Source organism: Promicromonospora sp. NPDC057138, from assembly GCF_042670845.1.
Taxonomy (GTDB): domain Bacteria; phylum Actinomycetota; class Actinomycetes; order Actinomycetales; family Cellulomonadaceae; genus Promicromonospora.
In genome coordinates, this window is the sequence record NZ_JBHUUX010000045.1 from 1 (window position 1) to 44,233 (window position 44,233).

The following is a 44,233-nucleotide window of genomic DNA, read 5'->3' on the forward strand; positions in this document are numbered from 1 at the left end:
GTGTATAAGAGACAGCTCTGAGATCGGTCGTTTGATTGACCGATCTCAGAGCAACCGACCGAAGTCATATCGGCCACCGTGCAACCGACCGAAGTCGGAGTGGCGCTCTGACCAGCACCGCTCCAACTAGCAGAACTTGGACCCAGTACCGCTCAAGCCAAGGAGCGCCTGTGCTTCACGCCCGGCAGCGCGATTACTTCTGGTCGTCGCTCGGCGGGGCGTAGGGGTTCGCGTGGCGGGGCGTCGTGCGCGTCGTCGGCACGTCGTCCTGGTCGGCCTGCTCGTTGGCGCGCTGGCTGTCCGGGACGACCGAAGCCTGGTCGGGCGGGGTCGGCGAGTCGGTCTGCGAAGGCGCGTTCGACGGCGCATCGGCCGGCGCGCCCGACGGTGGCGCGTCCGACGGCGCACCAGCACCGGCCGCGCCCTCGCCTGCACCTGCGCCGCCTGCACCCTGACCAGCACCGGCCACGCCGTCACCAGCACCAGCACCAGCACCAGCACCAGCACCAGACGCACCCGAAGCACCCGAAGCACCCGCCTCCGACCCCGGCCGCATCGCGCCGTACCGGGGCTCACCCGTCGGCGTGACCCAGCGCGGGTCGGTCGGGCGGGACGCCGGCGGCGCAGCGGGAGCCGGAGGCGCTGCCACGGGAGGCTGACCGGCCGCCGTCGGCAGAGCGGTGGGGGCAGGAACGCCCGCGGTCGCGGCGCCGCGCGACTTGCCCAGCCCGCCCGGCGAGCGCATCAGCAGCGCCCGCGCATCGGACGCGTGGTCGTGGCCGCAGAGGATCGCGTAGGTCGCCGCCACGATCTGCGAGGAGGACGTGAAGTCACGCCGTCCGCCCGTGAACGCGTACGACAGGATGGAGAAAAGCAGGCCGAACCCCGCGCCGAGCGCGATGCCGGCGAACATCACCTGGAACCCCGACGAACCCGCGAACAGCGTGAGGAGCAACCCGACGAAGAAACCGAACCAGGCGCCGGAGAGTGCGCCCGCGAGCGCCACCCGGCCGTAGGTGAGGCGCCCCGTGACGCGCTCGACCATGCGCAGGTCGGTGCCCACGATGGTGACGTTCTCCACGGGGAACTTGTTGTCGGAGAGGTAGTCGACTGCTTTCTGCGCCTCCAGGTAGGTGGAGTACGCGGCGACCTCGTCACCGGCCGGCAGGGTCGGGACCTTCGGGACGGCACCCGGGCGAGACATGCTCATGCCCCATAGTCTCCCCTACCTGGGCAGAAGTGGCGAGGAGCGTGCCGCGGAGCCGGGTCGTAGGCTGACCAGCGTGAGCGCCGCCACCAGGGTTTTCGTCGCACGTCTGGCAGGCACCGTGGTCTTCGACCCGATCGGGGACCAGGTGGGCCGGGTGCGTGATGTCGTCGTGCTGGTCCGGGCCAAGGGCGCGCCGCGGGCGGTGGGTCTGGTGGTCGAGGTCCCGGGCCGACGGCGCGTCTTCCTTCCCCTGACCCGCGTGACCAGTATCGACGCCGGTCAGGTGATCAGCACGGGCCTGGTGAACATGCGGCGGTTCGAGCAGCGTGCCATGGAGTCGGTGGTGCTGGGCGAGCTGCTGGACCGGCGGGTCCAGCTCAAGGACGGTTCGGGTGAGGTCACCATCGAGGACGTCTCGATAGCGCGGCAGCGCACGGGCGACTGGCTCGTGGACCAGCTCTTCGTGCGGCGCCGTTCCACGCGGGGCTCGGCCCCGTTCCGCCGCGGCTCGACTCTGACGGTCCCGGTCGACGCCGTGCAGGACCTCACCGCCCGGTCGGCGGAGCAGGGTGCCGCCCGTCTGCTGGAGGCGTACGAGGACATGCGCGCGGCCGACCTCGCGGACGTGATCCACGACCTGGGGGCGGCGCGGCAGCTGGAGATCGCGGGCGCGCTGAACGACGAGCGCCTCGCCGACGTGCTGGAGGAGCTGCCGGAGGACGCGCAGGTGTCGATCCTGTCGGGCCTGGACCGGGACCGCGCGGCCGACGTGCTGGAGGCCATGGAGCCCGACGACGCCGCCGACCTCCTGAACGAGCTGCCCGACGAGCAGGCCGCCCAGCTGCTCAACCTGATGGAGCCGGAGGAGGCGGCCGACGTCCGGCGGCTGCTGGAGTATGCCGAGGACACGGCGGGTGGCCTCATGACGACGGAGCCGGTGATCCTCGGCGCCGACGACACGATCGCCATGGCGCTGGCCTCGATCCGGCGGACGGAGCTGCCGCCCGCGCTGGCCTCGATGGTGTTCGTCGTACGGCCGCCGCTGGAGACGCCGACCGGGCGGTTCCTCGGCGTCGCGCACTTCCAGCGGCTGCTGCGCGAGCCCCCGCACGCGGCGGTCGCGTCCGTGCTGGACGCCGAGACCGAGTGGCTGACCCACGACGCCTCGGTAGGCCAGGTGACGCGCCTGCTCGCGGCCTACGACCTGCTCGCCCTGCCCGTGCTCGACGCGCAGCGCCGGCTGCTGGGCGTGGTCACGGTCGACGACGTGCTGGACCACATCCTCCCGGACAACTGGCGGGGCAGCGATGACGAACGGCTGGAGGCGATAGCGGCGCAGTCCGCCCCGGCGGCCCGCCGGGGATCGGGCCCGGGACCAGGGCAAGGACCGGCACGACGGAGGGCGAACCGTGGCTGACCGCCTGGACACACCGCTCGCCAAGGGTCGCACGCTGGTCCCCCGGATCCGGCTGGACCAGGACGCCGTCGGGAAGGCCACCGAGGCCATCGCCCGGTTCCTGGGCACGCCGCGGTTCCTCATCTACCTCACGGTGTTCTGCCTGCTCTGGCTCGCGTGGAACATCTGGGCCCCGGAGCATCTGCGGTTCGACAGCGCGGCCAACGGGTTCACGGCCCTCACCCTGATGCTCTCGCTGCAGGCGAGCTACGCGGCCCCGCTGATCCTGCTGGCGCAGAACCGGCAGGACGACCGCGACCGGGTGACCGCCGAGCAGGACCGGCAGCGCGGCGAGCGCAACCTGGCCGACACGGAGTACCTGGCGCGCGAGATGGCGGCGCTGCGGATCGCCCTGTCGGAGGTCGCGACCCGCGACTTCGTGCGCTCGGAGATCCGTAACCTCCTGGAGGAGCTGGAGGAGAAGGACGGCGGTCAGGGCTCCACGTCGTCGTGGAGCACCACGCGCGACAGCTCGTAGGCCCCGCCCGGCAGCTTCCAGTAGTGCAGCCTGCGCGCCGACGGCGTGTTGACCTGCAGCGACACCCGCCAGCACACGGCGCCGTCGTCGCGCTGCCGGAACGGGTCGTCGCCGCCCGCACCGATCCGCAGGCGATGCACCTGCAGGCCGTTCATCTCGGGCGCCAGCCCGGTCAGCACCATGACGAGCGTCCAGACCACCCGGTCGCGGCTCACGCCTTCGACGTCGGTCAGAGAGGCGAGGAACCGCGGGCCGAGCGTGTACTCCGCCAGGGGACGCCCGGCCTTCTCGGCGGCCGGGATCGCCCGGGCCCACTCGCTCAGCACCTCGAACCGGAGCTGCTCCTCGTCGTCGACGAAGTACCGGTCCTCGGGTACCTCCACCCCGGCGTCGCCGAGCCGACGGCGCAGCCGCGCGGCCTCCTGCCGCGCCTTGCGCAGGGCGGTCGCCTGCTGCTCGGCGCGCCGCTCGCTGCGGTCGAGCCGCTCCGTGAGCTCGCCCACGCGGCCCAGCAGCCGGTCGACCTCCAGCTCCACCTGACGCCGTTTGACCTTGTCGTCCAGCAGTTCCTTCGCCAGCGAGGCCACCTGGGACTTCGCGGCATCGAGGGAGAGGCTGAGGTCGCGCGCCGCCTTGCCCGCGGGCTCCGCCGGGGTCTCGGCCGCCGCGGGCGAGGGGAGCGTGTCCTGTCCGCCTGCGTGCCACGCCGCGACGTCGCCGGGAGTGGGCGTGCGCGGCCCGCCCGCGGACGTCGGCACCGGCCCGACGTCGGGGCTCCCCTCGCGCGTCGTGATCGCCCCGCGCCCGTGCTCGGCATCTGCCTCGGCCGGGCTCTGCTCGGCCGGGCGGGCGCCGAACAGGTCAGCGGGAGTCGGCGGGGTGATCTGCCCGTCGACGCGTCCGCCCGGCAAGGCCCCGACGGGCTCGACCACCGACGGCTCGACCAGCACCGGATCGCCCAAGGCCGGCTCGGCCGGCGCCGGCTCGAGCCACGGCGGCCCGCCGTCCAGCAGCGCAATCGCGGGAACGGGCTGGTCCTCGGACTCGTCGACGTCGTCCAGCCGCAGGGCCAGGCCGTCGAGCGGCGCGGGCACGCGGCGGGCCGCCACCACCTCGCCCGGGGTGAACAGGTCGCTGAGCAGGTCCAGGTCGTTGCCCGTGATCTCCGGACGGCGCACGCGCACCAGGACGCCGGGCGCCAGGGCGATGCGGACGGCGTCGTCCCCGACCGCCTCGACCCGGCCGAGCACCACCTGACCCACGCGGTAGGCGGCGTGCACCGCCCGGCGCAGCGCGTCGACGTCGGGCAGCATGCCGCGGATGTCGAGGAGGCGGCGCCCCGGGTCGAGCACCCCGGTGACACGCATGCCCGGCGCGAGCACCCGCACCAGTGGGACGTCGGGGAACACGAGCTCCTCCGCGACCGAGGCCTGGCCGCCGTCCTCGGTGCTGACGAGGGCGCGCGTGCCGAGCACGCCCAGCACCTTGCCGCCGGTGGTCGCCGCGTCCGGGGCGGACCGGGCGGCGCCCACGATCCCGGCGCGCACCGCGAACCGCATGACGTCGCCGACCAGGCGGTCGCGTACGCGCGCGTCCTCGTCCGCGGAATAGGCGAAGTGCAGCGGCGAGCGCCGCGGCTGGTGCACCCACTCCAGGTCGGTGCCGTAGACGCGGGAGGCGCCGCCGTAGACCTGCGTGTCCGGCGGCATGCCCGACGAGAAGGCCCAGGACACGTCGCCGGTCGGGATCACCACCACCTCGGCGAGCCCGGCGATGTCGTCGAGCACGCGCTGCGGGTCCACGAAGGGGGCGTCGTGCCCGGCGGGCGTCGAGATGACCACGACCGGGCGGCCGCGGTCCGGCCGCTGCAGAGCGGCGGCGAGCTCGCGGGCCTCGTCCTCGGAGGCGACACGCCGAACTCGCGCGGGGACGCGTGACTCGGTCATGGGGCCTCCTCACCCTTGGTGGTGACGCAGCGTACCGTTTTCAACTGACCTTCATTGCAAAAGCATGGAAGACCACCCTCGATGCCGGAAGCCCTGGACCGGACTCTTAAGATCGAACCATGACCCCTGTCGACTCCCCCACACTCGAGGCTCGCGTGCGCGACGCGCTGACAGGTGTGCTCGACCCCGAGATCCGGCGCCCCATCACCGACCTGGGCATGGTCCGGTCGGTGGAGGTGTCCGACGGCGGGCGCGTCGCCGTCGGCGTCGACCTGACCGTCGCGGGCTGTCCGATGAAGTCGACGCTGGTCAAGGACGTGACGGCCGCCGCGGCGGCCGTGGACGGGGTGGCCGCCGTCGACGTCGAGCTCGGAGTGATGACGCCCGAGCAGCGCGCCTCCCTGCGGTCGATGCTGCGCGGCGGCGCGGGCGACCCCGTCATCCCGTTCTCGCAGCCGGGCTCGATGACCAAGGTGTTCGCCGTCGCGTCGGGCAAGGGCGGCGTGGGCAAGTCGTCGGTCACGGCGAACCTCGCGGTGGCCATGGCCGCCGACGGGCTCTCGGTCGGCGTGATCGACGCCGACATCTACGGCTTCTCGATCCCCCGCATGCTGGGCGTGGACCGGCAGCCGACCCGCGTCGACAACATGCTGCTGCCGCCCATAGCCCACGGCGTCAAGGTGGTCTCGATCGGCATGTTCGTGCCGCCGGGGCAGCCGGTGGTGTGGCGCGGGCCCATGCTGCACCGCGCGTTGGAGCAGTTCCTGGCGGACGTGTTCTGGGGCGACCTGGACGTGCTGCTCCTCGACCTCCCGCCCGGCACGGGCGACATCGCCATCTCCGTGGCGCAGCTCCTGCCGTCCTCCGAGATCCTCGTGGTCACGACGCCGCAGGCGGCGGCCGCCGAGGTCGCCGAGCGCGCCGGGTCGGTGGCGACCCAGACGCAGCAGGGCGTGGTCGGCGTCGTCGAGAACATGTCCTGGCTGGAGCAGCCCGACGGCACGCGGCTGGAGATCTTCGGCGCCGGCGGCGGGGAGAAGGTCGCGGCGCGGCTCACCGAGCTCGTGGGCAAGGACGTGCCGCTGCTCGGCCAGGTGCCGCTCGACGTCGCCGTCCGCGAGGGCGGGGACAACGGCACGCCCGTGGTCCTGACCGCGCCGGACTCCCCCGGCGCGAAGGTCCTGGCCGACGTCGCGCGCGGGCTCGCGCGGCGCCGCCGCGGCCTCGCGGGCCGCAGCCTGGGCCTCTCGCCGGTCTGACCGCGTCGCACTTCCGTTGGGTGCGGGATCTTCGCCCTGTCGCCGGCCACGGTACGCGCGGCGCTCGTACGCCCGGCGGAGATTCGCCAGGAGCAGATCAACGTGCCCTGGCGCCTGAGATGCGGTTCGGTGGGCACCATGCGAATCCTGGTTCTCGGTGGAACGGTCTTCCTGTCCCGCGCTGTCGCGGAGGCCGCGGTGGCCCGCGGGCACGACGTCACCTGCGCGGCCCGCGGCGTGAGCGGCACGGTGCCCGACGGCGCCGCCCTCGTCCGCTGGGACCGTGCCGAAGCGGTGCCGTCTGAGCTGGTCGATGTGCAGTTCGACGCCGTCGTCGACGTCTCCCGCATCCCCTCGCACGTGCGCAGCGCGGTTGCGGCGTTCCCGGACGCCCACTGGACGTTCGTGTCGACCGTCAACGTCTATGCCGACTCCGCGACCGTGGGCGGCACGCCCGCCACGCTCCCCCTGCTCGACCCGATCGAGACCGACGAGGACCCGAACTCGAGCCCAGACACGTACGGCGCCATGAAGGTGGCGTGCGAGAACCTCGTCCGGTCCGGTGCCGCGTCGCCGCTCGTGATCCGGCCGGGCCTGATCGTCGGACCGGGCGACCCGAGCGGGCGGTTCACCTACTGGCCGGCCCGGTTCGCGCAGGCCGCCGAGGACGGGCTTCCGGTCCTGGTCCCCGAGCCCGTGGACGACCCGGTCCAGCTTGTCGACGTCCGCGACCTCGCCGAGTGGATAGTGACAGCGGCGGAGCAGGACACCACCGGGGACTTCGACGCCGTCTGCCCGCCGGTGCCTCGGTCGGAGCTGCTCGCCCAGGTGGCCGACGGCGCCGGGGCCGACCCCGAGCTGGCCGCCGTCGCCCCGGAGACGCTCGCGGAGCATGAGGTCGCGCAGTGGTCCGGCCCGCGGTCGATCCCCTTCTGGGCGGGTGACCTGGTCGACGCCGGGTTCATGACGCACGACGTCACGTCCACGCTGGAGGCGGGCCTGAAGATCCGCCCCTTCGCCGACACGACCCGCGACACCCTTGCGTGGCTCCGCGCCACGCCGGACGCGAAGGTCACGGGCCTGACCCGCGACGAGGAGCAGGAGGTGCTGGCGGCTGTCCGCGGCTGAATTATTGCCTGGTCAGCCAGTCGCCGACCCTCTAGAGTCCTGACTCGACAACAGAACACCGGAGCGAGCACAGGTGGGCCGGAGACTGTCGGTTACCACTCTCCATGGGGAAACGCGGGTTCGAATCCCGTCGCCGCCCTCGGGCGACGTAGTTCAGCGGCCTAGAACGCCAACACCCGGCCGTCGTACACACGCCAATCTGTGCCTCGTAGAGCGGGCCGGAGTCTCTTCGGTTACCTGGTAGATGGCAGTACGGGTTCGAACCCCGGCCCGGCAACGGGTTCTGCTCGGCGGTGCGAGCCGCCGTTCCGGAAGGCACACACACGCCCGCTCGTCCACGTGACGAGAGCGGTGGCGGGTTCATACCCGCCACCGCTCTTCGCATGTCGGCCTGGGTCGAGACGAGCTCCGGCTGGTTCCCCGAGGCGTGCCCGACGACGCGACCGCCGCGCCGGACACCTTCGCCGTCGACGGGACGACGGAGTACGGTCCCGTCACGGCGACGGTCCACGTCCTCCCCACCCAGCCAAGCAGATATACCCCGCGAGAGAGAGACCCCCATGCCTGACACCCCGAGCTTCGTCCCCGGGCCGCAGTACGACGGGTGGCTGCCCGGCGTCGACCAGATCAGCTACGGCGGCGACTACAACCCGGAGCAGTGGCCCGAGCATCTCTGGGTCGAGGACGTCCGGCTGATGAACGAGGCGGGTGTGAACCTCGTCAGCCTCGGCATCTTCAGCTGGGCGCTGCTGGAGCCGCGCGAGGGCGAGTTCGACTTCGGCTGGCTGGACCGCGTGATCGGGCTGCTGCACGCGGGCGGCGTCCGCATCCTGCTCGCCACGCCGACGGCGGCCCCGCCGGCCTGGCTGTACGCGGCCCACCCGGACGCGCGGGTGGTGGACCGGAACGGCACGCCCATGGGTCCTGGCGGGCGCGGCCTCATGGCCCCGACCGCGCCCGCGTACCGCGAGGCGGCCCTGCGCATCACCACCGCGCTGGCCGAGCGGTACGGCACGCACCCTGCCGTCGTGGGGTGGCACGTGCACAACGAGTACGGCGCGCCGGTCGCCCTGGACTACTCCGTGCACGCCCAGCGCGCGTTCCGCGAGTGGCTGCGCGAGCGGTACGGGTCGCTCGACGCGCTGAACGCCGCCTGGGGCACCGCGTTCTGGGGGCAGCACTACGGGGACTGGGAGCACGTCCAGGTCCCGGCCGCCGCGCCCGAGGCCGTGAACCCGGCCCAGCAGCTCGACTTCGCGCGGTTCTCCGACGCCGCCCTGCGGGCCTGCTTCATCGCCGAGCGCGACGCCGTCCGCGAGTACTCCTCCGCGCCCGTGACCACGAACTTCATGGCGGCGAGCTGCCCGTCCACCGACCTGTTCGCCTGGGGCAAGGAGGTCGACCTCGTCTCCAACGACCACTACCTGCGGGCCGCCGACCCCCGCGGGTACGTGGGGCTCGCCCTGGCCGCCGACCTCACCCGGTCCGTCGCGGGCGGCAAGCCGTGGCTGCTGCTGGAGCACTCGACGTCGGCGGTGAACTGGCAGCCGCGCAACGTCGCCAAGCGGCCGGGCGAGATGGCCCGCAACTCGTTCGCCCACCTGGGCCGCGGCGCGGACGCGATCATGTTCTTCCAGTGGCGCGCCTCGCGCTCGGGCGCGGAGAAGTTCCACTCGGCGATGCTGCCGCACGCCGGCACGTGGTCGCGGCTGTGGAGCGAGGTGACCCGGCTCGGTGCGAACCTCGGCAAGCTCTCTGAGCTGCGCGGCTCGCGCGTGCGGGCCGACGTCGCCCTGCTGTGGGACTACGAGTCGTTCTGGGCGCAGGACCTCGAGTTCCGCCCGAGCGAGGCCGCGCGCCACCGCGAGCGCGTCGACGCTTTCTACGATCGCCTCTGGCGCGACGGCCACACCGTCGACCTGGCGCGCCCGGGGCAGGACCTGTCGGGCTACAAGCTGGTCGTCGCTCCAGCGTCGTACCTGCTCAGGGTCAAGGACGCGGCGAACCTCACCGCCTACGTCGAGGCCGGCGGCACGCTGCTGGTGAGCTACTTCAGCGGCATCGTCGACGAGAACGACGCCGTGCACCCCGGCGGCTTCATGGCGCCGCTGCGCGACGCGCTCGGCGTCTGGGTCGAGGAGTTCCTGCCGCTGCGGGACGGTGAGTCGCTCACCGTCCGGTACGGGACGGACGCCGCGGGGGCGGGGCCAGGTGCGACCGAACTCACCGGCACCGTCTGGGCCGACGACCTGTCGCTCGCCGGCGCCGAGCGCGTCGGCACCTACACCGACGGCCCGAAGCCGGGCGGCGCGGCGATCACCCGGCATCGGCACGGCGCCGGCACGGGCTGGTACGTGTCGACCAACCTGGACGTCGGCGCCCTGGCCACGGTCATGGCCGACGTCTACGCGGACGCGGGCCTGGCGCCGTCGGGCACGGTGGAGGGGCTGGAGGTGGTGCGCCGCACCGGGGACGACGCCGACTACATCGTGGCGATCAACCACACGGGCGACGACGTGGAGCTGCCCCTGGACACGTCGGCCACGGATCTGCTCACCGGCGATACGGTCTCGGGCGACGCCGACATCCCCGCCGGCGCCGTCCGTGTACTCCGCACCAACCCCCGCTAGCGCCGAGAGACAATGTTTCCCATGACTGAACCGCAGTGGCTCGAAGCCTGGACCGCCGAAGAGGGCGCGCGCCGGGTCGACGAGCTCTTCACCCGTTCGTTCGACGGCTCCCCCGAGGGCGTCTGGTCCGCCCCCGGCCGGGTCAACCTCATCGGCGAGCACACCGACTACAACGCCGGCCTCTGCCTCCCGACGGCGCTGCCCCACCGCACCTACATCGCGCTGCGGCCACGCGAGGACGACCAGGTCCGGCTGGTCTCGGCGCAGGCAGAGGGCGTGTGGGAGGCCCGCCTGTCCGACATCGCGCCCGGCGCGGTGAGCGGCTGGGGCGCGTACGTCGCCGGCGTCGCCTGGGCCCTGGCCGAGGCGGGCCACAAGATCGGCGGCTTCGACGCCGCCGTCGACTCCTGCGTGCCGTTCGGGGCCGGGCTGAGCTCGTCCGCGGCGCTGGAGGCCGCGGTGGCGGTGGCCCTGGACGGGGTCGCGGGCCTCGGGCTCGCGGACTCCGACGCCGGGCGTGCCGAGCTGGTCGACGCCACCCGCCGCGCGGAGAACGAGATCGCGGGCGCGCCCACCGGCGGCCTCGACCAGTCGGCTTCGCTGCGCTGCCGGGAGGGCCACGCGCTGCTGCTCGACTTCCGGCCGGGCCTGAGCCCGCTCGAGTCCGGTGTGCCCGTGCCGTTCGACCTGGCCACCGGCGGCCTGACGCTCCTCGTCGTCGACACCAGGGCCGAGCACTCGCACGTCGACGGCGAGTACGGTGCGCGCCGCGCGGCATGCGAGCAGGCCGCGGAGCTGCTCGGGCTGGACTCGCTGCGCGACATCGCGCCGACCCTCGGCGGCATGGGCATCGACCGGGCGCTGGCCGAGCTCGAGCCCCACGACGCCGACGGGGTGCTGCGCCGCCGGGTGCGCCACGTCGTCTCGGAGATCGACCGCACCGCGCGGTTCGCGGACCTGGTGCGCGAGGGTCGCGCGGCCGACGTCGGCCCGTTCATGCTCGCCTCGCACGCCTCCCTGCGTGACGACTACGAGGTCTCCTGCCGCGAGCTCGACCTCGTCGTCGACTCCGCCATGGCGGCGGGCGCGCTCGGCGCGCGCATGACCGGCGGCGGCTTCGGCGGCAGCGCCATCGCGCTGGTCCGCCTGTCCGACGTCGACGCGGTCTCCCAGGCCGTCGCAGACGCCTTCGCCGACGCCGGCCTGCGGGCCCCGGCGTTCCTGCTCGCGCCGCCGTCCGCCCCGGCGGCCTAGCCCAGCTCTGTTGTGGGCGTAATCGTTGCGGCTAAAACGGACGCACAGTCGCAACGATCACGCCCACAACAAGACCGCCCGCTGCGCGCAAAGCCTTGGCTTCACCCGGTACTTTCATCCCGTCCCACGCCGGATCCGCCGCCGAGGAGACCGCATCGTCCGGGCACAGGACTACCCGGCCCAGCGGATCTGGCCGACGCTCATGGAGCGGCCTCTTCTCGCGACATGGTTTACAAAGACGTAACGGAATGGCGTTAAGAGAGATGACGGAATGGTGTTAAGAGAGATGACAAGCGCGACTCGTGGAATCCGCACTGGTAACGTTTAACCGGCCCGCACCAGGCAGGACCGCGGCTCACATAACAGAGACCTTTGGGTTGATTTGCCATCAGCCATCGGTCAGGATGTGCGTCGTGATCATTCGACGCTCCCGCGTGCCAGTGAAAGCAACGCACGGCCGCCGCAAAGGCGTGCTGCCCAGGCGTTGGCTGGCTGGGGCGGCCCTCGTCGCCACCGCGCTCATCGCCACCCTGGTCGTGGTTTTGCTACCCGACCACGTGGCCGATGCCGACCCTGGCGCCGCCGGCACGGAGGCGATTGACCCAACCGGGGTTGTGTCCCCGACCCCGTCGGCTACACCCACCCCGTCGGCTTCACCCACCCCGTCGGCTAGCGCGAGCGCCAAGCGGACCTCGGGTAAAACGTTCATGGGCAAGAGCACGGTGTTGATCGGAAGGATCTCGAATGATGAACCTTCGGACGCCGCACCATTCGACGCTCAGTACCAATACGTCGTCAGTCCGCCTGCACCGTCGAGCGACCTGTACACGGCGAAGACCTGCCCGGATGGGACGGACTGGTGGGGATGCGTGTGGGGTGGGCGCGGGGGGCTCATCCCCCATATGCAAGCCCGCGCTGCGCAGGCCACCTATAAGGGTCAACCGCATCCGCAGACGATTGTGTGGACGTGGTTTGTACTCCCCCACCTCACCCCCAATGCGACGTGGCAGGACGAGGTGAAGGCGGTCAACCAGGTCGACCTCCTCACCAGGTACCTGAACGACTACCGTTTCTTCCTCCAGAAGATCGGCACCTCGCCCGACATGATCGATCTCGAACCTGATTTTTGGGGATTCGCACGAGGGATGGGCGATGTGAACACGATCCCGGCGCAGGTGACTGCTGCGGCGCCGAACGACTGCGGAAACCAGGCGGACACTATAGCGGGTCTGTCCCGCTGCCTGATCGCAATGACCCGCAAGTACGCTCCTCACGCGACAGTCGGTCTGCACCTCACCTGCTGGGACTGGCCGGGCAACGAGCAGAAGTGCGCCAAGGATTACGCGGCCCTCGGGGCAAAAAACGCCGACTTCCTGGTCGGGGAGGTTGCAGATAAGGACGCCGGCTTCAGCGCCTTGCCGGAGAATGGCGGACAGAACTCATTCTGGAACGACCAGAAGTGGGCCAAGCAACTCGCATTCTGGAAGACGATGGCGGAGGCGGCCGGCAAACCGATCGTGGTCTGGCAGATCCCGGTCGGTAACATGCAACAGAACAACACCCCGTACCACTATCAGGACGACAAGGTGGACTGGCTGTTCTCACACATGGACCAGGTCGCGAGCGCGCATGTCGCGGGTCTGCTGTTCGGCCAAGGAACGGACAAGTCGACCACGATTGAAACCGACGGCGGCAACGTGTTCGCGAAGACGATCGCCTACCGAAACTCGGGTGGCACGCCGCTGAAATAGCGTGAGAAGGCTGCTGCCTTCGCGGTCGGCGGTCGTTCAGCACGGTCGGCCTGGTCCTGCTCGGCGCGGTCCTCCCCCCGCGGGACGTCGGTGACGACCCGCGGGGGGCAAGGTATTGCGTAGCAGCCGCGCAGCGCATGACGAAGCTGCTTGTCGCAGAGGGTGCCGCATGGAATGCGGCAGGGCATGGCATTGTCGCCGCGCAGCCAAGAACCCCAGCGGGTCCCCCCGCTGCGGGCAAAGGCTTCGCATCACCCCCTACTTTCATCCCCTCTCGGCTCGGACCTGGGCTAATGTCCGCCAGGCCGCCAGTGTGCAGAACGTTGCGCAGAGCTCAATGTCCCCGCCGCGAGGAGCCCCATGGGTGCCGTCCGCCAGTACGTCTTCCCCACCGTCCGGATCGTCATCTGGGCGGTGATCGCCGCGGCGCTCGTCGCCCTGGCTCTCAAGGGCGCCGAGCTCGACCCGCCGGACGCCCTCGAGCCCACGGGCGAGATCACGGAGTCGGTGATCCCGGTCGAGAAGGGCTCCGTCACCAACGCGGTCACGGTGCCGGCCTCCGTGGTCACCGACCCGCCCGTCGAGATCAAGGCCACCGCGGACGGCGTCGTCGCCGAGATCCAGGTCGACGACGCAAAGGTCGACAAGGACGTGCGCGTCCTGTGGATCAAGTCCGAGGAGCCTGTCGAGCCCGTCGTCGAGGTCGACGAGAAGACCGGTGAGGAGACCGTCACCGAGCAGGAGCCGAAGGTCACCTGGACCTCGATCCTCACGCCGGCCGCCGGCACCGTCGACGTCACGGTCCTCAAGGACCAGGCGGTCACCGTCGGCGAGACCATCGGCACCGTCGACCCCGGCACCCTGTCGGTCTCCGGCACGCTCACGGCCGACCAGCAGTACCGCCTCGTCGGCGCCAAGGGCACTGCCGAGGTGACGCTCAAGGGCGGCCCCGCGCCGTTCACCTGCACCGGGCTCACCATCGGCGAGGCGCCCGCAGGCGCCGGCACCGCGGGCGGCGAGGGCGAGATGGCGGAGGCGCCCGAGGCGGCCACGGGCGCCGTCCTCTGCGCCATCCCGCCGAAGGTCAAGGCGTTCTCCGGCCTGGGCGCCGAGATCGAGATCACGAACGGCAACGCGAAGGACGTCGTGGTGGTCCCGATCAGCGCGGTGCTCGGCACGTCGCAGACCGGCAAGGTGTGGACGGTCGCCAAGGAGAGCGCCGAGCCGAAGCAGCGCGACGTGACCCTGGGCCTGACCGACGGCCTGCAGGTCGAGATCACGAAGGGCCTCAAGGCCGGCGAGAAGATCCTCGAGTTCACCCCGATCGACGACGGCACGGAGGGCGGCGTGGACTGCGGCGACATGTCCGCGTACGACCAGGCGTCGATGGAGGGCGACATGGAGACGATTCAGGCGTTCGAGGAGGAGTGCTTCGGATGACCGGCACCCCGCTCGTCGACCTGCAGGGCGTCACCCGGCATGTCGAGCTCCCGAACGGGAGCACGCTCGAGATCCTGCGCGGGGTCGACCTGACGGTCGGCTCCGGCGAGCACGTGGCGATCGTCGGCCGATCCGGCACCGGCAAGTCCACCCTGCTGAATATCCTCGGCCTGCTCGACTCGCCCACGGCCGGCGAGTACCTCCTGGAGGGCGAGCCGGTCGGGCGGCTGCGCAGCCGGGCCCTGGCCCGACGCCGGGGCGACGACTTCGGCTTCGTGTTCCAGCAGTTCAACCTGCTGCAGGGGCGGACGGCGCTCGAGAACGTCGCCGCGCCGCTGATGTACGCGCGCGGCAAGCAGTTCTGGAGCCGCACGAAGCTCGCCACGCGGTCCCTGGACCGGGTCGGCCTGGGCGACCGGCTCGACACCCGGCCCGAGAAGCTCTCCGGCGGCGAGCAGCAGCGCGTCGCCATCGCCCGCGCGCTCGTGCGCGGGCCGCGCGTCATCCTCGCCGACGAGCCCACCGGGGCCCTCGACGTCGAGACCGGCCAGGCGATCATGACCCTCCTGGACGACGCCGCGAGCGAGACCGGGTCGGCGCTCGTCACGATCACGCACGACCTCGCGATCGCGGCCCGCGCGGACCGCCAGTTCCGGCTGGCCGACGGCGTCCTGGTCCCGATCCAGCTCGACGCGCCCGCGGCCGTGGCCGAGAGCGCCGCGGGGTCCGCCGCCGTCGCCGAGACCGCCGGGCTTCCCGCATGACCGGCGTCGTGGGCGCGATCCTCGAGGCCTGGGACGAGCTACGGATCCACCGGGTGCGGGTGCTGCTCGCGCTGATCGGCGTGGCCTGCGCCGTCACGGCGATCACGGGCATCACGGCCGCCGTCACGATGTTCGGCCAGGCCATGCAGGAGGAGAACGAGCGCATGAGCGGCCGCGACACCACCCTCGAGGCCTGGTCGTCGGGCAGCGGAACCCTGTCCGCGGCCGAGGTGGACGCGGTGGTCGACGGGGTAGCCGAGCGGCACAAGATCTCGTACCACTCCGTGCGTGCGAGCGCCGACCTGCAGGTTCGTGGCGCCGAGAGCGGCACCTTCGTCGAGTGGTCGGCGGTCGACGTCGACAGCGCGACCATCACCCGCCAAGGCATGGAGGAGGGGCGGTGGTTCAGCGAGGCCGACGCCGAGCGGCTGGCCCCCGTGCTCGTCGTCAACCAGGCCTTCCTGGACGCGTACGCCGACGGCGCCCCCGCCTCGACGCACCCGAAGGTGGTGATCGAGGGCGAGACGCCGGTCGCCGCCACCGTGATCGGCGAGGTGCCGGTGCAGTGGAACGACGAGGGACCGCGCGCCCTGATGCTGTTCGACCAGGCGGTGCGCTGGTTCCCGGACCGGGTCATGTCCGAGGGATACCGGTTCTGGGTGCCGCCGGAGCTGGCGGACCAGTTCGCCGAGGTGCTGCCGCGTGACCTGGCGGCGGCGGGCGTGCCGTTCGACGTCCAGAAGCCGATGGAAGAGCCGTTCGTGATCGACCGCGTTCTGCAGTACCTCGTGCTCGGCGTGGGCGGGTTCGCGCTGCTGCTGGGCGGGCTCGGACTGCTCAACATCGCGCTGGTCACCGTGCGCTACCGGATCCGGGAGATCGGCATCCGCCGGTCCTTCGGGGCCACGAGCGGGCGCGTGTTCTTCGGCGTCCTCATGGAGTCCGTGGTCGCCACGACCGTGGCCGGCGTCGTCGGCGTCGTGGTCGCGGTGGCGGTCATCAAGAACATCCCGATCGACCGCATCTTTGGCCGCCCGCTCGAGGACCTGCCGGGCTTCCCGTTCGACGCCGCCCTGGTGGGCATGGCGTGCGCCGTCGGGATCGGCGCCCTGGCGGGGCTGATCCCCGCGATCTACGCGGTGCGGGTCAAGGTGATCGACGCGATCCGCTACTGACGGGCTCGCTTCGTTGAGTGCGGGATATTTGCGGGATCAGGCGGTCCAGAACCGCAAATATCCAGCACTCAACGAGGCAGGCGGTCAGAGCTCGTAGGTGGCCACCAGCGGGGCGTGGTCGCTCCAGCGTTCCGCGTACGTCGGGGCGCGGTCGACCTCGACCTTGCGGCACGCGCCCGCGAGGGCCTGGTTCGCGAGCTGGTAGTCGATGCGCCAGCCGGAGTCGTTGTCGAACGCCGCGCCGCGCCACGACCACCAGGTGTAGGGGCCGGGGCCGTCGCCGGCGTGGGCGCGCCCGAGGTCGGTCCACCCGTACTCGTCGAGCCACCGCGTCACGTAGGCGCGCTCCTCGGGCAGGAACCCGGCGCTCTTCAGGTTGCCCTTCCAGTTCTTGATGTCGACGCATCGGTGGGCGATGTTGAGGTCGCCGGCCAGGAGTGCCGGCGCCCCTGCCGCGGAGAGCTCCGCCAGGCGCGCCGTGACCTTCTCCAGGTAGGCGTACTTGGCCACCATCGTGTGCTCCTCGCCGGGCTTGGTGGACCCGGAGTGCAGGTAGGCGGAGATGGCGGTGAACGTGCCGCCGTCGGGGAGCTCGACGTCGGCCTCGATCCACCGGCCGGTGTCGGGACCGGCCTCGACGTCGCCGTCGGGCCCGTGGGCCGCCAGGCCCGTGCGCACCTCGCCGATCGGCAGGCGGGAGGCCACGAGCACCCCGGCGCGGCCCTTGACCTCGCTCTCCGCGTGAGTCACGTGCCAGCCGTCGAGCAGCTCGCGCGCGACCTTGTCGGGGGCACGCACCTCCTGCAGCAGCAGCACGTCCGGCGTGCGGGTGGCGATCCAGGCATCCATGCCGCGGCGGACGGCGGCGCGGATCCCGTTGACGTTGGCGGTGGCGACGATCAGAGGCACCGGGGCAGCCTACTTGCCGCTTCCGCCGGGGGCCGAGGCACGGCCAGGCCTGGTCGCCGGCTGGAACCTGAAGGAGATTGCCTCCATCAGGGGCTTGTGCTGGGTCTTCTGCACGGCGGCGATGCGCCAGTCGCCCTCGGCGTCGCGCACGACGACGTACGTGGCGAGCTTCCCGAGCCGGCGCGGCGCCTTCTTGGCGACGTCGCCGCGGGTGACGATGACGGCGGTGTCGGCGCCGTAGCGGCGGACGTCGAGGATCTCCAGGTGGAGCCGGGTGCCGGCGAGGAAGCTGTCGAACAGGGCCTGGTGGGCACGGCCGATCTCGGCGCCGCCGCGGTAGACGGTGCCGACGAAGGTGACGTCGGTGGCGTCGGTGGTGAAGCAGGCGCCATAGGCGACGCCGTCTCCGCGGTTCCACGCGTCCTGGCTGCGCGCAATGAGGTCGCGGACCGCTACGTCGTCGGACTGGGCGGTCGGGGTGAGGTCGGTCATCTCGGTGGATCCTCTCGTGATATCTTCGCTGAAGATGTTTCTTCTACGAGGCAGTCTCTTCTCTGAGGAAGAGATTAGAGAGAGGGAGACCCTGGTGTCAACACCGCGAGCGGACTCTGAGGCGAGCGCGACGTACCGGCGGTACCTGAGCGCCGTCATGCTGCACGGCCACGCGAGCGCCCGGGCCTGCGACCTCGGCGCGACTGACCTCTACGCGCTCAACATCCTCGAGCTGGCGGGGCCGATGACCCCGGGCGAGCTCGGCTCGCGCACCGGCCTGACCACGGGGCCGACCACCCGGCTCGTCGACCGGCTCGAGGCGGCCGGTTACGTCCGCCGGGCGCCCGACCCCGGCGACCGCCGGAAGGTGATCGTCGAACCAGTCGGCAAGCCGGCCCAGCTCGACGAGGTCATGGCACCGGCCCGGCAGAAGATCGGTGGGATCCTCGCCGGCTACTCCGCCGAGCAGCGCGACCTGCTCTTCGACTACTTCGACCGGGCGGCGCAGGCCTACCAGGACGCCGCCGAGCAGATCCCGGGCGGCGCCCGCCGGACGCCCTGACGCCCGGGGTCACGCCCCGTCGTGGGCCGCCTGCAGCGCGGCGACGTCGATCTTGCCCATCTTGAGCATCGCGTTCATCGTCGCGATCTCGCCGGGCGTCGAGTACGTGCCGGAGAGCTCCTCGAGCTCCTTGGGGATGACCTGCCACGACACCCCGAACTTGTCCTTGAGCCAGCCGCAGGCGCCGGGCTCCCCGCCGTCGGCGGTGAGGAGGTCCCAGTAGTGGTCGACCTCCTCCTGCCCCTCGACGGACAGGTAGAACGAGAACGCCTCGTCGAGCGAGAAGTGCGGGCCGGCGTTCAGCCCGGTGACGGGCAGACCGGCCACCGTGAACTCCACGACGAAGTCCGCGCCCGGCTCGGCACCCGGCGCATCCTGTGGCGCCTTCACGACGTTGTCCACGGACGAGCCGGGGATGTGCTCGGCATAGAACGCTGCGGCCTCGCCGGCCTTGTTGTTCCCGAACCAGAGATGCGCTCGAGCGGTGACCATCGTGTCCTCCTGAGTTGGTCGAGGGCGCCGTCGGCCCCGTCATCTACTCCGACCGGGCGCCCGCCGGAAACTCATCGGCCGTCGCGCCCGGTACCACCCGAGCTCGGGGGTCAGCGCACGAGCACCCCGCCGTGCGGCATCTCCCAGGCCTCGGCGAGGCGCGACGGCCGGACCGCGGAGCCACCGCCGAAGAACTCGCAGAACTTCATGATCAGCGGGTCCCAGCCGACGGGGTCCACGTGGTGCGTGCCCGGGATGACGAGCTCCTCGGCGACATGGCTGCGCAGCACCCGGACGTGGAAGACCGTCGCGCCGGAGTCCGGAGTGCCGAGCGGGGTCTCCTGCGCGAGGACGCACTCGAGCTGCACCGGGCACTCGGTCACCCGCGGCGCCCCTACCAGCTCGGACTCCTGTTCCGTCAGGCCGGCCCGGGCGAACTTGTCCGGGACGAACTCGTACCCCATCGCAGCCTTCTGCTGCGACACGTCGGGCCTCCCGGTGGTGAGCGCCAGCCGGTCCACGGCGTCGACCATGCCGGAGGGCACGAGGTTCAGGACGCACTCACGCTCACGGCGGAGGTTCGCGGCAGTCCTCGCGGAGTTGCCGAGACCCAGCGCGCAGTGGTCGTTGAGCCACCAGGCCGACGACATCGGCGCGAGGTTGGCCGACCCGTCCGGGTTCCGTGTCGAGATGAGCACGACGGGCGTGCCGAAGTACATGACCTTGAGGTCGACGGTCTTGTGCATGCCCCAAGCCTGGCCGCGCTCCGCCCGGAGGTCTGGCGGGAATCGGACGTCGCGTGCGGCACTTCGAACGTCCCGCGACCGGTCACGACGCGGAGAACATCGGGCTGAACCCCATGGCGAGATCAGTTGCGCGCAACACATGCGATGGACGGATCACGCGAAGTTCGCCTAAGAGGTTCCGCCGGTAGGGCGTCGGTGTTCAGGGGCGTCGTCGGGGGCGGGCCTCCTACTGCGGTCGCATCAGGTCCAAGTCCTCACCCCATGCGTCCAGTACCGCGCCGTGCCCGGCCCGCCGGGCCACTGCCTCGACCTGGGCGAAGAGGCGACGCTGTGTGGACACGTCGCCCATTCCTGAGATGCGGTCCGCAGTGTCGAGCAGCATGCCGGTGTCCCAGCCGGGAAGTGGGAATCGGGCGAGCTCCCATTCCAGGTACTTGTTGTAGGGGCGGGGGCGACGGTCGAGAGTGAAGAGCAGCTCCAGCAGAAACCGGATGCTGTCGGCGGCGTCGAGGCGGGCCGCGAGCGCATGCCCGTCGCGGTCGTTCTTGACCGAGCGGTAGAGGGAGTTGGCGTAGGCATCGAGCCACTCGCCCGCCTCCCGGAAGGCTTCATCGGCGTCGAGCCGTGCCTTGCTGGCCAGGATCTGGGCGATACCTCCCTCGAGCCGGTCGAGCGCAATCCGGGCGCGGGCGAGGGCGTACCGCTCAAAGCCGGGCATTCCGGCGGCACGGAACTCGTCAAGGGAGAGGACGACGAGGTCGAGTTCTGGGGTGCGGTGCCCCGTAAACCGGGTGAGGGCCGTCGTAGCGCCATCGGCGAGGACGACGTACAGGTCGTGGTCGGAGTGCTTGGTGGTCATGCCCTCGTGGGCCCGGGAACCTTTGAGGACGAGGCCGACGACAGCTGGATCAGTGGCGGCGAGTTCGACAAATGCGTCGTAGGTGAGGGGCTGCTGAGCAGTCATTGCGTGATCTCCGGCGTTGTGATGACGGGTATGCCAACCGGGCGGCCCGAAACTCATCGGGGTCGCCCCAATGTCTGCGGCGGCGCTTGGCCGCCGCCCGGAAGATCAACGCACGTGCGGACTTTACCGCCCCTTTGGCCGTCGCTCCCCGCTCTCCGCCCGTCTGCGCTGCCAGCCTCACCAGGCAGACGGGAGGAGCGACGGGCTGCCAGGCAGGCGCACGGCCTGTTGTCGGGGCCGATAAGAGGTTCCGCCGGTAGGTGCCTGGTTCGTCCGGGTTTGGCACAGCAGTTGCTGCCAGGATCCAGCCGATCTGGCAGCAACTGCTGTGCTGAACGACAGTCAGCGCTCAGCCGGCGAGCGCTCGCTCCGCCGACTCCACGACGTTGGCCAGCAGCATCGCCCGCGTCATCGGGCCGACGCCGCCCGGGTTGGGCGACACCCAGCCCGCGATCTCCGCGGCCTCCGGCGACACGTCGCCCACCACGCGCGACTTGCCGGTCTCCGGGTCGGTCTCGCGGGAGACGCCGACGTCGATCAGCACAGCGCCCGGCTTCACCATCTCACCGGACACGATGCCCTTGACGCCCGCGGCGGCCACGACGACGTCAGCCCGCTTGACCAGCCCGGCGAGATCCTGCGTGCCGGTGTGCGTCAGCGTGACCGTCGCGTTCACGGCGCGCCGCGTGAGCAGCAGGCCGATCGGGCGGCCCACGGTGACGCCGCGGCCCAGCACCACTATCTCCTTGCCCGCGAGCTTGATCCCGTGCCGCTCGACGAGCTCGATGATGCCGCGCGGGGTGCACGGCAGCGAGGAGGTGATCTCCTCGTTGACCCGCAGCACGAGGCGCCCCAGGTTGGTGGGGTGCAGGCCGTCGGCGTCCTTGTCGGGGTCGACGAGCTCGAGCACGCGGTTGGTGTCGATGCCCTTCGGCAGCGGCAGCTGGACGATGTACCCGGTGCAGGCGGGGTCCTCGTTCAGCCTGCGGACCGCCGCCTCGATGTCCTCCTGCGTGGCGTCGGCGGGGAGGTCCTCCCGGATCGACGCGATGCCGACCTCGGCGCAGTCGCGGTGCTTGCCCGCCACGTACCACTGCGAACCGGGGTCGTCACCCACCAGAAGCGTGCCCAGTCCGGGAACGACGCCCCGCTCGCGCAGCGCGGTCACCCGCTCCTTCAGCTCCGCCTTGATCGCCCCGGCGGTAGCCTTCCCGTCCAAAATCTGTGCGCTCATGCGTACCTCCCTCAGTGAGTGCTGGGTATTTGTGGGGTTACAACGTTCTCGCCCACAAATACCCAGCACTCAGCGGAATCGTTAGAGACCCGGGTAGAGCGGGAACTTGGCCGTCAGGCTCGCGACCCGCGCCGACAGGGCGTCGATGTCGGTCGCGGCGCCCTGCTTGAGGGCCGTCGCGATGATGTCGGCGACCTCGGTGAACTCGGCGTCGCCGAACCCGCGCGTGGCGAGCGCCGGCGTGCCGATGCGCAGCCCCGAGGTGACGCGCGGCGGGCGCGGGTCGAACGGGACGGCATTGCGGTTCACGGTGATCCCGGCGTCGTGCAGGAGGTCCTCGGCCTGCTGACCGTCGAGGTCAGAGTTGCGCAGGTCGACGAGCACCAGGTGCACGTCGGTGCCGCCGGTCAGCACGGACACACCGGCCGCCGCGACGTCAGGCTGGGAGAGGCGCTCGGCGATGATCGACGCACCGCGGAGCGTGCGCTCCTGGCGGTCCTTGAACGACTCGGTCGCCGCGAGCTTGAACGAGACCGCCTTGGCGGCGATCACGTGCATGAGCGGGCCGCCCTGCTGGCCCGGGAACACGGCGGAGTCGATCTTCTTGGCGTACTCACCCTTGGACAGGATGAAGCCGGAGCGCGGCCCGCCGATCGTCTTGTGCACGGTCGACGAGACGACGTCGGCGTGCGGCACGGGCGACGGGTGCAGCCCCGCCGCGACGAGCCCGGCGAAGTGCGCCATGTCGACCCACAGCTTGGCGCCCACCTCGTCCGCGACCTCACGGAACGCGGCGAAGTCGAGGTGGCGCGGGTAGGCGGACCAGCCGGCGATGATGACGTCGGGTCGGTGCTCGAGCGCCTTTTTGCGGACCTCGTCCATCTCGATGCGGTAGGTCTGAGGGTCGACGCCGTAGGCGCCGACGTCGTACAGCTTGCCGCTGAAGTTGATCTTCATGCCGTGCGTGAGGTGGCCGCCGTGGGCCAGCTCGAGGCCGAGGATCTTGTCCCCGGCGTTGATCAGGGCGTGCAGCACTGCCGCGTTGGCCTGGGCACCGGAGTGCGGCTGGACGTTGGCGTGCTCGGCGCCGAACAGGTCCTTGGCACGGGCGATCGCGAGGTTCTCCGCGATGTCGACCTGCTCGCAGCCGCCGTAGTAGCGGCGGCCCGGGTAGCCCTCGGCGTACTTGTTCGTCAGGACCGAGCCCTGTGCCTCAAGGACGGCGCGCGGAACGAAGTTCTCGGACGCGATCATCTCGAGAGTGTCGCGCTGGCGGGCCAGCTCTCCGGTCAGGACGGCGGCGATCTCGGGGTCGAGCTCGGCGAGCGGGGTGGAGAGCGGGTCGGGAGTCGATGCGCTCATAGCTCCTCGATTCATGCGGGACGGGAATTGTCGGACGGCGGTGGAAGAGCCCACGCACCGTGACATGTATTGCCCGGGCGCACACCCTCCACGAGGTGACCCAGGGCCCAGGCGAACGACCCGTCGTCGGCATGACTCGTCGCTCCCCGGTGGTGATCCACCTGACGCCAGTCGCGACCCGAAGATCGTAGCAGCGGCCGTCCGAACCCGTGCCCGGCGCCCGCCGCCCACGCCCTGCGCACCCCCGCCGTCGGCCCTGAGGCCCGTCATTGCAACGAAAGTACCTGAGACCTTTCGCGATTCACCCGTACGTCGCTACTCTGCGGCTCATGCCCTCCCCCGTGTCACCGGACGCAGGTGTTCCGGAACACCAGCCAGACAAGCCCCGCCAGACCAGCCGACCGCAGACCAGCGGCCAGCCCCGCCAGACGCCGAACAGTCCCCCACAGAACGGTGGCCGACCGCAGTCGGGCCAGTTCCGGTCCGGCCAGTTCCAGTCCGGCCAGTTCCAGTCCGGCCAGTTCGCGACCACCGGCCAACCGCAGTCCAGGCAACCGCAGTCCGGACAGTTCTCCACTCGTTCCGCCACCGGCTCCGGCGCCACCTCGACGGCGCCCGGCACCGGCCGCCGCCCGCCCGCGAACCCCGCCGGAGGCGGTGGCGACGGAGCCAGCGGCGCCGGCACCGGTCGGCGCAGGAGCGCAGGCAGGCGGGACTGGATCTGGTCCGTCGTCGCGTTCGTCGTCGCGGCTGGGGTGATCGCCGCCGTCAGCTTCCACTTCTTCGGCCCCGACGACAGCGAGGACCCCGGCGCCACCTGGGCCGTCGACTCGTGCGCCGGACCCGACCCGACGGCCGAGGACATCGACGCCGAGACCGACACCTACCGGCCGCTGCCCTGCGACGACCCGGAGGCCACGGTCACCGTCCTCGACATCGAGGACGCCGTGTCCGTGGGGCAGATGCACTGCCCGGCCAGCACCGACGTCGTCTTCCAGAAGGACGGCCAGGCCGGTGGCGAGACGCAGGCGGTCTGCGCCCGCAACCTGTCCGACGACCACCCCGGCGATCCCGGGATGGGCGGCGGCCAGCTCTTGACGGGCGACTGTGTGAACGGTGACGGCGGCGAGGTCGCCTGCTCGTCGGCCGGCGCGCAGAAGGTCTCCGGCCTCGCGGTCGGCGGCGGCGGGTGCCCCGAAGGGACCGTCGACCAGCTCAAGCTGGGCTTCGACCCGCAGCGCAGCTACGAGACGATCTGCCTCGGCGGGTGACCTGCACCGTCATCTGTCGCTCATCCCGCCGAAACCGGCAGTCACCGCGCCATGGCTAGATTCGGGCGTATGGCCCGTGTCCAGGAGACCGTCTTCGAGCGCAACGTCCCGGCGGGCGCCGTCGTCGACCATGCGCTGGGCGGCACGCGGCACGCGGTGTTCTGGCTGGACGACGCGGGTGAGTGCACGGCCTACCCCGCGCTGTCTGCCCCGATCCGGGCAGACATCGTGGTGGTCGGCGGCGGCTACACGGGGCTGTGGTCGGCGCTGCGCGCGAAACAGCGTCACCCCGGGGCGCGGGTGGTGCTGGTCGAGGCACGCGCGGTGGGCTGGGCGGCGTCGGGCCGGAACGGCGGGTTCTGCGAGGCGAGCCTCACGCACGGCGACGAGAACGGCCGCCGTCGCTGGCCGGACGAGCTCGACACCCTGACCCGCCTCGGCCACGAGAACCTGGCCGCCATGGAGTCCGCGGTGAGCGACCTCGGGCTGGACTCCCAGTGGGAGCGCACCGGGATCATCGACCTCGCCGTCGAGCCGCACCAGATCGACTGGCTGCAGGACGCCGCGCAGGAGGCCGCCCGCGCCGGCGTCCCCCACACGTTCCTCGACCGGGCGAAGATGCGTGCCGAGATCGCGAGCCCGACCTACGAGGCGGGCCTGGTCCGCCCCGACGCGGCCGCTCTGGTGCACCCCGCGCGGCTGGCGGCGGAGCTGGCGCGTGTCGCGAGCGAGCTCGGCGTCGAGATCTTCGAGCAGACGCGGGTGACGCGGCTGGCCGCGCCGGGCCGCGGCGCCGGCAGCGACGTCGTCCTGCGCACGACGTCGCCCGCGGGCGACGCGACCGTGCGCGCGGACCGCGTGATCCTCGGGACCAATGTGTTCCCGTCCCTGCTGCGCCGCTACCGCATGCACACGGTGCCGGTCTACGACTACGTGCTGGCGACGGAGCCGCTGCCCGCTGATCTGCTGGGCGCCATCGGCTGGCGCGGCCGGCAGGGCCTCGCGGACCTGGCGAACCAGTTCCACTACTACCGGCTGACGGCCGACAACCGGATAGTGTTCGGCGGCTATGACGCCGTCTACCACTACGGCGGGCGCGTGAGGCGGGTGTACGAGAACCGGCCGGAGACGTTCCGGCGCTTGACGGAGCACCTGCTGACGACGTTCCCCCAGCTCGAGGGCATCCGCCTCACGCATCGGTGGTCCGGCGCGATCGACACGTCCACCCGGTTCTGCGCGTTCTTCGGCCAGGCAGCGGGCGGTCGCGTGCAGCATTCCGCGGGGTTCACCGGGCTCGGCGTCGCCGCCACGCACTTCGCGGCGCAGGTCATGCTCGACCGGTTCGACGTGCTCGACGGCTCCCCCGACACCGAGCGCACGGCGCTCCGGATGGTGCGGCAGGTCCCGGTGCCGTTCCCGCCGGAGCCGGTAGCGGCGGCCGGGATCCAAGCCACCCGCTGGGCGCTCGACCGGGCCGACCACCAGCGCGGGCGGCGAAACGTGCTGCTCAGGTCGCTGGACGCACTTGGCCTGGGCTTCGATTCCTGACAGTCTGCGCAGACTGTCCGCCGTCGAAGGAGCGCACCCGTGACCAAGCCCCCGATCCCCGAGAACATCGCCAGCGTCCTCGCGCGGCCGAATCCCGCGGTCATGGCGACCGTCCGGCCGGACGGCGCCCCCGTGTCGGTGGCCACCTGGTACCTGTACGAGGACGGCAGGGTGCTGCTCAACCTCGACGGCACCCGCAAGCGCCTGGACCACCTGCGGGCGGACCCGCGGGTCTCGCTGACGGTGCTCGACGCCGACAGCTGGTACCGGCACGTCAGCCTCCAGGGCCGCGTTACGATCACGCCGGACGAGGGCCTGGCCGGAATAGACCGGCTCTCCATGCACTACGGGAGCGGCGCCTACCCGAACCGCGACAAGCCGCGGTTCGACGCGTGGATGGAGATCGACTCCTTCCACACCTGGGGGTACTGACCTACTTCGGCTGCGCGCCCGCTGCGCCCAGCACGCGGCGCAGGTAGGTGTACGTCAGGTCGCCCGCGGCCTTGTCGTACTGCTCCTCGTAGCCGTGCTTCGTGTACATCGCGAGGTTCTGCTTGGAATCCTTGCCGGTGAAGACCCAGATCTCCGTGGTCTGCTCCGGCAGGAACGGGAGCACCGCGAAGAGCATCTCGGTGCCGATGCCCCGGCCCTGCTTGTCCGGGGCGACGGCGAGCCGGCCGAGCGTCGCCTTCTCGCCCTCGATCTCGACGCGCACCGAGCCGATCATCCGGTGGCCCTCCCACGCGCCGATCGTCACGACGTCGTCGCGCGCCAGGTCCTCCCGCAGCTCGGTGAGCGTCTGGGTCAGGGGCGGGATGTGCGGGTCGTCGTACAGCTGCGCCTCGGTCACGAACGCCGCGCGTCGTAGCGTGAGAAGCTCGCCCGCCTGGTCGTCCTCGACCAGCGCGATCGTCGTGGTGGAGTTGCTCATGACCCCATGGTGGCAGAGGTGGCGTGCCCGGGTCGACGGTGTTCGCGGACCAGACGCTGTCAGTGGCTCCGCGTAGGTTCTGGGCATGGGGAATTCAGGAGCCCGGCGGACGGCGGAGCCGGGCGAGCGCATCGACGTGCGGCCCGCCGTCGGGCGATACGACGACTTCTACGAGGTGGTGGGAGTCAAGAAGCCCGGCGGTGGGGGCTGCTGGTGCATGAGCTACCGGGACAGCCGCGTCCGCAACGAGGACCGCCCTGGCTACATGCGGAACCTCTGCGAGGCCGAGCCCGGCCCGGGCGTACTCGTGTACGTGGACGACCTCGTGGCGGGCTGGTGCTCGATCGCGCCCCGTTCCACGTACCGCCGGCTCATGAACAGCCGCACCATCCCGTTCGTGGACGACCGCGAGGCGTGGTCGGCGGTGTGCTTCGTGGTCCGTGCGGGGTACCGCAAGCGCGGGCTCATGCATCATCTCCTCGCCGGGGCCGTGGAGCACGCCCGCGCGTACGGAGCCGAGGTGGTCGAGGGCTACCCCGCCGACACTGGCCCGGACCGCGTGGACGTGATCAGCGGTTATGTCGGGACGGTGCGCCTGTTCGAGGCGGCGGGCTTCGAACGCGCGGCTGAGACGGGCGGCGTGAGCGGCGGCCGACGGCGCTGGCTGATGCGCCGGGAGCTCGCGCGCGATGAGATCCCGCCCGCCGCGCCGAGCCAGCCGGGTTAGCCTGACGGCGTGAACGACGCGACCGCAGCCACCCACTGGATCCTCACCCTGTCCTGCCCGGACCAGCCGGGAATCGTGCACGCGGTGGCGGGAATGCTCGCCGAGCACGGCGGCAACATCACGGAGTCGCAGCAGTTCGGCGATCCGACGTCGGGCCTGTTCTTCATGCGCGTGCAGGTCGAGTCGACGGCGTCCCGCGACGAGCTGACCGCGGCGATGACACAGGTGGCGGGCCAGTTCGAGATGACGTGGACGCTCGACGTCGTCGGCCGGCGCATCCGCACGCTGGTCATGGTGTCCAAGGCGGCGCACTGCCTCGTCGACCTCCTGTACCGGGAGCGGTCGCAGCGCATGCCGATCGACGTCGTGGGCGTGGTGGGCAACCACCGCGACCTGGAGGACATCGCCACGTTCTACGGCAAGCCGTTCCACCACGTGCCGGTCACCAAGGACACGAAGGCCGAGGCGGAGGCGACGCTCCGGGGCCTCGTCAAGGAGCTCGACGTCGAGGTCGTGGTGCTGGCCCGGTACATGCAGATCCTGTCCGACGAGCTGTGCCGCGACCTGAGCGGGCAGATCATCAACATCCACCACTCGTTCCTGCCGTCGTTCAAGGGCGCCGGGCCGTACCGGCAGGCCCACGAGCGCGGCGTGAAGATCATCGGCGCCACGTCCCACTACGTGACGGGCGACCTCGATGAGGGCCCGATCATCGAGCAGGACGTCGAGCGCGTGGACCACTCCCGCACGGTCGAGGACCTGGTGGGCATCGGCGAGGACGTCGAGCGGCGCACGCTCGCCCGGGCGGTGCGCTGGCACGCGGAGCGCCGGGTACTGCTGGACGGCCGCCGCACCGTCGTCTTCCGCTGACGACGCGGGCGTGAGCGCGATCGTTGCGCCTAAACGGGTGCATAGTCGCAACGATCTCGCCCACAGCCAGGACAGCGCGAAAGCCGGGCTCCTGACGTCCATCAGGGGGTCCCGGCTTCACTTCTGACACTCCACGCGGGAGGCAGCTCGCACGAGGATAGCTCGGCTTCGTGCAGTCGCGCGACCGATCGTGCTGCGTTGCGCGGGTCCGCTCCCCTGAATGTCCGCCTCCATCACACGCTTGCGCATGCGGCCGCGGCCATTTCCATGCGTAACCGTGTGGTCGAAGCGGACCTCCCGCTCGACGCCGAAAGGGTGCGCTTCCGCTCAGTGATTGGGCCCACAACCCACGTGAACTTTGGGCCGAATCACTGAGCAGAAGCGCACGTCCGATCCCCCGCCCCGTCAGCCCTTGACCGCGCCCGCCAGGGCGAAGGCCGAGCCCGAGATTCTCGTGACCAGCACGTACAGGCCGAGCACCGGGGCGGCGTAGAGCAGCGAGTACGCCGCGAGCTGCCCGTACGCGACCGACCCGTACTGCCCGAAGAACGCGAAGATGCTCACGGCCGCCGGCTGCTTCTCCGGGGACAGCAGCAGCACGAACGGGACGAAGAAGTTCCCCCATGCCTGCACGAACACGAAGATGAACACGACGGCGATGCCCGGCCGCATGAGCGGCAGCACGATCCGCCACAGCGCCTGCATGGCCGACGCCCCCTCGGTCCAGGCCGCCTCTTCGAGCGAGATCGGCACGGAGTCCATGAAGTTCTTCGTCATCCAGATCGCCATGGGCAGCGACGTCGCGGCCATGAAGAAGATGGTCCCCGGCAGCGAGTCGAGCAGGTTGAGCTGCACGAACAGCGCGTACACCGGGACCATGATCGCCGTGATCGGCAGGCACGTGCCGAACAGCACCGAGTACAGGAAGTACTTGCCGAACCGCATGCGGTACCGCGACAACGGGTAGGCGGCGAGCACCGCGACCACCACGGTGATCGCCCCCGATCCCGCGGAGAGCACGAACGCGTTCCACAACGGCAGCCAGGTCAGCTCCGGCGTCATGATCGCCGAGAAGTTCGCGGTGGTCACGGCGTCGGGCAGCCCGAAGGAGAGCGTCGCCTCCGCGTCGAACGACGCGACGAGTATCCACGCCATCGGGAGCACGAACAGCACGGCGATCGCGAGCAGCACCAGGTTGGCCGCCACCTTGGTCGGCTTGACGCGCGGTCCCGCGAGCTGGCCCGCCGTCGCGCCACGTCTCGTCCGCACAGCGGGCGGCGTCATCGTGCCGGCCATCAGTCCACCTCCGGTCGGAGCGCTCGGATGTAGATCACGGAGAAGACCGCGCCCACGATGATCATCACTGTCGCGATGGCCGTGCCGTAGCCGACCTGCGCGAACTTGAACGCCTCCTGGTAGGCCAGGATCGGCAGGGTCGAGCTGTCGGTGCCCGGGCCGCCGCCGGTCATCACGTAGATCAGCGTGAACACGGACAGGGTCTGCAGCGTGGTGAGCATGAGGTTGGTCGAGATGCTGCGCCGGATGACCGGCAGGGTCACCCAGGCGAGCCGCTGCAGCCCGTTCGCGCCGTCGAGCTGCGCGGCCTCGGTGAGCTCCGGCGGCACCTCCGCGAGCGCCGCCGAGTAGACCATCATCGAGAAGGCCGTGCCGCGCCAGATGTTGGCGAGGATCACCGCGAGCATCGGGGTGGAGTACAGCCAGTCGGGTCCGGTGATCCCGATCCCGCCGAGCATGGTGTTGAGCGTGCCGTCGGAGTGGAAGAACGCGTACGAGGCGAACGCCGCGACGATCTCCGGCAGCACCCACGCGGCGACCACGACGGTCGAGGCGATCGACCGCACCGGCTTGACGGCCGAGCGCAGCAGCCCGGCCAGCGCGATGCCCAGCACGTTCTGCCCCACGACGGCGGAGAGGAACACGAAGATGACGGTGAGCCAGAGCGACTTCGGGAAGTCGGGGTCGCCGACCAGGGCGGTGTAGTTGTCGAACCCGATCCACTCCGGGTTCAGGGCGGTGGGCCCCGTGAGTGCGGCGTTCGTGAACGAGCCGTAGAACGACCACACCACGGGACCCAGCATGAACAGTGCGAGCAGGACGACGGCGGGCGCGAGCGGTACCGCCCGCGCCGCGCCGCGGGATGCGACGGCCATCGGATCAGCCCTGGACGGTGTTCTCTTCGCCGACGATGCCGGCCACCGCCTCGTCGTAGACGGCGGCTGCCTCCTCCGGCGTCTGCTGCCCGGTCATGACGGACTCCATCGCGACCATGATCTCGTTGGCGACCTTCGGGTAGTCCGAGGTGGCGGGCCGGAAGTTGGTCACGTCGACCAGGTCGGTGAAGAACTTCGTGGTCGGGTTCGACTTGGTGTACTCCGGGTCCTCGGCGACGTCGGTCCGCACCGCGATCTGGCTGTTCGCGACGTCGAACCAGAGTGAGTTCTCCCGGTTCAGGGCCATCGAGATGAAGTCGAAAGCGGCGTCGGGGTTCTTGGAGCCGGAGCCGAGGGCGAGCGTCCAGCCGCCCGACATGCTCACGGCGCCCGGGTCGGCGCCGTCCTGCGTGGGCATGGGCGCGGTCCCCATCTTCTCGGACCACTCGGGCCACGGCGCGACGCCGGACTCGAGCCAGTTGCCCGCGACCCACGAGCCGTCCAGCGCGATGCCGACCTTGCCCTCGGGCAGCCACTCGGCCTGCACCGTGTTGCCGATGTTGGTGTCGAGCGCCTGCTGCGGGGTGGGCGCGAGGCCCTCCGTGAACACGGTGGTCACGAAATCGAGCGCGTCGATGAAGCCCTGCGAGCCCACCACCCACTTGCCGTCCTCGTAGAGGGTGTCGCCGGTCCCGTACAGCAGCATCTCGAAGCCCTGCATCACGGCGGCCTCGCCCTGGGGCTTGCCGGAGTACATGTTGAACGGCACGACGTCGGGGTCGGACTCCTTGATCGCCCGCGCAGCCTCGAGCAGCTCGTCCCAGGACTTGGGCGCCCAGTCCTCGGGCAGACCGGCCTTGGCGAGCACGTCCTTGTTGAACCAGAGGCCGCGGGTGTCCGTGCCCATGGAGACGCCGTAGGTCTTGCCGTCGTCGCCCGCGCCGGCCTGCTTGGCGCTGTCGACGAACTGGCTCCACTCGTCCCAGTCGGCCAGGTAGTCGTCGAGCGGCGCGAGGTACCCGGCCTCGACGTCGGACTTGATCATGTACGTGTCCTCGTACATCACGTCCGGCGCGGTGCTGGGCGACCTGTTCATCAGGGCGAGCTTGGTGAAGTAGTCGTTCTGCTGCGCCTCGATGGGCACCAGCTCGACGGTGATCCCGGGGTTCGCCTTCTCGTAGTCTGCCTTGACGTCCTTGAACAGGGTGTCGGCCTGCGTGAAGTTGCCGAACTTCTGGTAGGCGACCTTGATCGTGGAGTCGTCGGCCCCACCCTCACCGGAGCCGCAGGCGCCGAGCGAGAGGGCGAGCGCCGCCGCCGTGACGGGTGCGACAAAGTATCGTGCGGTGCGCATGAAGCTCCCTTGCGTCGTGCGATGCCCGGCAACACCGCCGGACAAACTAGGGCACACAATTCACCCCGGGCGGGCCCACGTCAAGGGACTCTCGGCAACAATTGTCAGCGCTGTCAACGTGGAGCTCAGAATCCGCGACTGCAGACCTGGTCGACGCCGCCGTCGGCGACCAGGTCTGCAGTGAGGGGATCAGCCCCGCGGGTCCGCCAGCACCGCTACCGTCCTGGCCGGGACCGTGACGGTCCCGGTCGCGGAGTCCCAGGTGGTCTCCCGCACGACGGCGTCCGCCCCGCCCGCCTGCACCGGCGACAGCGCGTAGTCGCGGCCCGCGAGCTCCGGCACGTCCACGGTGGCCGACGTCGGCGACGCGTTGAGCACCACGAGCACGCCGTCCAGCGCCGGGTCGACGTCGGACAAGCCCGCGAGGTCGTCGACCGACATCGTGATGACTCCGGGGACGGCGTCCGGGCCGGAGCCCGGGAAGGTCACCTTTTGCTCGATGAGCTCGGCCGACCCGAGCCGGAACAGGTCCGTCGAGTGCCGCAGCTCCAGGAGCTCGGCAGCCTGCGCGGACGCGAACGCTATGTCGTCGGGGCTCGGCCTGAGCGCGGCGTCGGCCAGCAGGGGCTGCTGGTACGGCCACGTGTCCTCGTTGTCGGCCGCCATCGGCAGCCCGCGCCCGAACCCGTTGTCCCGCCCCGACCAGTCGATGGCGTTGAACCAGTCGCCGGAGTCGAACGAGTTGCGGTCCAGCGACTTGGAGCGCAGCAGGTCGGTGCCCGCGTGCCAGAACGACGGCGACTGCGACAGCGCGGCCGTCGCCAGCGACACCGTGTTCATCCGGACGCGGTCCGCCATCGGGGTGTCGGCGGGCAGCTTGAGCGCCAGCAGGTCGAACAGCGTCTCGTTGTCGTGCGCGTCCACGTACGTGACGACCTCCTCGGGCGAGTCCGCGTAGCCGGCGGGCGAGCCGCGGTAGTCGAGCTCGTCGCCGCGCACGCGCTCGCCGTCCGACGTCGTGAGCTCGTAGGCGCGCAGGTTGCCGGCCAGCCCGAGCTTCACCAGGTCGCTCTGATGGGCCAGGTCGGCTGCCTCGTCGGCCCCGCCGTCGTTGACCGACGCCGGGTCGCCGAGCCGCGCGTCGTTCCCGTTCGGGTCGGTGAACAGCCCGGTCCCGAAGCCCTGGGTGAACAGGGACGCGCCGTCGACCGGCGAGCCGCCGTGGACGGCGTCGCGCAGGCGGTCGCTGAACGTGCCGATGCCCGTGCCGCCGAGCTGGCCCTGCGTGGCCTGCTCGAACCGGGCGTTGCCCGCGACCTCGCCGAAGTTCCAGCCCTCGCCGTACAGGTAGACGCTCGCGCCGTCGACGCCGTCCTCCTCCAGCGTGAGCTCGTCGAGGGCCGCCCGGACCGCCTCCATGTTCGCGCGGGAGTGGTGCCCCATGAGGTCGAACCGGAACCCGTCCACGCGGTAGTCGCGGGCCCAGGTGACCACCGAGTCCACCATCAGCTTCTGCGCCATGGCGTGCTCGGTGGCGACGTTCTGGCAGCAGGTGCTGGTCTCGACGGCGCCCGTGGTCGGGTTCTGCCGGTGGTAGTAGCCGGGCACCACGCGGTCCAGCACCGACTTCGGGTCCTGGCCCGACGCCGCCGTGTGGTTGAAGACCTGGTCGAGCACCACCTGCAGCCCGGCCCGGTGCAGGTTGCCGACCATCGAGCGGAACTCGGCGACGCGCGCCCCGCCGTTGGCGTCCACGGCGTACGAGCCCTCCGGCGCCATGAAGTGGTACGGGTCGTAGCCCCAGTTGAAGCCGTCGTGCCCCTGGATCTCGGCGACGGCCGCCTGCTGCTCGGTGCCGTCGGGCGCGAGCCCGGACAGGTCGCCGGTGGTCGCCTGGGCGGCGCGGTCCTCAGGGATCGTGGCGATGTCGAACGTCGGCAGCAGGTGGACGGTGGTGAGCCCGGCGTCGGCCAGCGAGCGCAGGTGCGTCATGCCGTCGGAGCGGCTCGCGCCGAACGCGCCGTAGGTGCCGCGCAGCCGTTCGGGGACGGTCTCGTCGGAGATCGAGAAGTCGCGCACGTGCAGCTCGTAGATCGTCTGGTCCACGGCCTGCTCCACGACGGGCGCGGGCGTGGTGCGCCAGACCTTGGGCCGCCAGTCCGGCGCGTCCAGGTCGACGGCGACCGAGTGGGTCGAGTCGAGCGTGAGGCCCACCGAGTAGGGGTCGGTCACGACGTTGGTCTCGACCTGGCCCGTGCTCGGCACGTATACCTCGACCGCGTACCGGTAGCGCGCGCCCTGCCAGCCTCTTCGCTGGTCGCCCTTCGACAGGCTCAGGAACCGCTGGTCGAGCCCCAGGGCGGCGCGCCCGCCGTCGAACGTCCACGCGCCGTCGTCCTGACGGGCCATCGCGAAGGTGCGCGGCTCGGCGTCGAGCGCCGTGCCAGCGGGCCAGGCCTGCAAAGTCACCGCGCGCGCCGTCGGCGCCCACAGCGCGAACGACGCGCGCTTGCCGCCCTGCCACGTCACGCCCAGCGCGCGGTCGGTCGCGAACAGGTCGTCCAGCACGCCCGGGATCTGCACGCCCGTGGCAGCGGTGAGCGTCTCGCCGTCGTGCCGGGTGAGCCGCAGCGGCCCCTTCAGGGCCGACGTCGCCGCGGCTCGGTCCATGCCCTCGACCTCCAGGGCGAGGTGGTTCGCGAGGTGGGGGAAGTCCTCGGCCACGTCCGCGGGCACCTCGCCCGGGACCAGCGTGTACGACGTCGGCGCCTCCTGCGCGGCCGCGTCCGGCGCGCCCGTCTCCAGCGCCCACGTGTCGCCGGCGCCGAAGTCGTCCGCGGGCACCAGGACCAGACCTTCGCGGACCCAGTGCGCGGCCTGCTGGCCCTCCCCCGGCGTGCCCGGTGTGCCCACCTTGACGGTGGGTACCTTCGTCTCCGGGTCCCAGGTAAAGGTGACCGGCCCGCCGCTGGTCGAGTACGGGATGTTGGCGCCGTCGCGCGCGCCGTCGGCCCCGTAGTTCTCCGCCCAGGAGCCGTTCAGGGCCACCTTGAACTCGTAGGATCCGGCGGGCAGCTCGAACGTGCCGGCGTAGGTGCCGTCGTCGGCGAGGGTGAGGCGCGCGGCCTCGCAGTCCGGGGTCCAGTCGCCTGCGCAGCCCATCTCGCTGTTGTGCGAGCCGGGGACGGTGACCATGTCGATGTCGGGGTCGGTGCCGTCGTCGACCACGCCGCTCACGTCGACGCCCACCGACGCGTACGAGCTGGCGGCGGCGCGGTCGCCGTCGGCGTCCTGGGTGACCGTGCGGTACTCGACGAGGGTGCCCTCGGGCAGGGCGGCACCGTCGGGCCCGACGTCGTGGAAGACGCGCGGCGACGTGTCCTCGGCGGTGCCGAGCTGGTGCCACTCGTCGGTCCCGACGGCGCGCCAGGCGAAGGACGTCTCCGCCCAGGCGTCGTCGATGCCCGCGGCGACGGGGGCGACGCCGGACAGCGCGGCGCCCGGCCGGGCGCTCGTCCCCGGGACCACGGTGACGGTCCCAGCGGTGTCCGCGCCCACGGTCCGGTCCGCGACCAGCACGACGACGGAGCGGGCCGGGACGGTCAGGGTGACCGCGCCGTCGGCGTCGGCCGTGAGCGTCGCGTCAGTGCCGTACAGCGGGGCAAAGGTGGCGCCCGGGGTGAGCGTGTCGAGGGTGACCGTGCGCTCCGAGCCCGCGTTGTTGGCGGCGACCAGGTGCTCGACCCGCTCGTCGCGGTGCACGCGGGAGAAGGCGTAGACGCCGGCGCCGTCCTCGGCGTAGCGCTCGATCTGGGCGCCGCTCGCCAGGGCCGGGTGCTCCTCCCGGAGGTCGGCGAGGGCCGCTATGTGCTCGTAGAGCGGGGCGTCCGTGCCGTAGCGGTCGACGCTGCCGGCCTGTTCGCCGGTGACGAGCGGCTGGTTCGCGTACTCGTCGACCTGGGTGGCGAACAGGGTCTGCCGGGCGTCCTTGTCGCCGCCGGTGCCCGCGAAGCCCTGCTCGTCGCCGTAGTAGACGACCGGCTGGCCGCGGGTCAGGTACATCAGCTCGTGCGCCAGCTCGTCGCGTTCGAGGGGATCGTCGGCGCCGGCGAGCATGTAGCCGACGCGGCCCATGTCGTGGTTCCCGAGGAACGTCGGCAGCGCCGAGGAGCTGCTGTGCGGCGTGGTGTACAGGTCGTCGGAGGCGTACAGGTCGGCGAGCCGCTGCGCGCTGTTGCCGCTCGCATAGCTCGTGGCGGCGGACTGGAACGAGAAGTCGAGCACGGAGCTCATGTCGGTGCGGCGCACGTAGGGCGAGGTCTTGGTGGCGTCGGCGTCGTACACCTCGCCGAACGTGAAGAACTCGTCCTTGCCCTGGGCGTGGGCGTACTCCTCGATCTCGGCCGACCACTCCTCCCAGAACTCGAAGTTCACGTGCTTGACCGTGTCGATGCGGAAGCCGTCGATGCCGAGGTCGATCCACGCCTCGTAGATCTCCTCGAAGCCCTTCTCGACTGTCGGGTGCTCGGTCATCAGGTCGTCGAGGCCGCTGAAGTCGCCGTAGGTGACGGACTCCCCCGCCCACGTCGAGTTGCCGCGGTTGTGGTAGAGCGTGGGGTCGTTGAGCCAGGCCGGGACCTTCACGCCCTGGTCCTGGGGGTCGATCACCGGCGTGTACGGGAAGCTCGTCGCGGCGTCGAGCTGCGGGAAGCTGCCCGTCCCGGCGTAGTCGGCCGGGTCGAACGGGTTGCCGTCGGCGTCCTGGTACGGGGCGGTGGCCTGGTCCACGTAGTCGTAGGTGCCCTCGGCGTAGTCGACGACATCGGCCGTGTGGTTCGTGATGATGTCGAAGTAGACCTTGAGGCCGCGCGCGTGGGCGTCGTCGATCAGCGCCTCGAGCTCCGCGTTGGTGCCCAGGTGCGGGTCGATCCGCGTGAAGTCGGTGATCCAGTAGCCGTGGTAGCCGGCGCTCACGTCGTCGCCGGAGCCCTGCACGGGCCGGTTGAGGAAGCTCGGGGTGAGCCAGATCGCCGTCGTGCCCAGGCCCTCGATGTAGTCGAGGTTCTCGCGCAGGCCCGCCAGGTCGCCGCCCTGGTAGAAGCCCTTGTCGGTCGGGTCGAAGCCGGTGGCCAGCCGGTCGCCCGTCAGGCCGCCTTCGTCGTTGGTGGGGTCGCCGTTGGCGAACCGGTCGGTCATCACGAAGTAGAAGCGCTCGTCGCCGCCCGGCTGGCGGACGGGCTCGTGGACCAGGGCGTCGTCCGCCTCCGTGTAGTCGCCGGCAAGGGTGAGCGGGGTCAGGGCGGTGCGGTGGGTGGCGTCGTCGTAGGTGACGCGGAGCGTCGCGGGCCCCGCCAGGTGCAGGGGCGCGTTGTCGGGGCCGCCGTCGCGGCCGTACGACTCGTCCCACGCGTCGTTCAGCGCGACCTTGTACTCGTACGTGCCCGCAGGGACCTCGAACTCGGCGACGAAGGTGCCGTCGCCCCGGGCGACGAGCTCGGTCGCGGCGCACGCGGGGTCCCAGTCGGCGGCGCAGCCGAGCTCGTCCTGAAGGCTGCCCACCAGGGCGGCGGTGCGATCCTGCGCGGTGGCTTCTGCGGGCTCGGTCGCGGCGGCTTCTGTCGCGGTCCTGCTCGTCGCCGTCGTGCCGGTCACGGTCGTGCCAGTCGCGGTCGTGGTGGTCGTGCCGCTCGTGGCCGACGCCGACGCGGCGAGCCCGAGCGAGGCCACGAGCGTGACGGCGCCGAGCCCTGCGGCCGCGCGATGCCGCGCGGCACGCCCGGGGAAGGTGCGAAGCTGAACCGGGCGCGGGCGCGCGGTGCGAGACATGGATGACCCCTTCGTCGTCCGGAACCCGAGTGTCGATCGGCTGCGACTGTAATGCTTGCAGAACATTGCAGCAAGATCTCCTGTGATGAACCGGCTGATCTCTTCGCCGGGTGAGCAGAAGGGCCCGCCTCCACCACACGCTTGCGCATGCTTTCCAGCGGGAATGCATGCGCAAGCGTGTGGTGGAAGCGGACCCTTGTCGTCCGAACGTCAGAGCGGGAGCTTGAAGCCTTCGTGGGACTGCTCGTAGCCGAGGCTCCGGTAGAACCGGTGCGCGTCGGTCCGACGCTTGTCCGACGTCAGCTCGGCCAGGGTGCAGCCCCGAGCCCGGCCGCGCTCGTGGGCGTGCTCCATCAGGCGGCGGCCGATGCCCTGGCCGCGCAGCTCGCTCTCCACCCGCACGGCCTCGACCAGGAGGCGGGAGGCGCCGTTGCGCGAGATCCCCGGGATGAACGTCAGCTGCATGACGCCGATCACCGCGCCGTCGAGCTCCGCCACGATCAGCTCGTTGTCCGGGCTCGCGGCGACGGCCTCGAAACCTCTGATGTGGGGCTCGCCGTAGCTGCCGGTGCGGCGGGCGGCGACGGCGTCGTTGGCGATGAGCTCCACTATGCGTTCGAGGTCGTCACGCTTCGCCTCACGAAAGTTCAGGTCCATGACCCCCACCCTAATTTCGGCCCACGCCCCCGGCGGCGGCTTACGATCTTGGGGTTGCCCCCGTCCCTAGCCCGGGTGCCCAGCCCTTCGAGAGGCGCCTTCCCGTGACCACCTCATCCCCGCCGGACGCGGCACCGCGCAGCTCATGGATCGCGCTCGCCGTGCTCATCCTCGGCGTCTCGATGGCGCTGCTGGACACGACCATCGTCAACGTCGCCCTGCCGACCATCCGCACCTCGCTCGACGCATCCGAGAGCACCCTGTCGTGGATCATCTCGGGCTACGCGCTGGCCTACGGCCTCGCGCTCATCCCCGCCGGCCGGGTAGGTGACCGGGTGGGCCACAAGTGGGTGTTCGTCGTGGGCCTGGCCGGGTTCACGCTCGCCAGCCTCTGGTGCGGGCTCGCGTCGGGCGCCACCGAGCTGATCATGGCCCGCGTGGTCCAGGGCCTGTGCGGTGGCATCTTCTTCCCGGCCGTGACGGCGCTGATCCAGCTCATGTTCGCTGGTCGCACGCGCGGCAAGGCGTTCGCCGTGGTGGGCGCCGCCATCGGGTTCTCGACGGCCCTCGGGCCGATCGTCGGCGGCCTGCTCATCGAGGCCTTCGGCGACGACGAGGGCTGGCGCTCGATCTTCTTCGTCAACCTGCCGTTCGGCGTGATAGCGGTCGCCGCGGCGATAGTGCTGCTGCCCCGGATCGTCGTCGGGGCCACCTCCCGCGGGGTCGACGGCGTGGGGCTGCTGCTGCTCTCGGCCGCCCTCGTTGCCGTGCTCGTGCCGCTCATCGAGGGCGAGGACGCCGGCTGGCCGTTGTGGACCTGGGCGTCCCTGGTGGGCGGCCTGCTGCTGCTCGTCGTCTTCGCGTTCTGGGAGCGCTGGTTCGTGGCGCGCGGCAACAGCCCGCTCGTCCCGCCGCGCCTGTTCTCGCACCCGGCCTTCACCGGCGGCGTCGTCCTCGCGCTGGTCTACTTCGCGGCGTTCACCAGTATCTTCTTCACCGTCTCGATCTTCTGGCAGTCCGGGCTGGGCCACTCGGCGCTGGCGTCGGGGCTCGTGTCGGTGCCGTTCGCCATCGGATCGATAGTCGGGGCGTCGCAGAGCGAGCGCCTGGCGCACCGCCTCGGCCGGGTCGTCCTCGTGATCGGCACGGGGATGGTCGCCCTGGGACTCGTGTCGCTGTGGCTCGTGCTCTGGCTGGTGCCGACCGGCGACCTGACCAACTGGTACCTCGCGGCGCCGCTCCTGGTCGGGGGCATCGGCAGCGGCCTGTTCATCGCGCCGAACGCCCAGTTCATCGTCGCGACGGTGGACCGCGACGAGGCCGGCGCGGCGTCCGGCGTGATCGGCACCATGCAGCGCATCGGCTCGGCGGCGGGCATCGCCGTCGTCGGCTCGGTGCTCTTCGGGTCGCTCGAGTTCCCGCCCGGCCGCCCGACGCCGGAGATCGTCGCCGACGCCTTCGCCCACGCCGCGACCATGGCGATGGGCACCAGCGCTGCTCTGTCGGTCGTGGCGTTCCTGCTGGTCTTCGCGCTGCCGCGGCGGGTGGACAGCCGGGTGCCGGCCGCGTAGCGCCGTCCCGCACCGACCAAGAGACCACCCGTTCCCTTCCTGGCACACCGTGGCAGGTGCCGGTACGGTTCCGGCCATGGCGGTCGCGTCCGCACCACCAGGCTCTGGCACCGATGGCCCTGGCACCGGCCCGGGGCTGGGGCCCTGGCCCTGGGCGGGCGCCGTCCTCGCGCTCGTTCCACGGCGCCGAGCGCGTCCGCGACGTCCGACGAGTGCAGCCTCCGCCACGGCCAGGCGACGAGCAGCCCGCGTCGGTCAGCCCGCCAGGTGGCTCCACTTCGACGCGAGACCGGCCCACTGCCCGACGTCGGCCACCTTGCCGTCGACCAGCACCACGACGCGGTCGGCGCGGGCGAGCGCAGCGCGCTTCGACGTCGCGCCGACCACCGTGGTGCCCCGCTCGCGCAGGGCGGCCCACAGCTCGATCTCGGTCGAGGCGTCCAGCGCGCTGGAGACGTCGTCGGCGAGCAGGAGCTCGGTGTCCGCGGCGAGCGCCCGCGCGAGCGCGAGCCGCTGCACCTGGCCGCCGGAGAGGCGCACCCCGCGGTGCCCCACGAGGGCGTGCGGGCCGCCCGCCTCCGCCATGTCCTGGGCCAGCCGCGCGCCTTCCACCGGCCCGTCGATGTCGCGGGCGTGGTCGAGCCGGACGTTGTCGGAGAACGTGCCGGACAGCACGCGCGGCACCTGGGCCACGTGCGCGACCTGGCCGGGGCGCAGGAACGCCTGGGCGTCTGTCACCTCGGTGCCGTTCCACCGGACGTCGCCGGTGTGCTCCATGAGCCCGGCCAGCGCGGACAGCAGCGACGACTTGCCCGAGCCCACCTGCCCGAGCAGCAGCACGAGCTCGCCGCGCCGGATCTCGAGGTCGACGTCGGAGACGCCGATCGTGCCGTCGTCGTGCACGGCCGTCAGGTTGCGCAGCTCGAGGCGGTCCAGCGGCTCGCGCCGGGTCGGCTCGGGTGCGGGCGCGACGCCCGTCACCAGGTCCACGCCGCGCTGCCGCGACACGAGGTCCGCGCCGCCCGCGAAGCGGGCAGTCGCGACCTGCCAGGCCCGGGTGCCGGGCGCCTCGGTGACCACCGCACCCGCCACGACGCCGAACCAGGCGAAGCCCATCACGGCGCTCGCCACGAGCAGCGTGGTGGCCAGGTCCCACCGGTCGGTCAGGAAGAATGCCCACGCGGCGACCACGCCGACGTACAGGGTCACCAACGGCACCGAGTCGAGCACAGCCTGCACCCGGTGCTCGAAGATCGCCGCCGTCACGCGGCCCGAGTCGACCTCGCCGAGGTGCCGCCGGACGTCGGGCGTGCGCGCGGCCAGCTTCACCGTGCGCGCCGAGTCGAGCGCGGACACCAGGGCGCGGCCGAACCGCGCGCGTGCCGCCGACGAGCCCGCGGCGGAGCGGCCGGCGATCGGCCGTCCGATCGCCGACGCCAGCGCGGACACCACCATGACAGCCAGCAGGACGGCGCCCGCGGTCCAGGTGCCGCTGATCAGCGCCGTGACCGCCACGATCGCGAGGCCGTTGGCGAAGTCGATCCAGCGGTCGGCGTACCGCACGAACCGGTCGGCGTCCATGGACCGGGCCACCACCTCGCCGGGCGGCGTGGCGGGCAGCCGGTACTGGCGTGTCTGCCCGTACATGACCGACATGCGGATCCGCAGCAGCACCTCGATCCACCAGCGGGGGTACACACCCATCGCCCGGGAGATGAACAGCGGCTGCATCAGCAGGAGCCCCGCGAGGGCGATCAGCAGGCCCACGGGCAGCTCGCCCGCCCCCACCTCCTCGACCGTGCGGCCCCACAGGAATCCGGTGACCGCTCCCTGGGCCGCGACCAGGCTGGTCAGCAGGAACAGGCCCGCGCCGAACAAGCCCCACTTCGGGCGGATGAACAGCGCGTGCAGCACGCCGCGCGCGAGGCTCGGGCCGTTACCGGGCTCGTCCAGGTGCGGCGGGGTCCCCGTCCGGCGACGGCCACCGACAGCGTCGGGCTCGCCGGTGCCGGCGTCGGGCGTGCCGGGCTCGCCGAGGCCGGGCCGACCGGCGTCGGCTCCGTCCACGGCGGGCTCGCCGTCCTGGCCGGTCTGCGGGGCCGGAGCCGTGACCGACTGGGCGCGCGCCTCGGCGGCGGCGTCCGTCTCGTGACCGGCCGCCGCGTCGTCCAGCGAACCGTCGCTCGCGCCCGCTTCCAGCAGCGTGCGGAACGGGCCGGGCGCGCCGGCAAGGACTGCGCGCGGGCCCTGCTGCACCACACGGCCGTGGTCGAGCACGGCGACGAGGTCGGCGCGCTCGATGGTGCCGAGCCGGTGCGCGATCAGGACGCCGGTGCGCCCGGTGAGCAGCCGGTCGGACGCGGCCACGACGCGGGCCTCCGTGAGGGGGTCCATCCGCGCGGTCGCCTCGTCGAGCACGACCAGCTGTACGTGCCGGACGAGGAGCCGGGCGAACGCGACCAGCTGCTCCTCACCCGCCGACAGCGTGGTGCCGCCAGGGCCGAGCAGGGTCTCGAGGCCGTCCGGCATGCCCTCGACCCAGTCGGTCAGCCCGAGCTCGCGCACAGCGCCCTCGATGGCCGACCTCGGGACGTCCGCGAACAGCGCGATGTTCTCCGCGAGGGTCCCGGCGATGATCTCCGTGCGCTGGGTGACCACGCCCACGGCTCCCCGCAGCTTCTGCAGGTCCAGGTCGCGCACGTCGGCGCCACCGAGGAACACCGAGCCGCGCTCGGGCTCCACCGCGCGCGACAGCAGCGCTGCCAGCGTCGACTTGCCCGAACCCGTCCGGCCCACGAGCGCGATGGTCTCCCCTGCGGGCACCGTCAGGTCGACACCGGTCAGGGCGAAGGTGCCCTCGTCGTAGGCGAAGGTCAGGTCACGCAGCTCGAGCCCGAGCGGCCCGGACGGAAGGTCGTCGCCGCCCTCGGGCTCCGGCTCGACCGCCAGCATCTGCCGGATGCGCAGCACCGCGCCGAGGCCCTCCTGGATGTCCGGCAGGTGGTGCACCAGGTTGTCCATCTGCCCCACGAACATCGCGGTGACCAGGAACAGCGTGACGAGCTGCTGTACCGACATGCCGCCACCGGAGGCGAGCGCCGCGCAGACAACTGCGGTCCCGGCCAGCAGGGCGTACATCACCAGACCGGCCCGTCGCAGCAGGCGCTCCTCGACACGCACCACCGCGCGGAACTTGTCGTGCACGACCGCCGAGAGCTGCGCGACCCGCCGCACCGCGAACGCCTGCCCCAGGCTGGTACGCAGATCGTTCCGGGCGGCGACCGCCTCCTCGAAGGCGGCGGCGTGATCGGTCCACGCGGCCTCCTCGATCACCTTGCGGCGCGCGATCTCACCGAGCAACGGCCGCGTGAGCAGGGCGACGATCACGCCCAGGATCGGGAACAGGAACCATGCGGGCCACCAGGTGACACCGGCGACTATCCACATGGGGATGGTGCCCACGACCGTGCGCCCCGCGCTCCAGAGCTGACGGCGCACCAGGGTGCCGACGGCGTGCGTGTCGTCGTCAACCCGGTCGAGCACCTCGCCGACGGCCTGCTCGGAGAGCGTCGACAGCGGCTGGCGCAGGGCGGCGCTGAGCAGGTCGCTCCGCAGCTTGCCCTCGGCGCGGTCCACGACGCTGGCCCAGACCACCTGCCCGACGCCGTCGAACAGCGCACCGCCCACCACGCACACGGCGAGCAGCACCAGGCCGACGACCGTGGCGTCCGCCGCGAGCTGCCCGGCCGCCGCAGTGCCGAGCGCCTGGCCCACGGCGCCCGCGGTGAGGGCGAGGAGCGCGAGGACGGCGGTCACACCACGCAGCCGCCGCCAGTCGAGCCGGCGTGCGGGGTCGTCCGTCAGGAGGGGCGCAGGGCTAGGCGACACCTCGTCAAGAGGCGTGGTCTCAGGGGTCTGGGGAGCGTCGATCATCGTTTCCTGAGGCTACGTCGAGACACTGACACTCCCCGCCTCTTTTTCCGCGGAGCGACCAACCTCACGCCCACCACCGCGAAGTAGAGCGCCTGTCCGGTCTCGACAGGCTCGACCAGCGG

General features: G+C 71.5%; 33 protein-coding genes and 1 riboswitch. Of the genes, 17 read left to right on the forward strand and 16 right to left on the reverse strand.

Annotation, left to right across the window (positions count from 1 at the left end):
- Window positions 1-193: 193 nt before the first annotated feature.
- A complete protein-coding gene (locus ACFT2C_RS20595; RefSeq protein WP_377208942.1) occupies window positions 194-1,210 on the reverse strand; it encodes a general stress protein in 1,017 nt (338 codons plus the stop codon).
- A gap of 73 nt (window positions 1,211-1,283) precedes the next feature.
- Here ACFT2C_RS20595 and ACFT2C_RS20600 point away from each other — a divergent pair, with 73 nt between their 5' ends.
- A complete protein-coding gene (locus ACFT2C_RS20600; protein WP_377208943.1) occupies window positions 1,284-2,627 on the forward strand; it encodes a magnesium transporter MgtE N-terminal domain-containing protein in 1,344 nt (447 codons plus the stop codon).
- Window positions 2,620-3,144, forward strand: a complete 525-nt coding sequence (locus tag ACFT2C_RS20605; RefSeq protein ID WP_377208944.1) for a DUF1003 domain-containing protein — start codon at window positions 2,620-2,622, stop codon at window positions 3,142-3,144. The genes ACFT2C_RS20600 and ACFT2C_RS20605 overlap by 8 nt, the downstream gene beginning before the upstream one ends.
- On the opposite strand, the gene ACFT2C_RS20610 is transcribed toward ACFT2C_RS20605, so the two are convergent.
- Entirely contained in the window at window positions 3,099-5,090 is a 1,992-nt protein-coding gene (locus ACFT2C_RS20610) for a hypothetical protein (RefSeq protein WP_377208945.1), read from the reverse strand. The genes ACFT2C_RS20605 and ACFT2C_RS20610 overlap by 46 nt on opposite strands.
- A gap of 119 nt (window positions 5,091-5,209) precedes the next feature.
- On the opposite strand from ACFT2C_RS20610, the gene ACFT2C_RS20615 reads away from it, so the two are divergent.
- The 8 genes from ACFT2C_RS20615 (at window position 5,210) to ACFT2C_RS20650 (ending at window position 16,491) form a co-directional block, all read left to right on the forward strand.
- Window positions 5,210-6,349, forward strand: coding sequence for an Mrp/NBP35 family ATP-binding protein (locus tag ACFT2C_RS20615; RefSeq protein WP_377208946.1), 1,140 nt, complete (start codon window positions 5,210-5,212; stop codon window positions 6,347-6,349).
- A gap of 138 nt (window positions 6,350-6,487) precedes the next feature.
- The gene (locus ACFT2C_RS20620) at window positions 6,488-7,477 is read left to right on the forward strand and encodes an NAD-dependent epimerase/dehydratase family protein (protein WP_377208947.1); all 990 of its coding nucleotides are present in this window, start codon (window positions 6,488-6,490) and stop codon (window positions 7,475-7,477) included.
- A gap of 560 nt (window positions 7,478-8,037) precedes the next feature.
- Complete coding sequence (locus ACFT2C_RS20625; RefSeq protein ID WP_377208948.1) at window positions 8,038-10,107, forward strand: beta-galactosidase; 2,070 nt, start codon at window positions 8,038-8,040, stop codon at window positions 10,105-10,107.
- A 21-nt stretch (window positions 10,108-10,128) separates the two neighbouring features.
- Entirely contained in the window at window positions 10,129-11,361 is a 1,233-nt protein-coding gene (gene galK, locus ACFT2C_RS20630) for a galactokinase (protein WP_377208949.1), read from the forward strand.
- Window positions 11,362-11,774: 413 nt separating this feature from the next.
- On the forward strand, window positions 11,775-13,112 hold the full coding sequence (locus ACFT2C_RS20635; protein ID WP_377208950.1) for a hypothetical protein: 1,338 nt from the start codon (window positions 11,775-11,777) through the stop codon (window positions 13,110-13,112).
- Window positions 13,113-13,472: 360 nt separating this feature from the next.
- Window positions 13,473-14,552 (forward strand): secretion protein HlyD, encoded by a 1,080-nt coding sequence (locus ACFT2C_RS20640; RefSeq protein ID WP_377208951.1) that lies wholly within the window; start codon window positions 13,473-13,475, stop codon window positions 14,550-14,552.
- Complete coding sequence (locus ACFT2C_RS20645) at window positions 14,549-15,316, forward strand: ABC transporter ATP-binding protein (protein ID WP_377208952.1); 768 nt, start codon at window positions 14,549-14,551, stop codon at window positions 15,314-15,316. Before ACFT2C_RS20640 ends, ACFT2C_RS20645 begins: the two co-directional genes overlap by 4 nt.
- On the forward strand, window positions 15,313-16,491 hold the full coding sequence (locus ACFT2C_RS20650) for an ABC transporter permease (protein WP_377208953.1): 1,179 nt from the start codon (window positions 15,313-15,315) through the stop codon (window positions 16,489-16,491). The genes ACFT2C_RS20645 and ACFT2C_RS20650 overlap by 4 nt, the downstream gene beginning before the upstream one ends.
- A gap of 84 nt (window positions 16,492-16,575) precedes the next feature.
- On the opposite strand, the gene ACFT2C_RS20655 is transcribed toward ACFT2C_RS20650, so the two are convergent.
- Together ACFT2C_RS20655 and ACFT2C_RS20660 are read right to left on the reverse strand one after the other, a co-directional pair.
- On the reverse strand, window positions 16,576-17,400 hold the full coding sequence (locus ACFT2C_RS20655; RefSeq protein ID WP_377208954.1) for an exodeoxyribonuclease III: 825 nt from the start codon (window positions 17,398-17,400) through the stop codon (window positions 16,576-16,578).
- A 9-nt stretch (window positions 17,401-17,409) separates the two neighbouring features.
- On the reverse strand, window positions 17,410-17,892 hold the full coding sequence (locus tag ACFT2C_RS20660) for an SgcJ/EcaC family oxidoreductase (protein WP_377208955.1): 483 nt from the start codon (window positions 17,890-17,892) through the stop codon (window positions 17,410-17,412).
- 94 nt (window positions 17,893-17,986) lie between these two features.
- Here ACFT2C_RS20660 and ACFT2C_RS20665 point away from each other — a divergent pair, with 94 nt between their 5' ends.
- Window positions 17,987-18,454, forward strand: a complete 468-nt coding sequence (locus ACFT2C_RS20665) for a MarR family winged helix-turn-helix transcriptional regulator (RefSeq protein ID WP_377208956.1) — start codon at window positions 17,987-17,989, stop codon at window positions 18,452-18,454.
- Between the two features lie 9 nt (window positions 18,455-18,463).
- Here the strand turns inward: ACFT2C_RS20665 and ACFT2C_RS20670 are convergent, their stop codons facing one another.
- The 5 genes from ACFT2C_RS20670 to glyA all read right to left on the reverse strand — a co-directional run bounded on the left by ACFT2C_RS20670 (window position 18,464) and on the right by glyA (window position 23,252).
- On the reverse strand, window positions 18,464-18,946 hold the full coding sequence (locus ACFT2C_RS20670) for a VOC family protein (protein ID WP_377208957.1): 483 nt from the start codon (window positions 18,944-18,946) through the stop codon (window positions 18,464-18,466).
- Between the two features lie 110 nt (window positions 18,947-19,056).
- Window positions 19,057-19,692, reverse strand: a complete 636-nt coding sequence (locus ACFT2C_RS20675) for a flavin reductase family protein (RefSeq protein WP_377208958.1) — start codon at window positions 19,690-19,692, stop codon at window positions 19,057-19,059.
- 226 nt (window positions 19,693-19,918) lie between these two features.
- Window positions 19,919-20,656 carry a hypothetical protein gene (locus tag ACFT2C_RS20680; RefSeq protein ID WP_377208959.1) on the reverse strand — a complete coding sequence of 246 codons (738 nt, stop codon included), beginning with the start codon at window positions 20,654-20,656 and terminating at the stop codon, window positions 19,919-19,921.
- Window positions 20,657-21,005: 349 nt separating this feature from the next.
- A complete protein-coding gene (locus ACFT2C_RS20685; protein ID WP_377208960.1) occupies window positions 21,006-21,890 on the reverse strand; it encodes a bifunctional methylenetetrahydrofolate dehydrogenase/methenyltetrahydrofolate cyclohydrolase in 885 nt (294 codons plus the stop codon).
- Between the two features lie 81 nt (window positions 21,891-21,971).
- A complete protein-coding gene (glyA, locus tag ACFT2C_RS20690; RefSeq protein WP_377208961.1) occupies window positions 21,972-23,252 on the reverse strand; it encodes a serine hydroxymethyltransferase in 1,281 nt (426 codons plus the stop codon).
- Between the two features lie 98 nt (window positions 23,253-23,350).
- A riboswitch (ZMP/ZTP riboswitch) is annotated at window positions 23,351-23,437 on the reverse strand.
- A gap of 144 nt (window positions 23,438-23,581) precedes the next feature.
- On the opposite strand from glyA, the gene ACFT2C_RS20695 reads away from it, so the two are divergent.
- From ACFT2C_RS20695 to ACFT2C_RS20705, 3 genes are all read left to right on the forward strand, one after another.
- Window positions 23,582-24,523 carry a hypothetical protein gene (locus ACFT2C_RS20695; RefSeq protein WP_377208962.1) on the forward strand — a complete coding sequence of 314 codons (942 nt, stop codon included), beginning with the start codon at window positions 23,582-23,584 and terminating at the stop codon, window positions 24,521-24,523.
- A gap of 69 nt (window positions 24,524-24,592) precedes the next feature.
- The gene (locus ACFT2C_RS20700; RefSeq protein ID WP_377208963.1) at window positions 24,593-26,071 is read left to right on the forward strand and encodes an NAD(P)/FAD-dependent oxidoreductase; all 1,479 of its coding nucleotides are present in this window, start codon (window positions 24,593-24,595) and stop codon (window positions 26,069-26,071) included.
- Window positions 26,072-26,110: 39 nt separating this feature from the next.
- A complete protein-coding gene (locus ACFT2C_RS20705) occupies window positions 26,111-26,503 on the forward strand; it encodes a PPOX class F420-dependent oxidoreductase (RefSeq protein ID WP_377208964.1) in 393 nt (130 codons plus the stop codon).
- Window position 26,504: 1 nt separating this feature from the next.
- Here ACFT2C_RS20705 and ACFT2C_RS20710 read toward each other — a convergent pair whose 3' ends face one another.
- Window positions 26,505-27,002, reverse strand: a complete 498-nt coding sequence (locus ACFT2C_RS20710) for a GNAT family N-acetyltransferase (protein ID WP_377208965.1) — start codon at window positions 27,000-27,002, stop codon at window positions 26,505-26,507.
- Between the two features lie 85 nt (window positions 27,003-27,087).
- On the opposite strand from ACFT2C_RS20710, the gene ACFT2C_RS20715 reads away from it, so the two are divergent.
- Window positions 27,088-27,729 (forward strand): GNAT family N-acetyltransferase, encoded by a 642-nt coding sequence (locus ACFT2C_RS20715; protein ID WP_377208966.1) that lies wholly within the window; start codon window positions 27,088-27,090, stop codon window positions 27,727-27,729.
- A 9-nt stretch (window positions 27,730-27,738) separates the two neighbouring features.
- Entirely contained in the window at window positions 27,739-28,599 is an 861-nt protein-coding gene (purU, locus tag ACFT2C_RS20720; RefSeq protein ID WP_377208967.1) for a formyltetrahydrofolate deformylase, read from the forward strand.
- A gap of 405 nt (window positions 28,600-29,004) precedes the next feature.
- Here purU and ACFT2C_RS20725 read toward each other — a convergent pair whose 3' ends face one another.
- The 5 genes from ACFT2C_RS20725 to ACFT2C_RS20745 all read right to left on the reverse strand — a co-directional run bounded on the left by ACFT2C_RS20725 (window position 29,005) and on the right by ACFT2C_RS20745 (window position 38,607).
- Window positions 29,005-29,895, reverse strand: a complete 891-nt coding sequence (locus tag ACFT2C_RS20725; protein ID WP_377208968.1) for a carbohydrate ABC transporter permease — start codon at window positions 29,893-29,895, stop codon at window positions 29,005-29,007.
- Window positions 29,895-30,770 (reverse strand): carbohydrate ABC transporter permease, encoded by an 876-nt coding sequence (locus tag ACFT2C_RS20730; RefSeq protein ID WP_377208969.1) that lies wholly within the window; start codon window positions 30,768-30,770, stop codon window positions 29,895-29,897. Before ACFT2C_RS20730 ends, ACFT2C_RS20725 begins: the two co-directional genes overlap by 1 nt.
- A gap of 4 nt (window positions 30,771-30,774) precedes the next feature.
- Window positions 30,775-32,124, reverse strand: a complete 1,350-nt coding sequence (locus tag ACFT2C_RS20735; protein ID WP_377208970.1) for an extracellular solute-binding protein — start codon at window positions 32,122-32,124, stop codon at window positions 30,775-30,777.
- Window positions 32,125-32,313: 189 nt separating this feature from the next.
- On the reverse strand, window positions 32,314-37,950 hold the full coding sequence (gene pulA, locus ACFT2C_RS20740; RefSeq protein ID WP_377208971.1) for a pullulanase-type alpha-1,6-glucosidase: 5,637 nt from the start codon (window positions 37,948-37,950) through the stop codon (window positions 32,314-32,316).
- Window positions 37,951-38,160: 210 nt separating this feature from the next.
- Window positions 38,161-38,607 (reverse strand): GNAT family N-acetyltransferase, encoded by a 447-nt coding sequence (locus ACFT2C_RS20745; protein ID WP_377208972.1) that lies wholly within the window; start codon window positions 38,605-38,607, stop codon window positions 38,161-38,163.
- A 104-nt stretch (window positions 38,608-38,711) separates the two neighbouring features.
- Here ACFT2C_RS20745 and ACFT2C_RS20750 point away from each other — a divergent pair, with 104 nt between their 5' ends.
- Window positions 38,712-40,178 carry an MFS transporter gene (locus ACFT2C_RS20750; RefSeq protein ID WP_377208973.1) on the forward strand — a complete coding sequence of 489 codons (1,467 nt, stop codon included), beginning with the start codon at window positions 38,712-38,714 and terminating at the stop codon, window positions 40,176-40,178.
- A 255-nt stretch (window positions 40,179-40,433) separates the two neighbouring features.
- Here the strand turns inward: ACFT2C_RS20750 and ACFT2C_RS20755 are convergent, their stop codons facing one another.
- A complete protein-coding gene (locus tag ACFT2C_RS20755) occupies window positions 40,434-44,111 on the reverse strand; it encodes an ATP-binding cassette domain-containing protein (protein WP_377208974.1) in 3,678 nt (1,225 codons plus the stop codon).
- Window positions 44,112-44,233 lie beyond the last annotated feature (122 nt).

What these genes read in the sequence shown, in the direction of transcription:
- ACFT2C_RS20730 (WP_377208969.1), bottom strand. Translation starts at nt 30,770, where the DNA reads ATGGCCGTCGCATCCCGCGGCGCGGCGCGGGCGGTACCGCTCGCGCCC.
- ACFT2C_RS20695 (WP_377208962.1), top strand. Translation starts at nt 23,582, where the DNA reads ATGCCCTCCCCCGTGTCACCGGACGCAGGTGTTCCGGAACACCAGCCA.
- ACFT2C_RS20645 (WP_377208952.1), top strand. Translation starts at nt 14,549, where the DNA reads ATGACCGGCACCCCGCTCGTCGACCTGCAGGGCGTCACCCGGCATGTC.
- ACFT2C_RS20680 (WP_377208959.1), bottom strand. Translation starts at nt 20,656, where the DNA reads ATGACTGCTCAGCAGCCCCTCACCTACGACGCATTTGTCGAACTCGCC.
- ACFT2C_RS20710 (WP_377208965.1), bottom strand. Translation starts at nt 27,002, where the DNA reads ATGAGCAACTCCACCACGACGATCGCGCTGGTCGAGGACGACCAGGCG.
- ACFT2C_RS20715 (WP_377208966.1), top strand. Translation starts at nt 27,088, where the DNA reads ATGGGGAATTCAGGAGCCCGGCGGACGGCGGAGCCGGGCGAGCGCATC.
- ACFT2C_RS20725 (WP_377208968.1), bottom strand. Translation starts at nt 29,895, where the DNA reads ATGGCCGGCACGATGACGCCGCCCGCTGTGCGGACGAGACGTGGCGCG.
- ACFT2C_RS20675 (WP_377208958.1), bottom strand. Translation starts at nt 19,692, where the DNA reads ATGCACAAGACCGTCGACCTCAAGGTCATGTACTTCGGCACGCCCGTC.
- ACFT2C_RS20595 (WP_377208942.1), bottom strand. Translation starts at nt 1,210, where the DNA reads ATGAGCATGTCTCGCCCGGGTGCCGTCCCGAAGGTCCCGACCCTGCCG.
- ACFT2C_RS20755 (WP_377208974.1), bottom strand. Translation starts at nt 44,111, where the DNA reads ATGATCGACGCTCCCCAGACCCCTGAGACCACGCCTCTTGACGAGGTG.
- ACFT2C_RS20685 (WP_377208960.1), bottom strand. Translation starts at nt 21,890, where the DNA reads ATGAGCGCACAGATTTTGGACGGGAAGGCTACCGCCGGGGCGATCAAG.
- ACFT2C_RS20700 (WP_377208963.1), top strand. Translation starts at nt 24,593, where the DNA reads ATGGCCCGTGTCCAGGAGACCGTCTTCGAGCGCAACGTCCCGGCGGGC.
- ACFT2C_RS20650 (WP_377208953.1), top strand. Translation starts at nt 15,313, where the DNA reads ATGACCGGCGTCGTGGGCGCGATCCTCGAGGCCTGGGACGAGCTACGG.
- ACFT2C_RS20735 (WP_377208970.1), bottom strand. Translation starts at nt 32,124, where the DNA reads ATGCGCACCGCACGATACTTTGTCGCACCCGTCACGGCGGCGGCGCTC.
- ACFT2C_RS20745 (WP_377208972.1), bottom strand. Translation starts at nt 38,607, where the DNA reads ATGGACCTGAACTTTCGTGAGGCGAAGCGTGACGACCTCGAACGCATA.
- glyA (WP_377208961.1), bottom strand. Translation starts at nt 23,252, where the DNA reads ATGAGCGCATCGACTCCCGACCCGCTCTCCACCCCGCTCGCCGAGCTC.
- ACFT2C_RS20660 (WP_377208955.1), bottom strand. Translation starts at nt 17,892, where the DNA reads ATGACCGACCTCACCCCGACCGCCCAGTCCGACGACGTAGCGGTCCGC.
- ACFT2C_RS20640 (WP_377208951.1), top strand. Translation starts at nt 13,473, where the DNA reads ATGGGTGCCGTCCGCCAGTACGTCTTCCCCACCGTCCGGATCGTCATC.
- pulA (WP_377208971.1), bottom strand. Translation starts at nt 37,950, where the DNA reads ATGTCTCGCACCGCGCGCCCGCGCCCGGTTCAGCTTCGCACCTTCCCC.
- ACFT2C_RS20625 (WP_377208948.1), top strand. Translation starts at nt 8,038, where the DNA reads ATGCCTGACACCCCGAGCTTCGTCCCCGGGCCGCAGTACGACGGGTGG.
- ACFT2C_RS20620 (WP_377208947.1), top strand. Translation starts at nt 6,488, where the DNA reads ATGCGAATCCTGGTTCTCGGTGGAACGGTCTTCCTGTCCCGCGCTGTC.
- ACFT2C_RS20610 (WP_377208945.1), bottom strand. Translation starts at nt 5,090, where the DNA reads ATGACCGAGTCACGCGTCCCCGCGCGAGTTCGGCGTGTCGCCTCCGAG.
- ACFT2C_RS20615 (WP_377208946.1), top strand. Translation starts at nt 5,210, where the DNA reads ATGACCCCTGTCGACTCCCCCACACTCGAGGCTCGCGTGCGCGACGCG.
- galK (WP_377208949.1), top strand. Translation starts at nt 10,129, where the DNA reads ATGACTGAACCGCAGTGGCTCGAAGCCTGGACCGCCGAAGAGGGCGCG.
- ACFT2C_RS20670 (WP_377208957.1), bottom strand. Translation starts at nt 18,946, where the DNA reads ATGGTCACCGCTCGAGCGCATCTCTGGTTCGGGAACAACAAGGCCGGC.